This is a genomic window from Burkholderia sp. AU27893, assembly GCF_002223205.1.
GTDB lineage: Bacteria > Pseudomonadota > Gammaproteobacteria > Burkholderiales > Burkholderiaceae > Burkholderia.
In genome coordinates this window covers 1,547,763-1,604,702 of the sequence record NZ_NKFD01000004.1, presented here as the reverse complement: position 1 = coordinate 1,604,702, position 56,940 = coordinate 1,547,763, and the positions used below count along the sequence as shown (strand labels likewise).

Below are 56,940 nucleotides of genomic sequence, written 5' to 3'. Positions count from 1 at the left end.
CACCGGCACGTAGCGCGCTTCCGGCAAGTGCGCATCGAGCGCGGCCATCAGCGCCTGCGAGCGCTCGCTGTACGCATGCGCGAGCCGGCGCAGCAGCGCGTCGTGATGGCCGAGCGCGAGAAAGGTCGCGAATGCGCGCTGGATATACGCAACCGGGTGGCGCACCATCAGCCGCCGCAGCGCGCGCAGTTCGCGGATCAGCTCGCGCGGCCCGACCACGTAGCCGAGCCGCAGCCCCGGCGCGAACGTCTTCGACAGGCTGCCGACGTAGATCACGCGGTCGGCCGTATCGAGGCTCTTCAGCGCCGGATGCGGCGTGCCGGAGAACGTGTTCTCGCTCTCGTAGTCGTCCTCGATGATCACGAAGTCATGCTGCTGCGCGCAATCGAGCAGTGCGCGGCGGCGTTCGACCGGCATCGTCGCGGTAGTCGGGCACTGGTGGCTCGGCGTCACGTACACGTAGTCGCAGCGCGAGAGCGTCGCGCCGAGCGCGTCGGGCGCGATCCCGTGGCCGTCGACGGGCAGCGGCAAGAGCCGTGCGTTGCGGTTCTCGAAGATGTTGCGCGCATCCGGATAGCCGGGGTTCTCGAAACCGACCGTCGTGTGCTTGCCGCACAGCAGGTCCGCGATCAGGTACAGCGCCTGCTGGCAGCCGTTCGTGACGACGATCTCGTCCGGCATCGCGAACACGCCGCGCCGCGGCAGCACGCGCGTGCGGATCTGCTGGATCAGCGATTCGTCGTCGCGTTCGATCAGGTCGGGCGCCCAGTTGCGGATCTCCATCACCGACAGCGCCTTCAGGCAGCATTCGCGCCAGTCGTTGGTCGGAAACAGCGACTGGTCGAATTGCCCGTAGATGAACGGATATTCGTAATGCTGCCAGTTCGCGGGTTTCACGATGTTGCGCTGCCTCGACGGCGGATGCGCGATGCGCTTGTCCCATGCCGGGCGGCCTGGAGCTTCTTCGCTGCCGCCCGGCTGCACAGTGGGCTTGGCGGCCGAGAAGCCGGGCACGCCCTCGAGCATCTTCGGGTTCACGAAGTGCCCGCTGCGTTCGCGCGAGATCAGGTAGCCCTCTTCGACGAGCATCTGGTACGCGAGCACTACGGTGTTGCGCGCGACGCCGAGCTGGTCGGCGAGCTCGCGGCTCGACGGCAGCGCGGCATCGGGCGCGAGCTGGCCGTCGAGGATCGCGGCCACGAGCATCCGCCGGATCTGGTCCTGCAGGCTCGACGCCGACGACCGCCGGAACTGCTGGGCCCATAAGGCGGTCGGGGTACGACTCGGCATGCTTCCTCCTGTGATCGGTACGGGAAACGCGAGGCGGTGCGCGTGGCGTGCGTGCGGCCCGCGAGGGGCGCGATGTCGCGAGAATACGCGCGCCGCGCCGCGGATGTGGACTCAATGAAAGGTACCGTCTGGCACTACTGCGCGCCGACGTGGCAAGACGATACTCAAACCGTCGCCGCTGGACGATCCGGATTAGTCCCCGGGTCGCGGGCGCAGGGAGGCGTGCGCGCATCGCGTTCGCCTGCAACGGGATGCCAGGGAGAGGCGCGCCATGCACGTCGTCGTGTTCAGGGATCGCTGCGAACGCGTGATCCGCATCGTGTTCGACGATGCACGTGCGACGGCGGTCGCGTATCGTGACGACGAGGCGATCGGCGAACTCGGCATCGACGACGACAGTGGCGGTGCGGTGCGATCGCCGTCGCTCACGCGGCTGTACGTCGAACCCGCGTATCGGCGCAGCGGCATCGCGCACACGCTACTCGCGTGCGCGTCGCGCGAATTCGGGCGGCCGATCCGCATCGATGCCCTTGCGCGTGAATGGCCCGATACGCCGGCCTGGGCGACGCTGTGCCGCTGCCTCGAATACGAAGGGCTGGTGGTGGTGCGCTAACCGAAAGCGTGACCACGATCACGCTGCATCAAGACGGAGAAGACATGAGCACGGTCCTGAAGCCGATTCCCGCATCCGACGTGCGACACGAAGCGCTGCGCATCGACGGGCAGCGCGTGTGGCGCGACGCGGTCATCGACGTGCGCAACCCGTACGACGGCGCGCTGGTCGGCACCGTGCCGAAGGCGACGCTGGACGACGTGCGGCGTGCCTTCGCGGTTGCACGCGCTTATCGGCCGACGCTCACGCGTTACGATCGCGCGGCGATCCTGCGCCGTGCGGCCGACATCGTGCGTGCGCGCACGGCCGAGATTGCAGCGCTGATCACGGCCGAGGCCGGCCTGTGCATCAAGGATTCGACGTACGAAGCGGGGCGCGTGGCCGACGTGCTGACGTTCGGTGCCGGTGAAGTGCTGAAGGACGACGGTCAGATCTTCTCGTGCGACCTGACCCCGCACGGCAAGAAGCGCCGCGTGTACACGCAGCGCGATCCGCTGCTCGGCGTGATCTCGGCGATCACGCCGTTCAATCACCCGATGAACCAGGTCGCGCACAAGATCGTGCCGTCGGTGGCCACCAACAACCGGATCGTCGTGAAGCCGTCGGAGAAGGTGCCGCTGTCGTGCTACCTGTTCGCGGACATCCTGTACGAAGCCGGCCTGCCGCCGCAGATGCTGCAGGTGCTCACCGGCGACCCGAAGGAGATCGCCGACGAGTTGATCACGAACCCGGCGATCGATCTCATCACGTTCACGGGCGGCGTGTCGATCGGCAAGTCGATCGCGTCGCGCATGGGCTACCGCCGCGCGGTGCTCGAACTCGGCGGCAACGATCCGATCATCGTGATGGAAGACGCCGATCTCGACGAAGCGAGCACGCTAGCGGTGTCGGGTTCGTACAAGAACTCAGGGCAGCGCTGCACGGCAATCAAGCGGATGCTCGTGCACGAGGCGGTGGCCGATCGCTTTACGGAACTCGTGGTCGAGAAAACGCGTGCGTGGTCGTACGGCAATCCGTCCGATCCGTCGGTCGACATGGGCACGGTGATCGACGAGGCCGCCGCGAAGTTCTGCGAGCAGCAGGTGAACGACGCGATCGCGCGCGGCGCGCGGCTGCTGGTCGGTAACGTCCGCGACGGCGCGCTGTATTCGCCGACGGTGATCGATCGCGTGACGCCCGACATGCCGCTCGTGAAATACGAAACCTTCGGCCCCGTGTCGCCGATCATGCGCTTTCGCGACATCGACGAAGCGATCCGGATGTCGAACAGCACCGACTATGCGTTGTCGTCGTCGGTCTGCACGAACCGCTTCGATCACATCACGCGCTTCATCACCGAGCTGGAAGTCGGCAGCGTGAACGTGCGCGAAGTGCCGGGCTACCGGCTCGAGCTGACGCCGTTCGGCGGCGTGAAGGATTCGGGGCTCGGTTACAAGGAAGGCGTGCAGGAAGCGATGAAGAGCTTCACGAACGTGAAGACGTATTCGCTGCCGTGGTGAGCGCAGCGGGGAAGGGCGCATCGCGCCCGCCCGCCGCCAACCGCATTACTGATAGAAGTTGAGCGTGACCATCGCCGAACGGCCCGGCGCCCACGTCGCGTAGATCGGATACGCGCTCGAGTAATACTTCTTGTCGAACAGGTTCTGCACGTTGAGTTGCACGTCCATCGTCTTGTTCACGCGCCACGTCGCGGCTGCGTCGAAGCGTGCGTAGCCGGGCGTCCATTTCTTCGTCGTCGCCGATACCGACGCATAGGTTTGGCTCATCACCGTCGCACCGGCGCCGAGCGTGAGCTTCGGCATCACGTCGTAGCTCGTCCACAGCGTGAAGTTGTGCTTCGGCACCATCACCATCGGCAGCCCCGACGCGCCCGGGCTGCCGGGGCCGGCATCGGTCGTGATCGCGTTCAGGTACGAGTAGCCGCCGAACACGTGCCACTTCGGGCTCAGGTTGCCCGCGAAGCCGAATTCGACGCCGCGCACGCGCTGCTTGCCCGCGTTGACCGTGTGACCGAGGCCGTCGCTCACGCGTGCGTTGGTCTTCTCGGTCTGGAACAGCGCCGACGTCAGCGACAGCTGATCCTGCAGCACATCCCACTTCGCGCCGATCTCGATGTTGCGCGAGCGTTCCGGCGCGAGATCCTGGTTCGTCGCGGTGATCTGGTCGGTGCCGCCGCCGAGGCCGCCGTTCGAACCCGGCGGGTTCGACGACGTGCCGTACGACGCATACAGGCTCACGTTGCTCACCGGCTTGAACACGAGGCCGAACTGGTAGCTGAACAGGTTCGACGTGTTCGACAGGTCGGCCACGCCGGCCTGCTTGCCGGTCGTGTCATAGCGGTCGAAACGCAGCCCCGTGTTGAACTGCCAGCGCTCGGACAGCTTCACGGTATCGAAGAGGTACGCGGAAACCGTGTCGGTGCGCGTGTTCGTCGTCGCGCCGGGGAAGCCCTTGTCGCCGTTCAGCACGATGTTGCCGGTCCACGGCATGTTCGGGTTCCAGCCGCCCGCGAGCGGCGTGCAGTTGCCGGCCACCGAGCACGGGCCGCCCGAGCGGATGTTGTTGCCGGCCGAATCCGACACGAGGTAGCCCTCGTAGCGCGCCTGCTCATGGCTGAACTCGACGCCGGCCGTCATCGTGTGCTTCATGCCGAACAGGCTGGCGCTGCCGGTCACTTCGGTCTGGTTCGAGAAGCCGTTGAGCGCGTACTTGCCGCTCTTCGCCTGCAGGCTCAGCATGGCCGGGTTCGACGCGAGGATCTGCGGGTTCGTCGCGACGTAATCGAGCGTCGAGCGGCCGAACATCGTCGTGTTCTTCAGCTTCCAGTCGTCATTGAGCTTGTGCTCGACGCGCACCTGGGCGGTGTCGGTCTGCCCGTAGCGGTAGTCGCGCGTGTTCAACCCGAAGAACTGCCCGCGATCGGTCGGCACCGGCGTGCCGCCCGACGCGCGGAACGGCACGCTGAAGTCCGGCATGTCGTACGAGTTCATGTGGTAGTAGCTGACCGTGACCGTGGTCGGCGTGTTCAGCCCGAACACGATCGACGGCGCGACGCCCCAGCGCTTGTTGTACACGTCGTTGCGGCCGGCCTGGTTCGCGTCGTGACCCATCACGTTCAGGCGCACGGCCGTCGTGTCGTTGATCTTGTGGTTTGCGTCGACCGTCGCGCGCTTGTAGCCGTCGGTGCCGAAGCCGATGCTGCTGTTGATGAAGTTGTCGTTCTTCGGCGTCTTCGTGACGATGTCGATGCTGCCGCCCACCGAGCCGCGGCCCGCGTAGACCGAGTCGGGGCCCTTGATCACGCTGATCTGCTCGACCGCGAACGTTTCGCGGTTCTGCAGCCCCGAGTCGCGCATCCCGTCGACGAAGATCGAGTTGCGCGATTCGAAGCCGCGGATCACCGGGCGATCGGCCGACGGGTTCGCGGCCGCATCGCCGCCGAGGAACGTGATGCCCGGCACCGTGCGCAGCGCGTCCGCGAACGACGTGACGTTCTTTTCCTTGATGAGTTGCTCCGGGATCACCGTGACCGAGCGCGGCGTGTCGAGCAGCGGCGCGGTGAACTTGTACGACGGCGAACGCTTCACCTGCATGTCCGACGGCGCGGTCGACTTGACGTTGATCGTCGGGAGCGTCGCCTGCACGTCGGCGGACGGGGCCGGCTGATCGGCGGCGGGTGCGGGAGCAGGGGCGGTTTCGGCGGAAGCGAGCAGCGGGGTCAGGAACACGGAGCAGGTCAGCGCCGACACGAGGGCGCGAGGCCTCGTCTTGAACTGGGCGGGCATATCGAGAGGCAGCAGAAAATTCGGTGAGCGGGCGCGTCTTCTCGATGCCGGGCGGCAGCACGGAACATCGGAAAACGTCAATGTAAATGCGTATGATTCGCGTTTGCGGTCGCAATTGTACGGATTGGTACTAATTCTGTAAACGATCGAATGGGTTTTGTACTAATTTGGTCAGGCTTTCGTGGGGGACGGATTGCCTTTGCGTGGCGTGCAACACCACTTTCCATCACCGGCCAATGCGCGGCGGCGGGGACTCGATACACTGCCGTACCGGTTGGACGGGCCCCGGCAAGCAGGCCCCGAGCATGGAGACAACACACGATGGACACCCAACGCGCAGCAGTCGTCACGTACCGAGGCGATGCGATCGAGAACACGCACGTCGCCCATGTGGCGGTGGTCGATGCACGCGGCAGGTTGCTGGCCCGGTTCGGCGATCCGTTCCGGATGACGCTCGCGCGCTCGGCGGCCAAGCCGGCGCAGGCGCTGTCGGTGATCGAGACGGGCGCGCCCGAGCGTTTCGGCTTCGACGATGCGGATATCGCGCTGATGTGCGCGTCGCACAGCAGCGAGGACCGGCACATCGAACGCACGCGCGCGATGCTCGCCAAGGTCGCCGCGCACGAATCGGACTTGCGTTGCGGCGGCCATCCGCCGTTGTCGGACGCGGTGTACCGCGCGTGGATCAAGCGCGACTACACGCCGACCGGCGTGTGCAGCAACTGTTCGGGCAAGCACGTCGGGATGCTGGCCGGCGCGCAGGCGATCGGCGCCGCGATCGCCGATTACCATCTGCCCGAGCATCCGATGCAGGTACGCGTGAAGCACGTGGTGGCCGATGCGTGCGGGCTGCGCGACGACGAGGTCGAGTGGGGCATCGACGGGTGCAACCTGCCGACGCCGGCGTTTTCGCTGGACCGGCTCGCGCGGCTTTACGCGTCGCTGGCCGACGGGGCGGACACGGTGGAAGCGGGCGGAGGGGACATCACCGGTCGCGTGCGCGCGCTGGCGCGCATTCATCATGCGATGACCGCGTATCCGGAGCTGGTTGCCGGCGAAGGGCGCTATTGCACGGTGCTGATGAACGCGTTCGACGGGCAGGTGGTCGGCAAGCTCGGCGCCGATGCGTGCTACGGGATCGGCGTGCGGGCGTCCGAGCGCACGCGGGCGCTGGGCGCCGACGGCGCGCTCGGCATCTCGGTGAAGATCGAGGACGGCAATCTCGACGTGCTCTACATGGTCGTCAGCGAACTGCTCGAGCGGCTGCAGATCGGCACGGCCGAGCAGCGCGCGCCGCTGGCCGGCTTCCACCGGCCGCGGATGCTCAACACGCAGGGTGTCGAGATCGGGCACGTCACGTTCCCATTCGAATTGCAGGCGGCCTGAACGGCGCGGATGCACGGCCGCGCGGCTGCCGGTGGTCCGCGACGCGGGCCGTGCGCAGCGGCGCGAACCTGACCCAGGGCGCGTGCGCTACACGCTCGCGCCGCGAATCTTCGCCAGCTCCAGCGCCGACAGCTCGCCGATATGCGCGAGGTGTTCCGCGAGAAAGTCCTTCAGCACGCGTAGCTTCGCCGAGCTGCGCCGGTTCGCCAGGTACGCGATGTAGATATATTCGCCGGTCAGCCGGTTCTGCAGCCGGTAGCGCGGCAGCACGGCTTCGAGCCGGCCGCTCGCGAGCAGGTCGCGCACCAGCCAGATCTCGAACTCCGCGATGCCGAGCCCCGCGCAGGTCGCTTCGAGCAGCAGCTCAGAATGGTCGGTGACGAGGTTGCCGGCCGGCAGCACGCTGTGATGCGCGTCGCCGCTCACGAGATCCCAGCGCGGATCGCCTTCCGGATGCACGTAGCGCAGGCAGTTGTGTTGCTTGAGGTCGTCCGGTGTGGCCGGGCGCCCGCAGCGGTCGAGATAGCCGGGCGTCGCGCACAGGATGCTGTCGTTGCGTGACAGGCGGTGGACGACGAGATTGTCCAGGTAGTTCTCGCCCTCGTGAATGTCGAGATCGAAGCCGCCGGCCACGAGGTCGTTGTGGTTGTCGGTGAGCCGCACGTCGAGCTGGATCGTCGGGTAGCGCGCGAGGAACGGTGCGACCAGCGGCGCGAGATGGCGGCGGCCGAACGCCACCGGCGCGGTGAGCTTCAGCGGGCCGCTCGGCTGCGCATTCAGCTCGGCGACCACGCGCAAGGTGTCGTCGAGATCGGCGATCAGCGTGACGGCGCGTTCCAGGTAGATATGGCCGGCTTCCGTGAGCGTCACGCTGTGCGTGGAGCGGTGCAGCAGCGCGACGCCGAGCGCCTCCTCGATCGCCGTGACCTTGCGTGCGACGGTGGACGTCGACACGTGCATCTCCTTGGCGACCGCCGAAAAACTCCCCGTTTCGACCACCCTGACGAACGCGCGCATCGCGCCCATGTGATCGATGCCGGTTTCCCTTGCGCCTTTTTTCATTCGAGTCTCGTTGTTGCGTCCCACGCAAAACCGCTTTCGATAATACAGAAGTGAGGTTGTTTTTGCAAAGGCATAGAATGCGAACCCGTCGCATCGGGAAGCGACGCACGACGAGCGGCACGAGACACCCAGGAGGGCACGATGGCAGAAAACGGCTTCCGCGTCGAAGCGGATCTTTTAGGTAAGCGAAGCATTCCGAACGAGGCCTACTACGGCGTCCATACGCTGCGCGCGAAGGAGAATTTCGACATTTCGGGCCGCACCATCGCGTCGCTGCCGTACCTCGTGATGGCGCTCGCCGCGGTGAAGGAAGCCGCGGCCGACGCGAACTGCGAACTCGGGCTGCTGCCGCAGCCGCTGCGCGATGCGATCGCCGCCGCGTGCGTCGAGATCCGCGAAGGGCGCCTGCACGACCAGTTCGTCGTCGACATCATCCAGGGCGGGGCCGGCACGTCGACCAACATGAACGCGAACGAGGTGATCTGCAACCGCGCGCTCGAAATCATGGGCCACGCGCGCGGGCAGTACGAATACCTGCATCCGAACGAGCACGTGAACCTCGCGCAGAGCACCAACGACGTCTATCCGACCGCGATCCGCGTGGCGACCTGCTTCGCGGTCGAGCACCTGCTCGAAGCGATGGCGCGCCTGCGCGATGCGTTCGCGGAGCGCGCCGACGCGTTCGCCGGCTTGCTGAAGCTCGGCCGCACGCAGCTGCAGGACGCGGTGCCGATGACGCTCGGCCAGGAGTTCTCGACCTACGCGGTGATGCTGACGGAAGACATCGCGCGCCTGCAGGAAGCCGGCTGGCTGATTCGCGAGATCAACCTCGGCGCGACCGCGATCGGCACGGGGATCACCGCGCATCCGCAGTACGCGGAGAAGGCGCTCGCGGCGCTGCGCCGCATTACCGGGCTCGACCTGAGCACCGCGCCGAACCTCATCGAAGCGACCCAGGATTGCGGCGCGTTCGTGCAGGTGTCGGGCGTGCTCAAGCGGATCGCCGTGAAGCTGTCGAAGATCTGCAACGACCTGCGGTTGCTGTCGAGCGGCCCGCGCGCGGGGTTCGGCGAGATCAACCTGCCGCCCGTGCAGGCCGGCTCGTCGATCATGCCGGGCAAGGTGAATCCGGTGATCCCGGAAGTCGTCAACCAGGTTGCCTTCGAGGTGTTCGGCAACGACCTGACCGTGACCTTCGCGGCCGAGGCCGGGCAGCTTCAGTTGAACGCGTTCGAGCCGGTGATCGCCAGCGCGCTGTTCCGCAGCTTCAGCCACCTGACGGCCGCCTGCACGACGCTCGCGCAGCGGTGCGTGAGCGGCATCACCGCGAACCCCGAGCGGCTGCGCGAAACGATGGAGCGCTCGGTCGCGCTCGCGACCGCGCTGAACCCGTACATCGGCTACAAGCGCGCGACCGCCGTGGCGGCCGAAGCGCACGCGACCGGCAAGTCGATCCGCGAGGTCGTGCTGGAGCGCGAGTGGATGACCGCTGCGCAAGTCGACGAAGCGCTGCAACCCGAAGCGCTGATCCGGCCGCGCGTGCTTTGACGCCGGCCGCGCGGGCCGCCGGGGCGTGACGCCGGCGGCTTGCGCGCGGCTGCATCCGACGCGCCCCCGCGCGGGGCGCGACACATCAAGAAACAACGGAGACACACGATGACCCACAGCAGCGAGCGCCCGGCCGGTTCGGCCGGCGGCGCGGATTCCCGACATGCCGACCCCGATGCGATGTTCGCGTCGCACGAAGTCGGTTATGCGAAGCAGTTGAAGCCCCGGCACGTGCAGATGATCGCGATGGGCGGGGCGATCGGCACCGGCCTCTTTCTCGGTGCGGGCGGGCGCCTGCAGCACGCGGGGCCGGCGCTCGCGCTCGTGTACCTCGTCTGCGGCGTGTTCGCGTTCCTGATCATGCGCGCGCTCGGCGAGCTCGTGATGCACCGGCCGACCAGCGGCAGCTTCGTGTCGTATGCACGGGAGTTCATGGGTGAACGCGCCTCGTTCGTCGCGGGCTGGATGTACTACCTGAACTGGGCGACCACCGGCATCGTCGACATCACCGCGGTCGCGATCTACATGAAGTACTGGGCCGTGTTCACGGACGTGCCGCAGTGGGTGTTCGCGCTCGGCGCGCTCGGGATCGTGTCGGTGATGAACATGATCGGCGTGAAGGTGTTCGGCGAGATGGAGTTCTGGTTCTCGCTCGTCAAGGTCGGCACGCTCGCGGTGTTCCTCGCGGTCGGCGCCGTGTTTCTCGCGAGCGGCCATCCGGTCGCCGGGCAGATGCCGGGGTTGCATCTCGTCGCGGATCACGGCGGGATCTTCCCGCACGGCATCCTGCCGGCCGTGCTGATCGTGCAGGGTGTCGTATTTGCGTACGCGAGCATCGAGCTCGTCGGCGTCGCGGCGGGCGAGACCGCCGATGCGCGCAAGGTCTTGCCGAAAGCCATCAACAGCGTGATGTGGCGCATCGCGCTGTTCTACGTCGGCTCGGTCGTGCTGTTGACGATGCTGCTGCCGTGGACCGCGTACAGCGCGCACGAAAGCCCGTTCGTGACGTTCTTCAGCAAGCTCGGCGTGCCGTACGTCGGCACCGTGATGAACGTCGTCGTGCTGACCGCCGCGCTGTCGAGCCTGAACTCCGGCCTCTATTCGACCGGGCGCGTGCTGCGCTCGCTCGCGATGGGCGGATCGGCGCCGCGCTTCGTGTCGCGGATGAACGCACGCGGCGTGCCGTACGGCGGGATCCTGATCACGGTCGCGATCAATGCGATCGGCGTGCCGCTGAACTACATCGTGCCGGCCCAGGCGTTCGAGATCGTGCTGAACATGGCGTCGCTCGGGATCATCACGACGTGGGGCTTCATCGTCATGTGCCAGATCCTGTTCCGTCGCGCGGTCGATCGCGGCGAGCTGAAGGCCGTGTCGTTCCGGATGCCCGGCGCGCCGTTCACGTCGTGGCTCACGCTGGCCTTCCTCGTCGGCGTGCTGGTGCTGATGGCATTCGACTATCCGGGCGGCACGTGGACCATCGCAACGATTCCGGTCGTCGTGCTCGCGCTGGTGGTCGGCTGGAAGCTGGCGAAGCGCGGTGCTGCGCGGGAGCAGGCGGCGGATGCGCTTGTGTCGGCGGCCACGCGCGCCGTTGCCGATCCGGCGCGGGGCGCCTGAAGGCGGTATGCGCCGGGCGCGCCGGGTCGTTCGAGGCCGGCGCCCCGGCGTGCCGCCAAGGTCAGTTCAAACCGGCTCGTTCGCCGACCCATCGGGCGAACGAGCCGGCCATTTCCGCGGTCAGCTCGTGGCCGGCCGCATACAGCCGCGTTTCGTGCGCGACGCCGAGCGCCGTGAGTTTCGCGTCGGCGGTGTCGGCCCACGCGACGGGCAGCTTGTCGTCGAAGCGGCCGTGCACGATCAGCGCATGGAGCGGGCGAAGGGCATCGCGCGGCGCGATCAGCGGATCGATTTCGGGCAGGATGCGCCCGCACAGCACTGCGAATGCGGTGACGTCCTGCGGCGACGTGAGGCCGACGCTCGCGCTCATGATGCCGCCCTGGCTGAAGCCGGCAATCACGGTCGGCAACGCGGCGCCTGCGTCATCGTTGCCACGGAAGCTGCGGAGCAGCGTGATCAGCTTGAGTCGGCTCGCGTCCGCGCGGGCCGCGTCGATTTCGGGGCCGTTCGGGCCGAAGCGCACCGGAAACCACGCGTGCTGGTCGGGGCCGAACGCGAGCGGCGCGCGCAGGAACGCGATCTCGATGCGCGGATCGATGACGTCGGCCAGGTTCAGCAGGTTGGTTTCGTTGCCGCCGACGCCATGCAGCAGCAACAGGCGGGCAGCGGGGCGGCCGGCGGCCGGGCGCAGCCGGTACTGGAGGCCCGACTCGGGATCGGTGGTCAGCGGCAGGACGTCGGTCATTGGGTGGGGTCCGGGAGGGGATGATCCGGCAGTCTAAAGCGCGCGACGGGAGAGGGGAATCACCGGATGGCGATTGATTATTTCCAGTTAGGAATGAATTGTCGTATGTGCGCTCGTTCAGACGAATCGAATGCGTGACGAAACGGGTGGCCGACGCCGCCCGTTTCGCGTTACCGCAACCGGATCACCGTCGACTTCAACTCCGTATATTTCTCCAGCGCGTGCAGCGAGTTGTCGCGCCCGTTGCCCGATTCCTTGAAGCCGCCGAACGGGAAGTTCATGTCGTCGGTTTCCTCGTAGCCGTTCACCCACACCGTGCCGGCCCGCAGCCGGCGCGCGGTTTCGTGCGCGGTCGTGAGGTTGGCCGTCCATACCGATGCCGCCAGCCCGTAGCGCGTGTCGTTCGCGTGCGCGATGGCCGTATCGAGGTCGTCGAACGCCGTGACCGCCAGCACCGGCCCGAAAATCTCCTCGCGCACGATCCGCGCGTCGGCACGCGGGCAGTCGAACACGGTCGGTTCGACGTACTGGCCGCCGCTCCCGGCGCGCGCCCGCTTGCCGCCCGCGAGCAACGTCGCCTCGTCGCGGCCCGCGTCGACGTAGCCGAGCACGCGTTCGACCTGCGCGGCATCGATCAGGCTGCCCATGCGCGTCGCGGGCGACAGCGGATCGCCGGGCGCGTACTCGGGGGCGATCGCGAGCACGCGCGCGACGAGTTCGTCACGGATCGCACGATGGACGAGCAAACGGGAACCCGCCGTACACATCTGCCCGGTGTTGTAGAACACCGCATGCGCGACGGTGCGCGCCGCGCGTTCGAGGTCCGGACAGTCGGGCAGCACGATCTGCGGCGACTTGCCGCCGAGTTCGAGCCACACGCGCTTCAGGTTCGAATCGGCCGCGCAGCGCGCGACCTTGTGGCCGACCGCGGTCGAGCCGGTAAATGCGATGCAATCGACGTCTGGATGCCGCGCGAGCGCTTCGCCCGCATCGCCGAAGCCCGGCAGCACGTTCAGCACGCCGGCCGGCAGCCCGGCCTGCGCGGCCAGCGCGGCGAGCCGCAGCGCACTGAGCGGCGATTTCTCCGACGGTTTCAGCACGACGCTGTTGCCGGCCGCGAGCGCCGGCGCGCATTTCCACATCGCGATCATCGCGGGGAAATTCCATGGCACGACCGCCGCGACCACGCCGATCGGCTCGCGCGTGACGAGCCCGACGAGATGCGCGTCGGCCGGCGCGACTTCGCCGCCCGTCTTGTCGATCGCTTCGGCGAACCACTCGGCGCAGTAGGCGGTCGACGGGATGTCGATCGTGGTCGTGTCGCCGATCGGCTTGCCGGTGTCGAGCGTTTCGAGCAGCGCGAGATCGTCCGCGTGCTCGCGGATCAGCGCGGCCCAGCGCAGCATCACGCGCTTGCGTTCGCGCGGCGACGCGTCGCGCCACGCACCGCTTTCGAATGCGCGCCGCGCGGCCGCGACCGCGAGGTCGGCGTCGGGTTGCCGGCAATGCGCGACCTGCGCGAGCGCCCGGCCGTCGATCGGGCTCGTGCAGGCGAAGGTGGCGCCGTCGTGCGCGTCGCGGAACGTACCGTCCACGAAGGCGCGGGAATCGATGTCGAGCTGGCCGGCGCGCGTGCGCCAGGCGTCGTTCGTCTGCATGAGAACACTCCGTCGTGGGTCGGCGAGATCAGCGTGAAGCGGGCGTCGGGCGGCGGATCGCGATCGCGCGGCCCGCATGCGGCTCGTGCGGCGCACGCGCATGTTCGGCGTGAATCGCGTCGAGATGCCGGCGGATCGCGGCCGGGAACGGCGCGGAGCGTTTCGCGCGCAGGTCGACGTGGGTCAGCAGTTGCTCGCCGGTCGCGAGGGGGGCGCCCGTCGTCGCGTGGTGCATCGAATGGAACACGTGCAGCCGCCGGTCGTCCATGTCGAGCAGCCGCACCGTGAGCCTGAGCGGTTCGCCGAGCATCGCTTCGCGCAGGTGGCGGATATGCGTTTCCGCCGAGTAAATCGAGTAGCCGGCCTCGCGATAGTCGTCGTCGATGCCGAAGTAGCGGAAGAACGCATCGCTGCTGTCGCCGAACACGAGCAGATAGCACGATTCGCTCATGTGGCCGTTGTAGTCGACCCACTCGGGCCGCACGGTGCAGCGATGCAGTTCGAGGGGCGTCGCGATCGGTGCGGCGGGGTCGTACGGACGCGCCTTCTGTCCTTCGTAGGCCGAGCGCAGGCGCGGCTCGGCGGCGGGGCTGAGGTGGGTCGTCATCCAGTGCACTCCAGGGTTCGGAACGGGCCCGCACGTCGTCCATGGGGGCTGCCGGTCGATGGTATGACGGGTTGAACGTTTTTTCAATAAAGAGATCGCCGATACGTGTAAACACCGGTGCGGATTCTTCGTTCAATCAATTGAACATTCATTCAACTGAACCTATACTCGCCAGCGCCGCGATGCCGAAGCGAAGCAGGGCGGGCGGCGCATCTGCACGATACGCACAACGAAAAATCGATCCGCCTCGCGCGGAAAACCGGAGACACCGAAAAATGAAGAAGCGCTTCCTGCTGGCCGGCATGATGTCGGTGATGGTCCACGGCTACGCACACGCCCAGAGCAGCGTCTCGCTGTACGGGATCATCGACGGCGGCATCACCTACGTGAACAATACGGGCGGCGCGCACGCGTACCTGTTCGACGACGGCGTGTCGTACGGCAACCGCGTCGGCCTGATGGGCACCGAGGATCTCGGCGGCGGCAACAAGGCCGTGTTCAAGCTCGAGAACGGGTTCCGGCTCGGCACCGGCAAGCTGAACCAGGGCGGCGCGATGTTCGGGCGGCAGGCGTACGTGGGGCTTGGCAACGACTGGGGCACGCTGACGTTCGGCAACCAGTACGACTTTGCATTCGATTTCACCGCGAACTACAACGTCAGCGCGTTCGGCAGCGGCTACGGCGTGCACCTGGGCGACTTCGACCGCCAGAGCGGCGACCGGCTGCAGAACGCGGTGAAGTTCGTCAGCAACAGTTTCCACGGGCTCGTGGTCGGCGGCATGTACTCGTTCAGCAACGATGCGGGCAGCTTCCACGACGGCAGTGCGTGGAGCCTGGGCGCGAGCTACACGCACGGCGATTTCTCGGCAGGCGGCAACTATACGCGGCTCAACGCGCCGCGCCGGCTCGCGGCGCTCGATCCGTATGCGCAGATGGGCGTGAGGACGATGCTCGGACAGACGGTCGCGACCGTCGATCCGGCGACGGGCGCCGTCACCGACCTGCACGATTCGACGCCGTTCTCGATCGACTCGCAGTCGATCTTCGGGATCGGCGCGTCGTACACGCTCGGCAAGCTGACGCTCAACGCGGATTTCAGCAACACGACGTTCAAGGGCTACGGGCAATCGTCGACGATGCGCGTGTACGAGGCGGGTGGCCTGTACCAGGCGACCCCGGCGCTGTCGCTCGTCGCGGGCTACCAGTACACGACGTTCGAAGGCCATCACTGGCACGAAGTCGCGCTCGGCACGCACTACGCGCTGTCCAAGCGCACCGACGTCTATGCGGCCGTCGACTGGATGCGCGCGTCGAACGGCGTCGATGCGGTGATCGGCTACAGCTTCACGCCGTCGACGAGCCGCACGCAAGCCGCCGCACGCATCGGCATGCGGCACAACTTCTGATCGTTTTCCCCGCACGGCCCGGCCCGGGCCTGTGTTGAAGGGTGGCGTCGTCGCCGCGCTGCGCGATGTGCGCGGCGACGATGGCGTGAGCACGGACGGCACGCCCGGCGAGCGTCATCGAACGCACTGCGGCGAAGACCCGCGCACGGTTGCCACCGGCCCGCCCGGGCGATACATGAGCGGGCCGGCGGGTGTCAGGCGTCGAGCCTCACCAGCGCATCGACGGCCACCGCGCCGCGTTCCATCACCAACAGCGGATTGACGTCGAGTTCGACGAGCGTGTCGGCGTGTGCCTGCGCGAAGCGTGCGATCGCCATCACGTTCGCCACCACCGTATCGAGATCGGCCTTCGGCCGTCCGCGATAGCCGGTCAGCAACGGGCCGAGCTTCAGCCCGAGCAGCGCGTCGCGCACGTCGCTTTCACGCACCGGCAGCAGGAGCGTCGCGGTGTCGCGGATCAGCTCGACCAGCACGCCGCCGGCGCCGAGCACGAGCGCAAGACCGAAATTCGGCTCGCGCTTCACGCCGACGATCAGTTCGAGCAGCGGCGCGTCGGCCATCTTCTCGACGAGGATGCGCTCGACGCGCACGTCCGGCGCGTAGTGCGCGACCTGTTCGGTCATTCGCTCGACGGCGGCGGCGACGGCGTCGGGCGACGCGAGCTTCAGCACGACCGCGCCGGCCTCGGTCTTGTGCGGCAGGCGATCGCTGACCACTTTCACGCAGACCGGAAACCCGAGCCGCTGCGCGGCGGCCGCCGCATCGGCGGGCGCGACGCATTCCGCTGCCGGTACGTCGAGCCCGTGCGCGGCCAGCATCCGCTTGCTCGCCCATTCGTCGTGCAGCGTCGTGGCGCCGTGATTGCCGCCGCCGTTGCCGGCCCGCAGAACCGGCAGCGCGTTCAGCGCATCGGCGTCGAGCACGCGACGGCGCGTCTCGCCGTAGGTCATCGCCGCGCCGATTGCGTCGATCCCGTCGGCGAGCCCCTGCAGCGGCGCGATGCCGGCCGCGGCCATGCGTGCGGCGTGATCGGGCGGCGTGAGGTCCGGAAACACCGAGATGACCGCGCCGACCACGCCGTGCTGGCGCGCGGAGGCCGCGAACGCGTTTGCCGCGATGTCGCACAGCGGCCGTTCACCGGTCGCTTCCTGCGGATAGTCAAGGATCATCGCGGCCGCGCCGGGCCGGTCGGCGAGCAGCGCGTCGCAGCACGCGCGCATCTTGTCGGCGTCGCCCCACGGTGTCGTCGTGAAATCGAGCGGGTTCGCGATCGTCGCATAGGCGGGCAGCACGTTGCCGAGCGCGTGGCGCCCAGCGTCGCCGACCGGCGGGAACGCGATGCCGCGCACTTCGCCGAGATCGGCGACGAGCCCCGCATCGCCGCCGGACGTCGCCAGCGCGGCAAGCGTGCGGCGCTCGGGCACACCGGCGATCGCGAGCAGCTTCAGCGTTTCGACGAGGCCGACCGGGTCCTTCACGCGGATCACGCCGAGCCGCCGGAACAGTGCGTCGTACAGCGCGTCCGAGCCCGCGAGCGAACTCGTGTGGCTGATCGCGAGCTGCGCGCCGAGCGCCGAGGTCCCGCTCTTCAGCGCGACGATAGGCACGCCGCGCGCGAGGGCGCGGGCGGCGGCCTCGCTGAACGCGCGCACGTCCTTCAATCCTTCGAGATGCACGCCGATCGCGCGGATGCGCGGATCGTCGACGAAGGCATCGACGAGGCGCGCGATGTCGACCGACGCCTGGTTGCCGACGCTCGCCAGGTACGCGAACGGCACCGAGCGTGCGCTCATCGACAGGTTGTACGCGAGGTTGCCGCTTTGCGTGATCACCGCGACGCCCGACTCGACGCGCGGCGCGCCGTGCGCGACCGGCCACAGCGCGCTGCCGTTCAGGCCGTTGATCAACCCATAGCAGTTGGGCCCGAGCACGGCCATGTCGCCGGCGGCGTCGACGAGCGCCTGCTGCAGCGCGGCGCCGTCGGCCCCGGTTTCGGAGAAACCCGACGCGTACACGATCGCGCCGCCGGCGCCGCGCTCGGCGAGCGCGCGCACGACGTCGATCGCCTGCCGCGCGGGAACCGCGACGAACACGGCATCGGGCGCGGCGGGCAGGTCGGCGACGCTGGCATGGCAGCGCACGCCGTCGATCTCGGCATGATTCGGATTGACGAGCCAGATGTCGCCGGCATAGCCGTGGTGGCGACAGCGCTGTACGGCGCCCGCGATGCCGCGCCCGCCGACGAACGCGATGCGGGCCGGCTCGAGCAGCCGCCGCAGGTTGGCCGCGGCAACGGCACGGCGATCCCTGACTTCGGGGGAAGAGGTCATGATGGTCCTTTCGGAACGCGCGCCGGCTTGCGCGCCGGCGCGACGATTCGCGTCAGCTGTAGCGTCGGAGGATTTCCTTGGACAGGATGTGGCGCTGGATCTCGGACGTGCCTTCCCAGATACGCTCGATGCGCGCATCGCGCCAGAAGCGCTCGATCGGCAGTTCGTCCATCAACCCCATCCCGCCGTAGATCTGCACCGCGTGATCGGTCACGCGGCCGAGCGTCTCGGTGGCCAGCAGCTTCGCGAGCGCGGCGTCGCCGTCGGTCATCGTGCCCTGGTCGAGCTTCTGCGCGGTATAGAGCGTGACGAGTTCGGCCGCGCGAATCTCGGTCTGCATGTCGGCGAGCTTGAACGACGTGCCCTGGAAATCGCCGATGCGCTTGCCGAACTGATGGCGCGTCGCGGCCCATTCGGCGGCCATCTCGAACGCGCGCTGCGCGCGGCCGATGTTGTTCGCGGCGACCATCACGCGGCCGGCGGTGAGCCAGTCGTTCGCAAGCTCGAAGCCGCGATGCTCTTCGCCGAGGATCTGCGCGGCGCTCACGCGGCAGTCGGACAGGAAGATCTCCGACTGGTGGTAGCCGCGCAGGCTCGTGCAGTGCGGGCCGCGCCGCACGGTCATGCCCGGCGTGTCCTTGTCGATCAGGAAGCAGGTCACGCGCTTGCGCTTCTGGCCGCGCACTTCCTCCTCGCCGGTGACGGCGAACAGGATCACGAAGTCGGCCGTATCCGCGTGGCTGATGAAATGCTTGCTGCCGTTGATCACGTAGTCGTCGCCGTCGCGCACCGCGCGCGTGCGGATGCCCATCGCGTCGGAGCCCGCGCCCGGTTCGGTCAGCGCGAAGCAGTCGACGCGCTCGCCGCGCACGGCCGGCTTCAGGTAGCGCTCGATCTGGTCGCCCTTGCAGGCCATCAGGATCTTGCTGGGACGCGCGACGAACACGTGCAGCGCCCAGCTCGTGCGGCCGAGCTCGCGCTCCACCAGCGCCTGCGTCACGTAGTCGAGGCCCGGGCCGCCCGCGCTCTCGGGCATGTTGAACGCGTAGAAGCCGAGCTCGAGCGATTTGCGGCGGATCGAATCGGCGAGTTCGGCCGGTACGTCGTCCGCGCGATCGACTGCGAATTCATGGGGCTGGAGTTCCTTCTCGACGAACTGACGCAGCGACGTCACCAGCATGTCCTGCTCTTGGGTCAGCGAAAAATCCATCAATCATCTCCCGACAAAATGGGGGGCGCGACCTTCGACCGACGCGCGAAGCGCTTCCTGGCCGTCCTCGCTGTGACCGCAAGCGACGCCGGCCGCCAACTCGCCGCGCAGTTGCTCGGCAAGGGTATGCGTGAGCGACTGCGCGAGCAGCGCCTTGGTATGGCCGAACGCGACGCTCGGCCCTTGCGCGAGCCGCGCGGCGAACGCGGCGACGTGCTCCGCGAACGCGTCGGCGTCGACGACTTCGGAGACCAGTCCGGCCGCGAGCGCATCCTGCGCGTTCCAGCGTTCGTTCAGGAAGATGAAGCGGCGCGCGACGTCGGGGCGCGCAAGGCGCGGCAGGAACCAGCTTCCGCCCATGTCGGGGCTGTAGCCCATGCCCGTATACCCGCAGCGCAGCGTCGCGGCCGTGCTCGCAATGCGGAAGTCGCACGCGAAGCCGATGTCGGTGCCCGCGCCGACCGTCGAACCGTTCAACGCGGCGACGGTGGGGCGCGGAAACGCGGCGAGCGCCTGCACGAAACGGTGCGCGCGTTCGGTCCACCCGTAGGTGTCGAGTTCGCCGTTGCGCTCGGCCTCGGCCCACTCGTCGACGTCCGCGCCCGCGCAGAATGCGCTGCCGGTGCCGGTCAGCACGACGCAGCGTACCGCCGGATCGTTCGCGAGCGCGTCGAGCGTCTCGCGAAGAAAGTCGAGATGCGGCCGCGCGAGCGAATTGCGCTTCGCCGGGCGATTCAGTCGAAGGGTCACGACGCCGTCGTGCCGTTCAATTCGGATGTCCTCGATGCTCATGCTGATCACTGTCTCCTGGTTGTTGTGTGTCGGGGTGTGTCAGAGCCGGCAAGGGTCGCCGCTACTTGCGGACCGCATTTCGGCATAGTATAAGTTCTGTTAAATGAACGTTCAACCCAATTGTGAGTCGACCAGGAGACACACGATGAGCGCGGTGATGGAGACGTCGGCAGGTGTGGAGGAAGGAAGGGCCGGGGCGCATGCGGCACGCACCGCATCGGCGGAGCGCATCGCGAGCGGCGCAGGCCTGCAGATCGATCGCGTGTCGAAGCGCTACGGCAGCGTGCATGCGTTGCGGGAAACGTCGATCGAGATTCCGCGCGGCGAATTCCTGACGATCCTCGGGCCGTCGGGTTCCGGCAAGACGACGCTGCTGACGATCGTCGCGGGCTTCGAGCATCCGACCACCGGCGACTTGCGCGTGGGCGGCCGCAGCATCGTCGCGTTGCCGCCGGAGAAGCGCAACTTCGGGATGGTGTTCCAGGGCTATGCGCTGTTTCCGCACATGACGGTCGAACAGAACGTCGCGTATCCGCTGATGGTGCGCAAGCAGAAGGGGCCCGACGCGGTGAAGCGCGTGAAGGCCGCGCTCGATCTCGTGCGGCTCGGCCATCTTGCGGATCGGCTGCCGCGCCAGTTGTCGGGCGGCCAGCAGCAACGCGTCGCGATTGCGCGCGCGCTGGTGTTCGATCCCGATCTCGTGCTGCTCGACGAACCGCTCGGCGCGCTCGACCGCAAGCTGCGCGGCGAGGTGCAGGTCGAACTGAAGGCGCTGCACGAACGGCTCGGGGCGACGTTCCTGTTCGTCACGCACGACCAGGAGGAAGCGCTGTCGATGTCGGACCGGATCGCGATCATGCGCGACGGCCGGCTCGAGCAGATCGGCACGCCGGACGGGCTGTACGAGCAGCCGGCCAACCGCTTCGTCGCGGATTTCCTCGGCAAGAGCAACTTCATCGAAGGCGTCGCAGTCGGCGGCGATGCGGACACCACGCACTATCGCGTCGGCGATACACGGTTCGTCGCGCCCGCGTGCGACGCACGAGCCGACGACACGCTGCTGTTCGCGCTGCGTCCCGAGAAGGTCGCCGTGTCCGCGACGTCGTGCGGCGGCGCGTACAACGAAGTGGCCGGCCGCATCCGTCATTGGAGCTATTTCGGTTCGTCGTACCGCTTCGAGATCGAGACGTCGGCGCTCGGCTGCATGACGGCGGACGTGCCCGCGTGGCGAGGGCTCGCGTCGCCGCGCACCGGCATGGACGTGTTCGTGCAGTGGGAGCGCGACGCGACCTGCCGGATCGCGGCCGACTGACGCGGCGAACGCTGCATCCCGCGCGACGCGGCGGCTGCCGTCGTCGCCGGCCGATTCCCCGTGCCCGACAACGCCGAGATGCGTGCGGGCGCTGTTCAGCCTGGAGGAGACACCATGACGAACCGCCATCTGCAGGATCTGCTCGACCAAGCACGCGACCTTCAACCCGTGACCTCGCAACGCCGCCGCGATTTCCTGCGGCTGTGCGCGGCCGCAGGCATCGCGCCGACGCTGCTGTCGCTCGGCGCGAAGGACGCGCTGGCATCGAACCCGAAGGAAATCGTGCTGAGCGCATGGGGCGGCGAAGCACGTTCGGCGTTCCGCTCCGCATACATGGACCCGTTCACGAAGGCGAGCGGCATCAAGATGGGTTACGACTCGTCGCCGGAGGACGGCAAGATCAAGGCGATGGTCGAGAACCGGAACGTGATCTGGGACGTGATGGACCTCGACGGCTTCGCGGCGATCAAGCTCGGCAAGCAGGGCTTCCTGCGGCCGATCGACTACTCGGTCGTGGGCCGCAACGCGCTGCCGGGGCTCGCGTCGGATTTCGGCGTGCCGTCGTACCTGCTGAGCTACGTGCTCGTCTACGACGCGCGCAAGTTCGGCGCGAATCCGCCGAAGAACTGGGCCGATTTCTGGAACGTCGGCAAGTTTCCGGGCAAGCGCGGGCTGTGGAAGTGGATGGGCGGCGCGCTCGAAGCCGCGCTGATGGCCGACGGCGTCGACAAGGACAAGGTTTATCCGATCGATGTGCCGCGCGCGCTGAAAAAACTCAAGGAGCTGCGCTCGAACGTGCTGCTGTGGGATTCGGGCGCGGACAGCCTGCAACTGCTGCGCAACGGCGAAGTCAGCATGGCGTGCATCTGGCATACGCGCGCGAACGTGATCCAGCGCGAGCGCAACGGCCGGTTCCGCTATACGTGGGAGCAGGGGCTCGCGTCGTGCGACGTGTGGGGCGTGCCGAAGAACAACCCGTCGGGCGACGCCGTGTGGCAGTTCATCAAGTTCGTGCAGGGTGTCGAGCCGCAGGTGCGCCTGCTGTCCCTGCTCGGCAACGGGCCGGTGACGCCGGCCGCGACGGCGGCGGTGCCGCAGGCGCTACGCGCCGACAATCCCGGCACGCCGGAGAACTGGGCGAAGCAGTGCAAGGTGAATCCCGAATGGTGGGCGCAGCATTACGAAGCGACGCTCGCGCAGTACACCGACCTGATGTCGTCCTGATCCGCCGTCTCGTGAGCGTGACGCCATGACTACCCTGTCTCCTCCCGCCGCGGGCACCGTCCCGCTCGGCCGCGCGAAGGCCGACCGCTACTGGCTGCTCGTCGTGCCGCTGCTCGCGGTGCTGATCGTGCTGTACGTGGTTCCGCTCGTGCGCGTGCTGTGGCTCGGCTTCACGGTGCCGGCGCCCGGCCTGCAGAACTACGCGCGGCTGCTGGAGAACCACGGCGTGCACCGCGTGCTGTGGACGACGCTGCGCGTGTGCGCGGTCACCACGGTGTTTTCGGTCGCGCTCGGCTACGCGATCGCCTATGCGATGGCGCACGTCGGCCCGCGTCAGCGGATGGCGCTGATGTTCGGGTTGCTCGTGCCGTTCTGGGCGTCGGTGCTGGTGCGTGCGTTCTCGTGGCTGTTCCTGCTCGGCGAGCAGGGGCTCGTCAACACGCTGCTGATGCGCGTCGGGCTGATCGATGCGCCGCTGCCGCTGATGCGCAACGAGATCGGCGTCGTGATCGGGATGATCCACTTCATGATTCCGTATGCGGTGCTGCCGCTGTACGCGAACATGAAGGGCATCGACCCGCAGCTCGCGCGTGCGTCGCAGGGGCTCGGCGCGGGCGCGTTCGTCACGTTCCGCAAGGTGTATTTCCCGCAGACGCGGCCGGGCATCGTCGGCGCGGCGATCCTCGTGTTCATCTTCTCGCTCGGTTTCTACGTGACGCCGGTGATTCTCGGCGGCGGCCGCACGGTGATGATCGCCGAGTACATCAGCACGCAGATCCTGCAGCTCGTGAACTGGGGCAGCGGGGCGGCGCTCGCGTCGCTGCTGCTGGCGTCGATCCTGGCGGCGCTCGCGTTGCTCGCGCGTTTCGTCGACCTGCGCGAGCTGTTCGGCGCGCGCTGATTCGAACGGAGGACGAACCGATGAAGAACCGAATGACCGCAGGGCGCGCGCTGGTGGTCGGGGTCGCGTGGGCCGCGATCCTGTTCCTGATGCTGCCGCTGCTCGTGTCGGTGCCCGTCTCGCTGACGCCGAGCGACTACCTGTCGATGCCGGACGGCGCGCTGTCGTTGCGGCACTACGGCGTGCTGCTCGACGACGACGGCTGGGTGTCGAGCTTCCTGCAAAGCGGGCTGATCGCGCTGGCGTCGTCGGCGATTTCGGTCACGCTCGGCACGCTGTGCGCGATCGGGCTGTGGAAGGTCGCGTCGCGGCGCGGCGAGTTCGTGCGCGGCGTGATCCTGTTTCCGCTGATCGTTCCGCCGATCGTGTCGGCGCTCGCGTTTTATCGGCTGTGGGGCGAGCTCGGGATGCTCGACAGCCTGCCGGCCGTGATCCTGTCGCACGTCGTGCTGTCGGTGCCTTACGTCGTGGTGGCCGTGTCTGCGTCGCTCGCGACGGTCGGCCTGCGGATCGAACAGGCGTCGCGCAGCCTCGGCGCGAACCTCGCGCAGACGCTGCGCTACGTGATCCTGCCGTCGATCCGGCCGGGGGTGCTGTCCGCGGCGGTGTTCGCGTTCATCCTGTCGTGGGACGAGCTGGTCGTCACGCTGTTCATCTCGAGCCGGAGCGTGTACACGCTGCCGCGCCGCATGTGGGACGGGATGCGCGAGAACGTCGACCCGGCGATCGCGTCGGTGTCCACGCTGCTGCTCGTCGCGACCTGCGTCGCGATCGGCCTGTCGCTGCTGCGCAAGCGCGCGGCCGGGGCCGTGTGAGTTCCACCCTTCAACGTTACGTTGCGGAGAAAAATCGCATCATGAAAGTCCTGATCGTCCACGCCCATCCCGAACCGCAGTCGTTCACCACGTCGATGCTGCACCGCGCAGTGAGTACGCTCGAGGCGCAGGGGCACACCGTGACGGTGTCCGACCTGTACGCGATGCAGTGGAATCCGGTGGCGAGCGCGGCCGATTTCGGCGTGCGCAAGAACCCCGACTACCTCGTCTACGCGCTGGAGCAGCGCGAGAACGTCGCCGCGCACGCGATCGCGCCGGACATCGCCGCAGAACTCGACAAGCTGTTGGCGTGCGACGTGCTGATCCTGAGCTTCCCGCTGTTCTGGTGCTCGGTGCCGGCGATCATGAAGGGCTGGATCGACCGTGTGCTCGTGTCGGGCAAGGTGTACGGCGGCGTGCGCTTCTACGATCGCGGCGGGATGCGCGGCAAGCGCGCGCTGCTTGCCTACACGTGTGGCGGCCGCGACTACATGTTCGGCGCGGATGGTGTGCATGGCGACATGGACCTGATGCTGCGCCACGTGCTGCGCGGCACGCTCGGCTACGCGGGCTTCGACGTGCTGCCGTCGTTCGTTGGCTATCACGTGCCGTATATCGGCGATGCCGAGCGCGCGGCCGTGCTCGACCGGTACGGCGACTACCTGGCGCGGCTCGACCGGCTCGAACCGATGGCGTTCCCGACGCTCGACGATTTCGACGGCGACATGCGGCCGCGCGAGCGCGCGCCGCAGGAAGCCGCGCAGGACTGATCGCGACACCCGGCCACGATGCCGATACGCGTCTCAACCATCCGACCGCTTGAGAGTTCGAGCAATGACCCTGACGTCGAGCGACCTGCTACTGTTCCTGACCGGCCTGCTGACGCTGTTCTGCCCGCCGGTCGCGATCCCGATGTACGCGGCCGTCACCGGGCATTTTCCCGACGTGACGCAGCGGCAGATCGCGTTCAGGCTGTTCGCGTGGATCGCGGCGCTGATGGTCGGCGCGGTCTGGGGCGGGCAGTTCCTGCTGCGCATGCTCGGCCTCACGCTCGGTGCGCTGACGCTGACGGGCGGCCTCGTGCTGTGCCTGTGGTCGATTCCGATGATGCGCGGCACGGCCAACGACGAACGCAGCGGCGGGGAGCGGCGGCTCGAATATGCGCAGTGGCGCAACTACATCGCGGTGCCGCTGATCTTCCCGCTGTCGATCGGCAGCGCGGTGATGTCGCTCGTGATCACGACCGCGACGCGCTTTCATACACCGTCCGACCTGCTCGCGCTGAGCGCGGCCTGCGTGCTGCATGCGGGCGTGATCGGGCTCACGTATGCGTGCTCGGCGTCGTGGTGCCGGCGGCTCGGCGAGATCGGCAGGACGCTCGTCGAGCGGCTGTCGGGGATCGTGCTGACCGCGATCGCGTTCCAGATGCTCGCGCAGGGTGTGCGCGAATTGTTGCCGGGGCTCGCGCATTGACGGTGGCCGCGCCGGCCGGTACGCGATTCAGAAACCTATCTTGAACGTTGGAAAAGACATGAAAACAGTAGGCATGTATCTCGTCGACCTGCTCGCCGCCTACGGCGTCGATACGGTGTTCGGCATTCCCGGCGTGCATACGATCGAGCTGTATCGCGGCCTGGCCGGCAGCACGCTGCGTCACGTGAGCGCGCGCCACGAGCAGGGTCTCGGCTTCATGGCGGACGGCTATGCGCGCGCGACCGGCAAGCCCGGCGTGTGCTTCGTGATCACCGGCCCCGGGATGACGAACATCGCGACGTCGATGGCGCAGGCGTATGCGGATTCGATTCCGATGCTGGTGATCTCGAGCGTCAATGCGTCCGGCGATATCGGCTCGGGCAACGGCCATCTGCACGAACTGCCGGACCAGCACGCATTCGCCGGGAACGTTGCCGCGTTCAGCTATACGGTGCCGCGCGCCGACGCATTGCCGCAGGCGATCGCGCGCGCGTTCGCGGTGTTCTCGGGCGGCCGGCCGCGCCCGGTGCACCTCCAGATCCCGCTCGACGTGCTCGCGGCGCCGGCCGACACATTGCCGCCCGTGCCGGCTGTGCCACCGCGCGTCGCGCCCGGCCCCGCGTCGGCCGACGGCATCGACGCATTGCGCGCGAAAGCGGCTGCCGCGCGCGCACCGCTGATCCTGGCGGGCGGCGGCGCGCTCGACGCCTCCGACGACGTACGGTGGCTCGCCGAAGCACTCGATGCGCCGGTCGTGATGACGATCAACGGGCGTGGCGTGCTGCCGCCCGCGCATCCGCTCGGCATCGCGTGGTCGGCGTCGAGCGACGCGGTGCGCGCCCTGATGCGCGACAGCGACCTGATCGTCGCGCTCGGCACCGAGCTCGGACCGACCGATTACGACCTGTATGCGACGCGCAGTTTCTCGATGCCCGCGCCGCTCGTGCGGATCGATATCGATCCCCAGCAGCTGTGCCGCAATGCGGTGCCCGCGCTGCCGTTGCTCGGCGACGTCGGCGAAACCCTGCGCGCGCTGCGGCGCGTGTGGCCCGGCGACGCGCTCGCCCGTGCGGAGCGCGGCGGCGTCGAACGCGCGACGAAGTGCCGTGCGGCGGCGCGACAGGAACTGAACGACGAAATGCGCCGCGATCTCGCGCTGCTCGACAGCGTGCGCGACGCGCTGCCCGATGCGGCGATCGTCGGGGATTCGACGCGCATCGTCTACGCGGGCAACGTCGGCTTCGCGGCGCCGCGCCCGCGCAGCTGGTTCAACGCGTCGGTCGGGTTCGGCTCGCTCGGCTACGGGCTGCCGGCGGCCGTCGGCGCGAGCCTCGGCGATGCGTCGCGGCCGGTGGTCTGCGTCGCCGGCGATGGCGGATTCCAGTACACGCTCGCGGAGCTCGGCACCGCGGTGCAGCATCGGGCGCGCGTGATCGTCGTGCTGCTGAACAACGGCGGTTACGGCGAAATCAAGCGTGCGATGGTCGACGGCGGGGTCGAGCCGGTCGGCGTGGATCTGCATACGCCGGATTTCGTCGCGATCGCGCGGGCGTATGGATGGGGCGCGCAGCGGGTCGAGGAGGGCGCGTCGCTGGCCGGGGCGCTCGGCGAGGCGGCGGCGCATGACGCGCCGTATCTGATCGAGATTCGCGCGCGCTGAAAACGCGAACGGCCTCGCGATGCGAGGCCGCCGGCTGCGCCGCCGGGTTGCCGGCGGCGATAAAGCGTCATGTCGCCGGTGGCGCGCCGCGTTACGCGCGCTTGCGGGCCGTCTTCGGCGGCGGCAGGAACGTATCGACGACGCGCAGGCAGCTCGTCAGCGCGTCTTCCGCGGTAAAGGACGTCGGGTCGCGCGCGAGCTCGAGCCAGAACCCGTCGATCACGGCCGTCAGCGTCAGTGCGGCGAGATCGCTGTCGACGGTGCCGCCGCGTACTTCCGCGATCTGGTCGAACAGTTTCTTCAGGGCTTGCCGGTAGCCCGCATACAGCTCCTTGTGCGCCTTGCGGATCACCGGGTCGCTGTGCGCGACGCTCCAGAAGCCGAGCCACACCTTCACGTTCTTCGGCGCGAACACCGGCGCGGCGAAACACACCTTGATGATCGCGTCGAGCTTGTCCTCGGGGCCGGTCGCGTTCGCGGCCGCTGCACGCGACACGTCGAGCAGGTCGGACGCGAGCCGCTTGTAGGTCTGCGCCATCAGCTCGTCTTTCGACTGGAAGTGATGGTTGATCAGCCCGCGCGACACCTTCGCTTCCGCGCAGATGCGGTCGATCGTGGTTTCCGAATAGCTGTAGCGCGCGATGCAGCGCATCGTCGCGTCGATGATCGATTGCTGCCGCACCGCGGGCGTTTCGCGGATGCCGCGGCTGCGGGCCTGAACCGGTGCGCTGCCAGGAGTCTTTTTCACGGGGTGACCTTACGGAATCGTCATGGCACCGATTATAGGGGAGTGTCGGACGCTTGTTCAATTACACCATCGAAAGCGGCGTGGAACCCGCGAAAACCCTTGCTTCCCGATTATTGAAATCTGTTGAACCACCGTTCAACAGCGCCTATACTCGACTCCGCATGAGGTTGGTCGGCCATTCAACAGGACGCCGCGATCCCGCGTGGGACGGGCATCGGAATTCGACACGGGAGACAGCATGTTGGCGCGGGTGGAGAGCGTGAAGGCGGCCGTCGAAGAGCGCGTGCAGGTGACGGACCTGCACAAGCGGTTCGGCGAGCTGGAGGTGTTGAAGGGCGTGTCGCTGAGCGCGCGCGAAGGCGAAGTGATCTCGCTGATCGGCGCGAGCGGCTCGGGCAAGAGCACGCTGCTTCGCTGCATCAACCTGCTGGAGACGCCGACCCGCGGACGCATCGTGGTCGATGGCGAGGAGATCGGCCTGAAGGTCGACCGCAAGGGTCGCACGGTGCCGACCGATCCGCGCCAGGTCGAACGCATTCGCACGCGGCTCGGGATGGTGTTCCAGAGCTTCAACCTGTGGGCGCACCGCACGGTGCTCGAGAACGTGATCGAGATGCCCGTGCACGTGCTGCGCGAACCGCGCGCCGAAGCGATCGCGCGCGCCGAGCAGCTGCTCGAACGCGTCGGCCTTGCCGACAAGCGCAACGTCTATCCCGCGTTCCTGTCCGGCGGCCAGCAGCAGCGCGTCGCGATTGCGCGCGCGCTGGCGATGCGGCCCAGGGTGATGCTGTTCGACGAGCCGACGTCCGCGCTCGATCCCGAACGCGTCGGCGAAGTGCTGAAGGTGATTCGCGATCTCGCGTGCGAAGGCCGCACGATGATTCTCGTCACGCACGAAATGGCGTTCGCGCGCGACGTGTCGAACAAGGTGCTGTTCCTGCACGAAGGGCGGGTCGAGGAGAGCGGTTCGCCGGCCGAGATCTTCGACGCGCCGCAAAGCGAACGCTGCCGCCAGTTCGTCAACGCGCATCGGCAACGCCACTGAACCGTGGGGGCGACCCGTGCGTGCCCGCGCGGCCGGCTGCCCCGATCCCTATCTTTCCCGCAAGGAGTCCGACCATGAAACGTGTCGTACGCAGTCTGCTGTGCCTGTTGAGTCTCGTCCTCGCGGCGCTCGCGCCGTTCGGTTCCGCGCACGCTTCGTCGGGCGTGCTGCGCTTCGGGGTCGCCGCCGAGCCGTATCCGCCGTTCCTGATGAAGAGCCCGACGGGTCAGTGGAGCGGCTTCGAGGCCGACCTGATCCGCGCGCTGTGCGACCAGATGAAGGCGAAGTGCGAGATCAAGGAAGTTGCGTGGGACGGCATCATCCCGGCGCTGCTCAGCGACAAGATCGACGTGATCTTCAACTCGATGTCGATCACGCCGGAGCGCCAGAAGGTGATCGCGTTCTCGCGGCCGTACTACGAGACGCCGGGCACCTTCGTCGGCGCGAAGAACCAGAAGCTCACGCTGACGCCGGACGGGCTGAAGGGCAAGGTGATCGGCGTGCAGGGCTCGACCGCGAACGCCGAGTTCATCAAGATGGCCTACGGCAAGACCGCGACGGTGCGCCTGTACAACACGCAGGACGATTGCAACGCCGACCTCGTCGCCGGCCGCATCGACACGATCTATCTCGACCAGCTCGGCATCCTCGATTTCCTGAAGTCGAAGGATGGGTCCGCGTTCGAGCTGAAGGGCCCCGGCAGCGTGAAGATGGACCCGGCGATCTTCGGCTACGGGGTCGGCGCGGGGATGCGCAAGGCCGATGCACCGCTCAAGCAGCAGATGGACCAGGCGCTCGAGCAACTGCATGCGTCGGGCAAGTACGCCCAGATCGCGAAGAAGTATTTCCCGATCGACCTCTGGCCGCACTGAGCGAGCGCACACGGGCGTCACGCACGGACGAGGAGGCGGCATGGACGGTTGGGGATGGGTGAGCTACCTGGGCATGGACCCGGAAGGCTGGGGCGTCGCGCTCTTGCAGGGCGCGGGCGTGACGCTCGAGATTTCGCTCGGCGCGTTCGTTGCCGGGATCGTGCTCGGGCTGCTGGGTGCGGCCGCGAAGCTGTCCGGCGTGCGCATGCTGGAGCGGCTCGCGCAGGGCTACACGACGCTGTGCCGCGCGGTGCCCGAGCTGCTGCTGATCCTGCTGCTCTATTACGCGGGCACCGACGCGATCAACCTGCTGATGACGGCGATCGGCGCCGGGCCGGTCGCGGTCAACGGCTTCGCGGCGGCCGTGATCGTGCTCGGCATCGTGCAGGGTGCGTATGCGGCCGAGATCATCCGCGGTGCGATTCTCGCGATCCCGTATGGGCAGATCGAGGCGGCGCGCGCATTCGGCGCGCCACCGTCGCTCGTGTTCCGCCGCGTGACGCTGCCGGCGATGGCGCCGTATGCGCTGGCCGGTTTCACGAACCTGTGGCTGATCCTCGTGAAAGACAGTGCGCTGATCAGCGTGGTCGGCTACAGCGAGCTGCTCTACACCGCGAAGCAGGCAGCCGGGTCGACGCGCGAGTACATGCACTACTACCTGATGGTCGCGGCCGTGTACTTCGCGATCACGTCGCTGTCCGGCATGCTGTTCCGCGAGATCGAGCGGCGTTTCGGCCGCTGGATGCCGGCATCGTGAGCCGCGCCGGGTCTTCTCACGCATTGTCTGACCGAACCGGATCAACCTCATGGATCTGAGCGTACTGTCTTCCTACGGATCGCTGCTGCTGCTCGGCGTGCTGACCACCGTCAAGCTGCTCGTCATCTCGGCCGTGTTCGGCTTCGCGCTCGCGATCGTCGTCGCGTTCGCGCGGCTGTCGGGCAACCCGGTGGTCGCGCGCGTCAGCAAGGCGTTCACCGAAGTGATACGCGGCACGCCGCTGCTCGTGCAGATCTACCTGATCTACTACGGCGTCGGCTCGCTGTTCGCCGGCTGGCCCGCGCTGCGCGACAGCGTGCTGTGGCCGTTCCTGCGCGACGGCTTCTGGTATGTCGCGTTCGCGCTGGTGATCAGCGTCGGCGCGTATGTCGGCGAGGTGCTGCGCGCGGGCCTGCGCGGCGTACCGAAGGGCGAGATCGAGGCGGCGCGCGCGATGGGGATGCGCCCGTCGATGATCGCGCGGCGCGTGTGGCTGCCGCGCGCGATCCAGATCCTGTTGCCAACGCTCGCGGGCGAGACGGTGATGCTGCTGAAATCGACCGCGCTCGCGTCGACGGTCGCCGTGATGGACGTGCTCGGCGCCGCGAACTACATACGCGCGCAGACGCTGCGGACCTACGAGCCGCTGCTGGCGATCGCCGTGATCTATGTCGTGCTCGCATTCGTGATCGAACGCGCGTTCGGCCGGCTCGAGCGGCGTGTGCCGGTACGCATGCCGCGTTGAACGAACCCTTGAAGACGCGGCGGCCGCCCGGGCGCCGCGCGACGGAGAACGCATGAACTATTCGAAGCTGGTCGATCGCCTGCAGGGCAAGCGCACGACTGCATGGGACATTCATTACGCGGCACAGGCGGCCGTCGCGGCGGGCGAACCGGCGATCATCCTGAGCGTCGGCGATCCGGATTTCGCGACGCCCGACGTGATCGTCGAGCGCGCGGTGACCGCGCTGCGCGGCGGCGATACGCACTACAGCGAGGTGCGCGGCCGGGCGGAGTTGCGCGCGGTGATCGCGCGCGAGCATGCGAAGGCGTCCGGGCAGGCGGTCGGTGCCGAGCACGTGATCGTGACGGCCGGCGCGCAGAACGCGCTGTTCGCGATGGCGATGTGCCTGTGCGAGACGGGCGACGAGGTGATCGTGCCGGAGCCGATGTACCTGACGTACGAGGCGAGCGTGCGCGCGTCGGGCGCGACGCTCGTGCCGGTGCCGGTCGATGCGTCGCGCGGCTTTCATCTCGACTTCGACGCGCTCGAAGCGGCCGTGACGCCGCGCACGAAGGCGATCTTCTTCGCGACGCCGTGCAACCCGACCGGCGTCGTTTTGCCGCGCGCCGATCTCGAACGCATCGCGCGGCTCGCCTGCGAGCGCGATCTGTGGGTCGTGTCCGACGAGGTGTATGCGGAACTGACGTTCGAGCGCGACCTGGTCAGCATCGCGTCGCTGCCGGGGATGGCCGAACGCACGGTGACGATCGGCAGCCTGTCGAAATCGCATGCGATGCCGGGCTGGCGGGTTGGCTGGGCGATCGGCCCGGCCGAGCTGATCGAGCACGCGGAGCGGCTGGCGCTGTGCATGCTGTACGGGCTGCCGGGCTTCATCCAGCAGGCGGCCGTCACCGCGCTCGACAACAAGGCCGCGATCGTCGCCGACATGCGCGAGCTGTACCGGCGCCGCCGCGACCTGGCCTACGCGCGCCTGCGCGACGTGCCGGGGCTGCGTTGCCTGCTGCCGGAAGCCGGCATGTTCATGATGGTCGACGTGCGCGGCACCGGGCTCGACGCGCACGCATTCACGTGGGGATTGTTCCGCGCGAAGCAGGTCGCGCTGCTCGACGCGAGCGCGTTCGGCGATACCGCATCCGGCTTCGTGCGCTTCGGCTTCGTCGTCGACGATGCGAAGCTGGCCGACGCATGCGAGCGCATTGCGGCATTCGTCGCGAGCCTCGGCGCGGATTCGCGCGCGGCGTCGTGATGGGCAAGCCGAACCCGAAGGAGAACGGACGATGATCGAGGTGCTGACCTGGCCGGTGCCCGGCGACGCCGGGCAGCCGCTCGCGATCCGCGCGTGGCGGCTGGCCGGCGCCGACGGGCCGCGGGTGCATCTGCAGGCCGGCGTGCATGCGGACGAGATCGCCGGCATGCTCGTGCTGCACCGCTTGCTGCCGCGGCTGTGCGCGGCGCACGATCGCGGCATGCTGCGCGGCACGGTGACGGTGGTGCCGCAGGCGAACCCGCTCGGGCTTGCGCAATTCCGGCAAGGGCGGCTGCTCGGCCGCTTCCACGATGCGACGCAGCGCAATTTCAACCGGCATTTTCATGAATCGGCCGCGGCGCGCCGGCCCGCGACGACATTCGCCGCCTGGCAGCGCACGCTGTTCGACGCCGCATGCGACGCAGATATCGTGCTCGACCTGCATACCGATTCCGAAGCGCTGCCGTATCTGTACGTGCAGCGTGAGATGTGGCCGGTCAGCCGCGATCTCGCGGCGGCGCTCGGCGTCGACGTCGCGATTCTGTGGGACGAGGACGACGACGGCGCGTTCGAAGGCGCGATCGCCGCGCACTGGGCGCGCAACGGCGGCCTGCGCGAACGGCTCGTCGCGACGGTCGAGTTGCGCGGGCAATCCGATGTATCCGATGCGCTCGCCGAGCGCGATGCCGACGGCGTGCTGGCGTTCCTGCGTGGCCGCGGCGTGATCGCGGAGCCCGCCGGCGCGCACGACTGGCACGGCGAGGCCGTGCCGATCGCGCACATGGAGACGGTGCTCGCGCCGGCGTCGGGCGTGCTCGTGTACGAACGCGAACTCGGTGCGACGGTCGCCGCGGGCGAACGCATCGCGCGGATCGTCGCGCATCCTGGCGTGCCCGGCAGCGAGCACGTGCTGGTCGCGCCGCAGGCCGGACGTATCGTCACGCGCAATCGCGAGCGGCTGGTCGCGCAGGGCGACGTCGCGCTGAAGCTGACGGGTTCGCGTCCGTCGGCGGGATGGTCGGGCGGCGCGCTCGATCCGTGAGCGACGCTGCGCGCGACACTCCGCCTGTCGAGAACGATCGAACGCTTGCATCTGCGCCAACCCGCGTCGCGGCGCCGAAAAACTGACGTCGACGTGACGGCGCGCCCTGCGCATGGCCGCGTACACCCGTCAAGCGTCTCGCGTGCGGCAGCGTCGCGACGCCCCGTTCCGCTAGGGAAAACCATAGTGCGTCCTCGAAAGACCGAGTAAGCACGCAGTCAGCTTCGCCGTCCAGAATCGCCACACTCATTCAAAAAGCAAACCAGGAGACAGGCGATGCATGATGGGTTGGTGAAAAAGATCGAAGCGCATCCGAAGTATGCGCAGCTCAAGCGGCGGCGCAACACGCTCGGCATCTGCCTGACCGTGCTGATGCTGATCGTGTACTACGGCTACATCGCACTGATCGCATTCGACAAGTCGTTCCTCGCGAAGCCGGTGAGCACCGGCGTGACGAGCGTCGGCGTACCGGTCGGCATGGCGGTGATCGTGTTCACCGTCGTCATCACCGGCATCTACGTGCGCCGCGCGAACAACGAATACGATCAACTGACGCAGGACATCCTGCAGGACGTCGCCCAATGAAGAAGACACTTTCGATGACGCTGGTCGCGCTGCTGGCTGCGGGCGTATGCGGCGCGGCCGTCGCGGGCGGCGGCGATGTCGGGCAGACCGCCAAGCAGGCCACCAACACCACGGCCATCGTCCTGTTCGCGCTGTTCGTGGCCGGCACGTTGTGGATCACCAAGTGGGCGGCGTCGCGCACGCGTTCCGCCGCGGATTTCTACACCGCCGGCGGCGGCATTACCGGGTTCCAGAACGGCCTGGCGATCTCGGGCGACTACATGTCGGCCGCATCCTTCCTCGGCATTTCCGCGGCGGTGATGACGTCGGGCTACGACGGCCTGATCTACTCGATCGGCTTCCTGGTCGGCTGGCCGATCATCACGTTCCTGATGGCCGAGCGGCTGCGCAACCTCGGCAAGTTCACCTTCGCCGACGTCGCGGGCTATCGCTTCGAGCAGGGGCCGATCCGCAGCTTCGCCGCGATCGGCACGCTGGTGGTGGTGGCGTTCTACCTGATTGCGCAGATGGTGGGCGCCGGGCAGCTCATCAAGCTGCTGTTCGGTCTCGACTACTGGGTGGCGGTCGTGATCGTCGGCGCGCTGATGATGGTCTACGTGCTGTTCGGCGGCATGACGGCCACCACCTGGGTGCAGATCATCAAGGCGTGCATGCTGCTCGCGGGCGTGACCTTCATGGCGATCATGGTGCTCGCGCAGTACGGCTTCAGCCCGGAGGCGCTGTTCGCCCATGCGGTGGAAGTCAAGACCGCGATCGCCGCGAACGCCGGCAAGGCGCCGGACGACGCGACCCGCATCGGGCTGTCGGTGATGTCGCCGGGCGGGTTCATCAAGGATCCGATCTCGGCCATTTCGTTCGGCATGGCGCTGATGTTCGGCACCGCCGGCCTGCCGCACATCCTGATGCGTTTCTTCACGGTGCCGGATGCGAAGGAAGCGCGTAAATCCGTGTTCTGGGCCACCACGTGGATCGGCTACTTCTACGTGCTGATCTTCATCATCGGTTTCGGTGCGATCACGCTGGTGCTGACCAACCCGGAGCTGGCCGACGTGGCCAAGGGCGTGATCAAGGGCGGCGCGGGCACGGCCAACATGGCCGCGGTGCTGGTGGCCAAGACGGTGGGCGGCGACGTGTTCTACGGCTTCATCTCGGCCGTGGCGTTCGCGACGATCCTGGCGGTGGTGGCCGGGCTCACGCTGTCGGGTGCGTCCGCGGTGTCGCACGATCTCTACGCCACCGTCTTCAAGAACGGCAAGGCCAACAGTGCCGACGAGCTGAAGGTGTCGCGCATCACGACGCTGGTGCTCGGCGTGATCGCCGTGCTGCTGGGCATCGCGTTCGAGAAGCAGAACGTCGCGTTCATGGTGTCGCTGGCGTTCGCCGTGGCGGCGTCGGCCAATTTTCCGGTGCTGTTCCTGTCGATGATGTGGAAGGGCTGCACCACGCGCGGCGCGGTCATCGGCGGCTTCCTCGGGCTGGTCTCGTCGGTGGGGCTGACGATCGTGTCGCCGTCGGTGTGGGAAGCAACGCTCGGTTATCCGAAGGGTTCAGCGTGGTTCCCGTACACGTCGCCCGCGTTGTTCTCGATGACGATCGGCTTCGTGGGCGTGTGGCTGTTCTCGGTCGTCGACACGAGCCTGCGCGCGAAGGCGGAGAAGGGTGCGTTCGCCGCGCAGCAGGTGCGTTCGGAAACGGGGCTGGGGGCGACGCGCGCCAGCAGCCATTGACCGGTCGTGAGTCGCTCACGCCCGCTCCGGGGCCCACGATGCAGTTCATCGCACCGCGGGCCCCGGAGCGGGCGGTATCGTTTTCATCGGTCCGTCGAATTGCGGCCCGACAATAAAAAATCGTGAATTCGCCTGAATTCGCCGATAATGCGCAAACGTTTTACGAAAGCCCGATTGCCGATAATCCGCGGATTAAATAAATAAAAATAAAATATCCGAAGCTGGAATGTCCAGGCCGCGCAGGATCGCCGATCGAAGCCTTGTGGCATGAGGTTAACGGCAGATACCGGCAAATCTTTAGGGTGCTTTCGTCGCAATTATTCATTTCGTTTTTATCAATGAATGATTGATTTCCGGTCATCGGAGCGTCATACACCATCCCCGATAATTCGGCGCTCACATTCTTTCAATAGACCAAACGGCGATCGAAGCCGGATCGCTGCGGGGAGCTGTACTCATGACCATCCGTCATCGCATTACGCTGCTAGTCGTCCTGACGTTCTTCGCGTTGTCCGCGATCGGCATCTATGCCGTGTACCAGACCCGCAAGAGCGCGTCCGAGGTACGCCAGGTCACCCAGGGAATCGTGCCGAGCGCGCTCGCGTCCGCGGATCTCGTCGCCGATGTGAAGAACATCCAGATCGCGACGATGACGCTCGTCTATGCGCCCGACGCGAACACCTCCGCGCAGGCGCGCGACGAGCTGAAGGCGAAGCAGGGCGCGCTGCGCGCCGCGCTCGACGTGCAGGCGAAGTCGGCGGTCGGCCAGGCGCAGGTCGGGCTCGTGTCGCAGGCGAAGGAGAGCGCGACGAACTATTTCGCGGCGATCGACGACACCGTGAAGATGAAGGCCGACGGCAAGCCCGAGATGGCGCAGGCGTACCTGTTCGCGAACGTCGCGCAGTATCGCGACGAACTCGAAAGCATCGTCGACACGCTGCGCGTCGAGAAGAACCGCCAGAAGGACGACGCGATCAGCGCGCTGAACGGGATGCTGTCGACCACCGCGACCGCGATCGCGGGTGTCGCCGGCACGGTGATCGTGCTGCTGACCGCACTCGGCCTGCTGCTGTATCGCCAGATCACGCGCCCGCTGATCGGGATGCAGACGGCGATGAGCGAGATCGCGACGAGCCAGGATTTCACGCGCCGCGTGCCGGTGGGCCGGATGGACGAAATCGGCCATTCGATCGTCGCGTTCAACGGGATGATCGAGAAGATCCAGGAGAACTCGGCGCAGCTCAAGCAGAAGACGGCCGACATCCAGGCGATGCTGCAGAACATGCAGCAGGGGATCCTGACCGTCGTCGAGGGCGGCGTCGTGCATGCGGAGTATTCGGCGTACCTCGAAACCATCTTCGAGACGAACGATATCGCCGGCCGCGACCTGATGGCGCTCGTGTTCGACGACTCGAACATCGGTTCCGACGCGCGCTCGCAGGTCGATGCGGCCGTGCATGCGTGCCTCGGCGAAGACAGCATGAACTTCGCGTTCAACGAGCACCTGCTCGTGAACGAAGTCGCGAAGCGGATGCCGGACGGCCGCGACAAGTGGCTCGACCTGAGCTGGTCGGCGATCACCGACGAGACCGACACGGTCGTGCGCCTGATGCTGTGCGTGCGCGACGTGACCGAGATTCGCGAGCTGACCGCGCAGGCCGGCGAGCAGCAGCGCCGCCTCGAGATGATCGGCGAGATTCTGTCGATCAGCCAGGACAAGTTCCACGACTTCGTGCACAGCGCGAAGGGCTTCCTCAGCGAGAATGAGCGGATGATCCGCCAGCACGAACGCGCCGATCACTCGATCGTCGCGGCGCTGTTCCGCAACATGCACACGATCAAGGGCAATGCGCGCACGTACAGCCTCCAGCACCTGACCAACATCGTCCACGAAGCGGAGCAGGCGTACGACTCGCTGCGCCGCGCGGACGGCGGCCCGGAGTGGAACCGCGACGCGCTGATGGACGACCTGGCCCGCGTGCGCGACGCGGTCGAGCACTACGCGACGATCAACGCGGTCACGCTCGGCCGCAGCGGCGAAGCGGTGCAGGGCGCCGACTTCCTGATGGTCGAACGCGCGCACATCAGCGAGAGCCTGCGCGTGCTCGACGGCGCCGATCCGGCGAACGCGTCCGACTGGCACGCGGCGCGCGACGCCGTGCGCCGCATGCTGAGCCAGCTCGGCACGCAGGGCATCGGCGATGCGCTCGGCGGCGTGATCGAGTCGCTGCCGTCGCTCGCGGCCGAACTCGGCAAGCCGGCGCCGGTCGTGCATATCGACAGCCACGGCCACCGCGTGCGCAGCGAAATCGTCGCGACGCTGAAGAACGTATTCATGCACCTGCTGCGCAATTCGATGGACCACGGGATCGAATCGTCCGACGAGCGGCGCGCGGCCGGCAAGGCGGCGTCCGGCACGATCGACATCGCGGTCGGCGTGGGCGGCGGCGAGCTGTGGTTCGTGCTGAGCGACGACGGCCGCGGCCTCGCGCTCGACCGGATTCGCAGCATCGCACGCGAGCGCGGCTGGATCGATGCCGACCACGACGCGGCGCTGTCCGACGACGAGGTGGCCGAGCTGATCTTCCGGCCGGGTTTCTCGACCGCGAGCACGGTGACCGAAGTGTCGGGGCGCGGCGTCGGCATGGACGCGGTGCGCAACTTCCTTAAGCGCGACGGCGGCGACATCGCGCTGCGCTTCACCGACGATCGCGTCGGCGCGCCGTATCGCGCGTTCGAGACGATCGTGACGCTGCCGGCCCGCTTCGCGGCCGACGGCGCCGCCCAGGGCGTCGTGCACGAGCGTGCACGCAGCGCGGACATCGGCGCGGCGGAGTGACGACGTGATCGGGCAGGCGTGGATGATCCAGATGGCCGCTGCACTGGCGGGCGGTGTCGTCGTCGCCATGGTGGCGGCGGTCGTATTTAGCGTGACGCGCAAGCGGCTCGTCGCGGCGCACGAGCGCGATACGGCGCAGTTGCGTGGCGCGCTCGACGCAGCCGATGCGCGCGCCGCCGATGCCGCGTCGGCGCATGCGGAGGCGGCCGACGCATGGGCGCAGCGCGAGGCGCAGCTCGAGGATGCGCTGGCGCGCGAGACGTCCGCCGCCGGCTCGCAGCGCGACGCCGTGCAGGCGCTGTCGGCCGATCGAGCGGCGCTCGCGCAGCACGCGATGAAGATCGCCGACGAAGCCGCGCGCCTGCGCGGGCTCGCCGGCACCTTCGAGCGCTGGCACGAGCAGATGATCTCGTTGACCACGCAGAACCAGGACATGCGCACGAAGAACCAGGAGCTGTCGGCGATCGTCGCGCACGTGTCGATCGTGTCGCTGAACGCGTCGATCGAGGCCGCGCGCGCCGGCACGGCCGGGCGCGGCTTCTCGATCGTCGCGAGCGAGGTGCGCGGGCTGGCCGCGCGCTCGCAGCAGCTGTCGAACAGCTATCGCGACAGCCTGAACCGCAACGATCTCGTGACGGCCGCGACGTTTCAGGACATCCAGGCCGGCGGCAAGATGATCACGGCCGCGCTCGCGACCGTCGAGACGCTGGCCGGGCAGTTGCACGCGCGGATCGAGGGAGAAGCCGCGTGATCAGTGCGCAGGCGAGGGCCGGGTTCGAACGGATCTTTTTCGATGCCGCGCGCACGCGGCTCGCGGCAGGCGGCGCGTGCGACATCCGGCCGCGAGCCGGGCACGAACACGACGCGCCGGATCGCGCGCACGCGAAGTCGCGATCGAAGCCGCAGGCGCCCGAACATGTGGTTGTGCTGACGATCTCCGCACTGCATTTCCGCCTGCTGCTCGCGCTGCGCTTCAGCGACGACGACGCGACGCGCCGCCATTTCGCCGGCGCGACAGCGGGCACGAACAGCCAGCGATCGTTGACCGATGCGTTCATGGAAGTCGCGAACCTGTGTTGCGGCGCGATCAACCAGGCGCTGACCGCGTCGTTTCCCGACCTCGGGATGTCGACGCCGTACCTGCTGAGCGGCGCGAGCATCGACTTCATGCACGCGCTCTCGCCCGATTACGTGGCCGCCTATGACTTGACGCTCGATGGCGACGTGCGGGTCGGCGCGACGTTGTGCGTGTGCGCGAACGCGCCGGTCGATTTCCATGTGCCGGAGACGGCCGTGATGGAAACCGGCGGCGAACTCGAACTGTTCTGATCGACCATGAGGAAACCTTGAGATGACCCTGGACAAACCCGTCAGCAAGGTGCTCGTACTCGACGACAGTCGCGCGCACGCCGACGCGATCAAGCGCTTCTGCGACGAGCACAACCTGGTCGGCCTGACCGTGCGGCGCAGCCGGTTGCTGAAGGTGCTGCGCTCGAACATCGACCTGGGCGCGATCCTGCTGGCCGAGGATTACGGCGGTTCGGCCGCCGAGAGCGCGATCATCGCGACGCAGATCGATGCGCTGCGCCCCGAATTGCCGATCATCCTGCGCCGCGAATCGCTCGCGTCGCGCGACGGGCTGCCGGAGGCGCTCGCGCGCGTCGCGTGCGCGGCCTACGTCGCGGACGACATGACGCCGCTCAAGCGCGCGATCGACGAATACCTGTTCGGCCGCGACTACCCGAACGCGCTCGTGCGCGGCATCTCGGAGATCACCGAGGCGCGCATCGACAGCCTGTTCCCGGGCATGACGATCGAGCACGAAACGCCGTGCATCGTGCGCGACCAGATCATCTTCGGCGAAGTGTTCAGCCTGATCGCGCTCGAAAGCGCGTGGTGCCGCGGCTACATGCTGCTGCAGACGAGCGAGCAGCCGCTGCTCGACATGCTCGGCGGCACGCGCGAAGGCGGCCGCGCGCCGGATTTCCGCGACGTGAACAGCGTGCTCGGCGAGCTGACCAACCTCGTATGGGGCGCGTTCAAGAACCGTTATCTCGGCGACGCCGAGGCACTGGCGCGCCATCCGGTGCAGGTGCCGCTCGTCGTCAATCACAAGCAGAAGTTCATCTCGTTCGGCGGCGATTGCCCGCAGCTCTGCTTCAAGTACCGGATGACCGATCCGGCATCGGGGCGCTCCGTGTGCCTCGACCAGCGCTTCGTGTTCAGCCTGAGCTGGTCGCCGGAGGATTTCCGCGAATCGGTGCAGGACGTGGGGCCGATGGTCGAATCGGGTGAACTCGAACTGTTTTGAAGACTGAAGTCAGCAACAAGGAAAGGAAGGGGAAGACGACATGGCAAAGATTCTGGTGGTCGACGATTCGGGCACGGTGCGCGACGAGGTCGCGGGCTTCCTGCGCAATCACGGGCTCGACGTCGCGACGGCCGTCGACGGCAAGGACGGGCTCGCGAAGCTCAAGGCGACGCCCGGCGTGCGCCTCGTGATCAGCGACGTGAACATGCCGAACATGGACGGCCTGACGATGGTCGAGAAGATCCGCGGCGAACTGGCGAATTCGACGGTCAACGTCGTGATGCTGACGACCGAAAGCAGCCCGGCGATGAAGGAGCGCGGCAAGGCCGCCGGCGTGAAGGGCTGGATCGTGAAGCCGTTCAAGGGCGACGCGGTGCTCGACGCGCTGAAGAAGCTCGCGGGCTGACACCTATCGGGCTGCGGCGCACCCGCGCCCGCCCGCGCATTCAGCGCGGCGGTTCGGGTTGCGCGGCTGTCGCGTCGCCGGTCGCGGCCGGCACGCGCGGCGCGGGCGTCTGCCATTGCACGACGATCATCCCCGCGAAGATCAGCGCGACGCCCGCGATGCGGCCGGGGGTCGCGAGCCGCTGCGCGAGCCCCATCAGCCCGTAGTGGTCGATCAGCAGCGACGCGAGCATCTGCCCGGCGACGACGCAGACGATGAAGGTCGTCGCGCCGAGCCGCGGCGTCAGGATCAGCGCGAGCGTGATGTAGATCACGCCCGCAAGGCCGCCGAGCCACATCCACAGCGGGCGCTGCAGCGCGTCGCCGACGAGCGGCGCGTTCGCACGCGTCGCCAGCAGCACGGGCAGCACCGCGAGCAGACTCACCGTCAGCGACGCGACGCTCGCCCACAGCGGGTGGCCGAGCGCGCGCCCGAGCGCGGCATTGCTGCCGCCTTGCAGCGGCACGAGCGCGCCGGCGACGAAAGCCGCGACGGCGAGCGGAAGGGTGGCGAAGGACAGGGAAGTCGTCATCTGGATGGGGCATGAAAGGATGTTGAAATGATTGTTGTCCATTAAGATCACGAATGGAAATTCGTTCTTCGGATGCTTCATATTCATCCCATGAATAATCTGGCCCGCATCGACCTGAACCTGCTCGTGACGCTGCATGCGCTGCTGAGCGAAAAACACATCTCGCGTGCCGCCGTGCGGCTGCACCGCAGCCAGCCGGCCGTGAGCCATGCGCTCGCGCGGTTGCGCGATATCTTCGGCGATCCGTTGCTCGTGCGGCGCGCGGGCCGGCTCGAACTCACCGCGCGTGCGAACGAACTGGTCGAGCCGCTGAACGACGTCCTCGGCCGGCTCGGCGCGCTGATCGAGCCGCCGGCGTTCGATCCGTCCGCGGCCACGCGCGTGTTTCGCATCGCGATGTCCGACTACGGCGCGCGGATCGTGCTGCCTTCGCTCGTGAAGACGCTGCGTGCCGACGCGCCGGGCATCGAGCTGATCGTGTCGCAGGCCACCCGCGAGGCGATGCGGATGCAGCTGATGGACGGCGAGGTCGATCTCGCGCTCGGCGTGTTGCCCGCGATGCAGCGCGACCTGCACGCGCAACCGTTGTTCGTCGAATCGTTCGCGTGCGTGGCCGATGCAAGCCGCCTGCCGCGCCGCGGCGAACTCGCGCTCGATGCGTGGCTCGCACGGCCGCATGCGCTCGTCGCGATGCGTGACGGGATGGACAACGAAGTCGATCGCGCGCTCGCGCGGCTACGGCGCGAGCGGCACATCGCGGTGATCCTGCCGTTCTGGGGTGTGGCGAACGACCTGATCGCCGGCACCGACCTCGTGCTGACCGTCGCACGGCGCAACCTCGACCGCGTGCGCGACGATGCGCGGCTGCGCGTGTTCGAGCCGCCGTTCCCGATCGATTCGTTCGAGTTCGCGCAGCACTGGCACGCGCGCCGGCACGGCGACGCCGCGCACCTCTGGCTGCGGCAGACGATCGCGCGCGTCGCGAGCGGCGGGTAGCCGCGCGGCGTGGCCGGCCACGCCGCCTGCGCAATTTACAGCGCGCCGCGATCTCCGTATCCTGCCGGATGCCGAGGGCGGCGTGCCCGCGCGACCTGCGCAGCACGCACGGCATCCACGACAATCAGGAACGGGGCACCTTTCCATGACAATCAGGATCGATCGGGCGGCGCGCGTGCGCGGCGCAGGCAACGGCCCGTTTGAACGCGTGACCGACGAAACGGGGCGCGGCGTGACGTGCCGCTGCAAGGCGCAGTCGACGATCGACGTGTCGTTCCATCAGTCGCGTCCTTGAGGTGAACGCAATGGTGTCGGGATCCAGCCGCACCGACGCGCAGCAGACGGAAATGCTGATCGCGAAGGGCGTCGTCTTTACCATCGTCGGTACGTGCCTGCTGATCGGCACTGCCCTGTACGCGCAGTCGACACGCGAATTCCTGCGGACGTCGGTCGTCGTGCCGGGGCGGGTCATCAGGCTGAACGCCGGCCCGCATCATCCGGAGATCGCGTTCACGACGCTCGCGGGCGAGCATGTCGAATACCCGCAGGGCGGCTCGGTCAGCGAGGAGGACGGTGCGACCGTCGAGGTGCGTTACGCACCGGACGCGCCCGCGATGAGCGCGCGGTTGAATACGTTCGGCGCGATCTGGGGCGACGTCCTGATGATAGGCGGGATGGGCGTTGTCTTTTTCCTGGGTGGCCTCGGTCAACTGCGCTCGGGCCTGCGCGCGTGGCGCCGTGGACGCAAGCGGACGTGACCGTGTGAGCCTGTTGCACCACGACTGGACGTCGCACGGAATGTGGAGGAGCATTTCATCACCACGGTGCCGTGAACGTGCACGCATCATCGCCGCGCGTTCGCGCCGCATCGAATCCTGCCGAACCCCATCGAGCGGAACATCATGAAATCCGATCAAGACACGGCCGAGCCGATCCTGTTGCGCGACGCGCACGACGGCGTCGTCACGCTGCGGCTGAACCGTCCGCAGCAATTCAATGCACTGTCCGAGGCGATGCTGGCGAGCCTGCACGATGCGTTCGAGTCGCTGGCGGCCGATCCGCACGTGCGCTGCGTCGTGCTGGCCGCGGAGGGCACGGCGTTCTGCGCGGGCCACGACTTGCGGCAGATGCGCAGCCAGCCCGAACTCGATTACTACCGCACGCTGTTCGCGCAGTGCAGCCGCGTGATGCTTGCGATGCGTGCGTTACCGGTGCCGGTGATCGCGCGCGTGCAGGGCATCGCGACGGCCGCCGGCTGCCAGCTCGTCGCCGCGTGCGACCTGGCGATCGCGGCCGATACTGCGCGCTTCGCGGTATCGGGCATCAACGTCGGGCTGTTCTGTTCGACGCCGGCTGTCGCATTGAGCCGCAACGTCACGGCGAAGCGCGCATTCGACATGCTCGTGACAGGGCGCTTCGTCGACGCGGCGACGGCCGCCGCATGGGGCCTCGTCAACGAGGCCGTGCCCGAGGATGCGCTCGACGCGGCCGTCGCGCGCAAAGTCGCGGAGATCGTCGCGAAGAGCCCGGCCGCGGTGCGGTATGGCAAGCAGATGTTCTATCGCCAGCGCGAGTTGCCGCTCGACGAAGCCTATGCGTTTGCGGGCGACGTGATGGCGCGCAACATGATGGAGGAGGATGCGGGCGAAGGGATCGACGCGTTCCTCGAGAAGCGCAAGCCGACGTGGCGTTCGTAGTGCGTTGAACGAAGCGGAAGGGCCGTCACCCACGCCTTGCGCTCGCACGGAAAAGCAAACGGGCCGCCCGAGGCGACCCGCAACCGACACGCACGTCAGGCGACGCAACAGCGCGTGCGCCGCCGCGTCCAAGCTGATCAGCGCCCGTAGCTGCCGGTCCGCAGCGTCGGCTGCTCGCTCGACGCGCCCGGCGGCACGATCACGACCGGCACGCGGCGGGCGAGCGCGCACATCAGCTCGTAGCCGATCGTGCCGCTGGCTTCCGCCACGTCATCCACCTTTACCTGGTCGCCCCACAGCTCGACACTCGACCCAATGCCCGCGTTCGGGCATGGCGTCAGGTCGACGGTCAGCATGTCCATCGATACGCGGCCGACGACGCGCGTCATCACGCCGTCCACCGCGATCGGCGTGCCGGTCGGTGCGTGGCGCGGATAGCCGTCCGCATAGCCGCACGCGACGACGCCGATCCGCATCGGCCGGTCGGCCGTGAAGCGGCGGCCGTAGCCAACGGTCTCTTCCGGCGACAGCGTCTGCACACCGATGATCTTGCTCGTCAGCGTCATCGCGGGCATCAGCGGCGTGTCGGCGATACCCCGCGACGCACCCGTCGGCGACGCACCGTACAGGATCGTGCCCGGCCGCACCCAGTCGCGGTGCGCGCGCGGATGCCACAGCACGGCGGCCGAATTCGACGTCGAGCGCTCGCCGGGAATCCCCGCCGTCGCCGTATCGAACTGGTCGAGCTGCCAGTCGACTTCGCCTTCGTCGGCGTTCGCGAAATGCATCATCAGCGTGATCTTGCCGATCGACGGCGCGCTCGCCGCGCGCTCCCACGCGGCGCGGAACACGGCGGGGCGGTAGCCGAGCCGGTTCATCCCGGAGTTCATCTTGAGCTGGATGTCGATCGGTTGCTGCGGCTTCGCCGCGATCAGCAGGTCGAGCTGCTCGTCGCAGTGCACGGCCACCGTCAGGCGGTGGCGATCGGCCAGCTCGACGTCGGCCGGCTCGAAGATCCCTTCGAGCAGCAGCACCGGCTTGTCCCAGCCGAGTTCGCGCACGCGCACGGCTTCGTCGAGATCGAGCAGCGCGATGCCGTCGGCGGTGGCGAGGCCCGGATAGATCCGCTCGATGCCGTGACCGTACGCATTGGCCTTGATCACGGCCCACACGCGCGATTGCGCGGCGGCGCGGCGGATGAAGTCGAGGTTGTGGCGGACGGCGTCAGGGCGGATATGGGCGACGATGGGACGGGGCATGGCGATGTCTCGGATCGGATGTCGTTCGGCGCGCGCGGCGGCGCGGGTTCGGCGGCCTGGCGCGACAACGCGTCGGGCCAGTGTTGAGCGCTATCTTATTGGTGTTCGACCAGTTTTAATTAACGTTTTTGTCGACGATTTGGTGGAAATTTTGGTGTCGAACCACGCGCGTCGCGGCTGTCGGCGGGCCGTGCAGCCGAGTCTCCCGTCTAGAAAACCGGTGCGCGAACAGCACGACGCAATGCTAAGCTCTCGGCGATCTTGTCATTGATCAATGTAATCATAAAGGAGGAGACTTTTGATGACGACGTCCCAGCTGTGCCTGTTCATCGTGGCGCTGTTGCCGTTCTCGATGACGTTTCTCGCGAAGGCCCGCAAGGGCTACGACAACCGCACGCCGCGCGACTACCTGGCGAAACTCGAAGGCTGGCGCGCCCGCGCGCAGGCCGCGCACCAGAACGGGTGGGAGGCGCTTGCGCTGTTCACGGCCGCGCTGGTGGTGGCATGGCACAACGGTGCGAACGTGCATCGCGTCGACCAGCTGGCGATGGCGTTCGTCGCGATCCGCGTCGTCTACATGCTCATGTACCTGCTGAACTGGGCGTCGCTGCGTTCGCTCGTGTGGTTCGGCGGGATGGCGTGCGTGGTCGCGTTGTTCTTCGCTGCGCCGTAAGCGGCGCATGCGGGCGAGGCCGGCGCGTTACTTGCCGGTCGCGCCGCCGGTGCCGCGCACGCGGCTGTCGTTGGATGCGGGCGCAACGATCGGGCCCGCGATCGGCGCGGCTGCCGCTTCCGCGTGGGCTTCCGCTTCGCGGCGCAGGAACGCGATCAATGGATCGAGCAGCCGGTGCCGCGTCGACGGGTTGCGGCGCAGCACGAAGCGCCACGACGCGGCGCGTTCGAGGCCCGGCCTCAGCGGCACGAGGCGCCCGCTGCGCAGCTCGGGTTCGATCAGCGGCGCGCGGCCGAGCGCGATGCCCGCGCCCCCGACCGCTGCGCCGATGACCTGGCTGAAACTGCTGTAGCGGACGATCTTCGTCTCGAAGTCGCCCGGCAGGCCGAATTCCGTGGACCAGTTGCGCCAGTCGATCTCGGGGCTGTGCTCGTGCATCTCCTGCAGCAGCCGGGAGCGGCACACGTTCACGGAGGCAAACGGATGCAGTTCGGGGCTGCATACCGGGAACACCGTTTCCTGCAGCAGGATGTCGTCGTCGGCCTGCAGCCGGTGCGCGGGCACGTGCACGATCGCCAGATCGACGCCGCTGCGCGCGAAATCCGGTTCGTCATCGAGCACGACGGCATGCAGCGGCGTGTCGGGATGAAGCGACGAGAATTCCGCGAGGCGGCGGGCGAGCCACATTGCCGAAAACGGCGCGTTGGCGGATACGGTGAGCCGTTGCGCGGTGCCGCGAATGTCGGCACAGGCGTCGGTCAGCCGCGACAGCGCATCGCTGACGGCCGGCAGCAGGCGTGCGCCGGCAGGCGTGAGGCTGATGCCGCCGAGCCCCGTGCTGCGTTCGAGCAGCCGCGCGCCGAGCGATTCCTCGAGCGCGCGAATCTGGTGACTGACCGCACTCGTCGACACGTTCAGCTCCGCCGCCGCGCGCGCGAATCCGCCGAGGCGGACGGCCGCCTCGAAAGCTCGCAATGCGCTGAGGGGAGGGAGGTGCGACATGCGGGGTATTGTAGTTGACTCAACACCCGTTGAAAAATCATCTTTTGCCGCGCACGGGCCGCGCGGGTAGCCTCGATCCGGTCAAGAAAAATCATCATCGGACACCACCGGAGGGCTTCATGTATTTCGACCGACGACTATGGGCAATGATGGCGGGACTGCGCTGGCGGGTGGCCGCGGCCGTCGCGCTCGGCCTGCTCGCGATGGGTGTCGGGATCCTGCGTTTCGTCTTTCTCGGCCGCGTGCTGGCGCTGGTCTTTGCCGGTGCGCCGGCACGCAGCATCGGCGAAGCCGTCGTTGCAACGGCGGCCTGCGTGTTGCTGCGCGCGTGGCTCGACCATCGCCGCACGGTGCTTGCGCAGCACACGGCCGGGCGCGTGCAGGCCACGCTGCGCGCGCGGCTGTTCGACCGGATCGCCGCGCTCGGCCCCGCGTGGTTCAGCGGCGAACGCACGGGCGGCGTGATGCTGGCCGTCGTGGACGGCGTCGAGCAACTGCAGACCTTCTTCGGCACCTATTTGCCGCAGCTCGTGATCGCCGCGTGCGCGCCGGTGATGATCTTCGCGGTGCTCGCGTGGTGGGACGTGCCGACGGCCGCGATCCTGCTGGTCGCGGCACTCGTCACGCTCGCGCTGCCGCAACTCGTGCATCGCGCCGACAAGCGTGCGGCGCTCGCGCGCTCGGCCGCCTTCAAGGCGTTCGGCGAGGAGTTCCTCGACGCGGTGCAAGGCCTGCCGACGCTGAAGGCGTTCGGGCAAAGCACGGCATTCGGCGCGAAGCTGGCCGCAAAGGCGCGCGCGCTGTCCGACAGCACGTTCTGGGTGCTCGCGCTCGGCCTGCTGACGCGGCTCTTCACCGATCTCGGCACCGGCCTCGGCGCGGCCGCCGCGATCGCCGTCGGCGCGTGGCGCGTGCGGCACGGCGACATGAGCCTCGAGGCGCTGCTGATCGTGCTGATGGCCGGCAGCGAGATCTTCCGGCCGCTGCGCGACCTGCGTGCCGTGCTGCACCAGGGGATGATCGGCCAGTCGGCGGCGAATGCGATCCACGCGCTGCTCGACGCGCAGCGTCATGCACCGGCCACCGACGCGCCGCGCGTCGCGGGCCTGCGGCCCGAGATCGCGTTCGACGCCGTCAGCTTCGCGTATCCGGGGCGCCGCGCGGACGCGCATGCGGCGCTGAGCTTCTCGGTGCGCGAAGGCGAGACGGTGGCGATCGTCGGGCCGAGCGGCGCGGGCAAGTCGACCATCGTGCGCCTGCTGTTGCGCCAGCACGATGCGCAGGGCGGCGCGATCCGCATCGGCGGCCACGACGTGCGCACGCTCGATGCCGGCCAGGTGCGCGAGATGATCGCGGTCGTCGCGCAGGACGCGACGCTGTTCGACGGCAGCGTGGCCGACAACCTGCGGCTCGGCCGCCCCGACGCGAGCGACGCGGACATGATCGCTGCCGCTCGCGCGGCCAACGCGCACGATTTCATCTCGGCGCTGCCCGACGGCTACGCGACGCGCATCGGCGAACGCGGGCTGATGTTGTCGGGCGGCCAGCGCCAGCGTCTCGCGATTGCCCGCGCGCTGCTGCGCGATGCGCCGATCCTGCTGCTCGACGAGGCGCTGTCGTCGGTCGATGCGGAGAACGAAGCGCTGATCCAGCAGGCGCTCGACCGGCTCACGCGCGGGCGGACCACGCTCGTGCTCGCGCACCGGCTGTCGAGCGTGATCGGCGCCGACCGCATCCTGGTGCTCGATCAGGGGCAAGTGGTCGACGAAGGGACGCACGCGGCGCTGATCGCGCGTGACGGCCCGTATCGCCGGCTGATGGGGCCGCAACTGGAAGCGGTCGCCGAATCGGTCGGCGTGGCAGCAACGGCCGGCGCGACCGCGCGCGCGTCGTCGGGCCCGCAAGTGCGGCCGCTGAACGACGATGCGGCCGAGATCGGCTGGCCGGAAACCCTGCGGACGCTGCTGCGCTTCGTGCGCCCGTGGACGGGCAAGGTCGTGCTGACGGTGCTGTTCGGGATCGGCCGCGTGCTTGCATTCATCGGCGTCGGCGTGATCGGCGCGCTGGTGGTCGGTGCGGTACCGAGTGGCCACGTGAGCCCGGCGCTCGTCACCGCGCTGCTCGTGATCGCGCCGGTGGCGGCCGTGCTGCACTGGCTCGAATCGTGGCTCGCGCACGATATGGCGTACCGGCTGCTCGCGGAAATGCGCATCGCGCTGTTCGCGACGCTCGAACGTCTCGCGCCGGCCGGGCTGCTGCGTCGTCGTTCGGGTGATCTCGTGTCGCTCGCGACGCAGGACGTCGAGACCGTCGAGTATTTCTATGCGCACACGCTGGCGCCCGCGTTCGTCGCGGTGCTCGTGCCGGCCGCCGTGCTGGTGCTGCTCGCGTCGGTCGCGTGGCCGCTCGCGCTCGTGCTGCTGCCGTTCCTGTTGTGGGCCGGGCTTGCGCCGGTGCTGGCGCGGCGCGACGTCGACCGGCTCGGCACCGGCGCGCGAGAAGCGCTCGGCCAGCTCGGCGCGCACCTGACCGAAACGATCCAGGGGCTCGCGGAACTGACCGCGTTCCAGGCCGTTGCACGCCGGCGCGCAGCGTTCGTGGCCGAAGTCGATGCGTATCGCAAGCAGCGCGCAAAGCTGCTCGACGATCTGTCGGCGCAAAGTGCCGCGCTGGAAATCGCGAGCGGGCTCGGCGGGCTGGTCGTCGCGGCGCTCGGCGCGCTGCTGTGCGCACGCGGCTGGTTTCCGCGCGAGTCGTTGCCGCTGCTGGTGCTGGTGGCGGTGGCCGCCTTCATGCCGGTGGCCGAAATCGGCCAGGTCGCGCGCCAGCTCGCCGACACGATCGCGTCGACGCGACGCTTGCGTGCGCTGGAGAAGGAGCCGGTGCCGGTGACGGACGGCACGCATGCGATGCCTGCCGATCCGGCGGTGCGGTTCGAGGCCGCGTCCTTCACGTACCCAGGCCGCAGCGTGCCCGCGATCGACCGCGTGAGCTTCGACGTGCCGCCCGGCAGCACGGTCGCGCTGGTCGGGGCGTCGGGCGCCGGCAAGTCGACGGTCGCGAGCTTGCTGCTGCGCTTCTGGGATCCGCAGCAGGGCCGCGTGACGCTCGGCGGCGTCGACCTGCGCGACTTGCGGCTCGACGACCTGCGCCAGCACATCGCGCTGGTTGCGCAGGATACCTATCTGTTCAACGACACGCTCGAAGCGAACATCCGGCTCGCCGCGAACGATGCGTCCGACGCCGACGTGCAGCGTGCGATCGACCATGCGGCGCTCGGCGACTTCGTCGCGCGGCTGCCGGACGGGCTCGCGACGCGCGTCGGCGAGCGCGGCGTGCAGCTGTCGGGCGGCCAGCGCCAGCGTGTCGCGATTGCGCGTGCGTTCCTGAAGGATGCGCCGGTGCTGATCCTCGACGAAGCGACGTCCCATCTGGACACGCTCAGCGAGCAGCAGATTCGCGCGGCGCTGGAAGACCTGATGACGCAGCGCACGTCGATCATCATCGCGCACCGGCTGTCGACCGTGCGCAATGCCGACCTGATCCTCGTGATGGAGCACGGCAGCGTGATCGAGGCCGGGCGGCATGCGGACCTGATGGCGCGGCAGGGCGCGTATGCGCGGCTCGTGTCGCATCAGGCGAGCGGGGTGGCGGCGTAAGCGACGCGGCATCGGCGGCGCGCGGCCGGCCGGCGGGGCCGCGCGCTTTCCGCAATATCCGTTGAACCGCGCCGGCGACTGCCGGCATCGCGCGGCGGCCGCTGCGGCAACGCGCCGTGCGTCGAAGCGCCGACGATCGGTGCTGATAAACGGGCTGCCGACGGACTACCAATGGGCCGACGAGCGCACGGGCGACAGCGGACGACGCCGATCGGCTGCGCCGCCGTTCTCCTCTCTCGCGTGATCCCCGGGACGGCAAACCCTCCCGGCCAGACCGCAGCCACCGCCCACTGACCGCCCACTGCCCGTCAGACGCCACCTTCGGCCGGCGCACCCCGATCCGGCCCGACCGCTTCCTCCCGCCGGGCCACACCCCCTTTCCTCCGATTGATCCGGCCCGCGCGCCGCGGGTTTGTCTCGATGCATTTCCCCGTTGCGGTTTTTTTTGTTGTCGTAGTATCGCCATTGACAACACTTGTTGCACTAAGGTCTAATTCGACATCGCATGTTGCGGTGCGGCTTGATGTCGTCGTTCCGCCGGCCGTCTGGCTGGTCACATCGCTCAATCATGCGGAGAGAAACCATGAGTCGCCGTTCCTTCCTGAAAGCCGTCGCGGTCGTTGCCGCGCTCGGCGCCAGCCTCGCGCACGCGGATACCAAGACGCTCGTCGTCGGCACCGACACGTCGTTCATGCCGTTCGAGTTCAAGCAGGGCGACAAGTACGTCGGCTTCGATCTCGACCTGTGGGCGGAGATCGCGAAGGACCAGGGCTGGAAATACACGATCCAGCCGATGGATTTCGCGGGCCTGATCCCGGCGCTGCAGACGCAGAACATCGACGTCGCGCTGTCGGGCATGACGATCAAGGAGGAGCGCAAGAAGGCGATCGACTTCTCCGCGCCATACTACGACAGCGGCCTCGCGGCGATGGTGCAGACCGGCAACACGACGATCAAGTCGATCGACGACCTGAACGGCAAGGTGATCGCCGCGAAAACCGGCACCGCGACGATCGACTGGATCAAGGCGCACCTGAAGCCGAAGGAGATCCGCCAGTTCCCGAACATCGACCAGGCCTACCTCGCGCTCGAAGCCGGCCGCGTCGATGCGGCGATGCACGACACGCCGAACGTGCAGTTCTTCGTGAACAACGAAGGCAAGGGCAAGGTGAAGGTCGCGGGCCAGCCGGTCAGCGGCGACAAGTACGGCATGGGTTTCCCGAAGGGCAGCCCGCTCGTGCCGAAGGTCAATGCATCGCTCGTGAAGATCCGGGCCGACGGCCGTTACGCGCAGATCTACAAGAAGTGGTTCGGCGCCGAACCGCCGAAGATGTGAGCGTGACGCCGCAACAGCGCGCGGCCGGGCGGCCGCGCCGGTCTTGAATCGAACGGGGAGCGACAAGTGAATTTCGATTGGTCGGCGATCTGGGCGGCGTTGCCGGACCTGATGGACGGGGTCCGGTTGACGGTGTTCATCGCATTTTTCGGGCTGGTGGGCGGCTTCGTCGTCGGGATGGTCGCGGGCATGTTCCGCGCATACGGACCGAAGGCGATGAACGTGCTCGCCCAGGTTTATATTGAATTGATCCGCGGCACGCCGATCGTCGTGCAGGTGATGTTCCTGTATTTCGCGCTGCCGCTGCTCGCGCATATCCGCATCGACGGCCTGACGGCCGCGATCATCGCGATCACGGTGAATTCCGGCGCGTATCTCGCGGAAGTGGTGCGCGGCGCGCTGCTGTCGATCCCGAAGGGGCTGACGGAAGCCGGGCTCGCGATGGGCTTGTCGATGCCGCGCGTGCTGCTGAAGATCGTCGGGCCGCTCGCGTTCCGGCGGCTGATTCCGCCGCTCGGCAACCAGTGCATCGTAAGCCTGAAGGACACGTCGCTGTTCATCGTGATCGGCGTCGGCGAACTGACGCGCAAGGGGCAGGAAATCATCGCGGGCAATTTCCAGGCGGTCGAGATCTGGAGTGCGGTGGCCGTTATCTACCTGATACTGACCGGCGTGATGACGCTGACGCTGCGGCTCGTCGAAAAGCGGATGAAAATCTTATGAGCATGATCGAATTCCAGAACGTGTCGAAGAGCTTCGGCCACGTGCCGGTGCTGAAGAACATTGACCTGAAGATCGACGCAGGCGAGGTGGTCGTCGTGGTCGGCCCGTCGGGTTCGGGCAAGTCGACGATGTTGCGCTGTATCAACGCGCTCGAGAAAATCACCGGCGGCGAGCTGCTCGTCGACGGCCAGAGCGTGCGCGGCAACGCGACGACGATCCGCAACATCCGGCTCGAAGCCGGCATGGTGTTCCAGCAGTTCAACCTGTTTCCGCAGATGACCGCGCTCGAGAACGTGATGTTCGGGCCGATCCAGGTGCGTGGCGCGTCGCGTGCCGACGCGCGCGACCAGGCGATGGCGCTGCTCGACAAGGTCGGCCTCGAATCGCGCGCGAATCATTACCCGTCGGAGCTGTCGGGCGGCCAGCAGCAACGCGTCGCGATTGCGCGCGCGCTCGCGATCCGGCCGCGGCTGATGCTGTTCGACGAGCCGACCTCGGCGCTCGATCCGGAATTGCGCCACGAAGTGCTGAAAGTGATGCAGGATCTCGCGACCGAAGGGATGACGATGATCGTCGTCACGCACGAGATCGGCTTTGCGAAACGGGTCGGCACGCGCCTGCTGTTCATGGATCAGGGCGGCATCGCCGAGGACGGTCATCCGGTCGAGCTGATCGACCGGCCGCCGACTCCGCGCCTGAAGGAATTCCTGAAACACGTGTCCTGAACGAAAACGAAATACCGACATGCCGCTTTCCCTTTCCCCCGTCATCGCCGGCGCGCCGTTCGACATCGGCGTGCGCCTCGGCGAGCTTGCCCGCCCCGTATTCGATGAATACATGCAGCAGAGCAGCGCGTGGCAGGCCGTGCGCCGCTGGCGCGGCCATCCGTTCGTCGCCGCGCTGCGGCAGGCTGCGCTGGCCGCGTATCCGGAGCTCGTCGCGGAGCTGGACGGGATCGCGGCGGGTGTCGGCTGGCCGGCCGAGGACATCTTCTTGTGGAACTGCCGCGGCGAGCTGATCCACAACGCGCCGGACGGCTGCACGACGCTTGCCGCGCGCGACGCGGCCGGCGCACGCTGGATCGCGCACAACGAGGACGGCGACCCGTACCTGCGCGAGCGCTGCCTGCTCGTCGACGTGCAGCCGGCGGGCAAGCCGGGCTTCATCAGCTTCTATTACCCCGGCTCACTGCCGGGCCATACCTTTGCGGCGAACCGCGCGGGCATCGCGCAGGCGATCAACAACCTGCGGATCCGCACGCCGGCAGCGGGCGTGCCGCGCATGATCCTCGCGCGCGCGGTGCTCGATGCCACGTCGCTCGACGCGGCGGCCGACGTGCTGCGTAGCCATGCGCGCGCAAGCGGCTTTCATCACACGCTGGGCGCGACCGGCGATGCGCGGCTGCTGAGCATCGAGGCAAGCGTCGCGCGCTGTTCGGTGATCGACGTCGCGCGGCTCGCGGGGCATGCGAACCATCTCGTGCATCCCGGCTGCGACGCGCAAGCGCAGATCGTCACGCAATCGTCGGCCGACCGCCAGCGCCGCGTCGACGCGTTGACGCCCGCCATCGACGCGATCGACGAAGCCGCGCTGCTGCGCGTGCTCGGCGATCGCGCGCCGCAAGGGCTGCCGATCTACCGCGACGATCCGGCCGACCCCGACGACGAGAACACGCTGGCCACGGCCGTGTTCGCGATCGGCGCGGCATCGATCGATTTCACTCTTCACCAACACGGCACGCAGCGTTTCGCGACGCGCATCGTGCCGTCCGGGCGCGCGCACGACGCGTCCTGATCCATGAGGCAACGCATGACGACCGTTTTCCATCGCGCACCGCGCGCCACCTTGCCCGTTGCCGTCGCAGGCGACGGCATCGAGATCATCGATTCGACCGGCAAACGCTATATCGACGCGTGCGGCGGCGCGGCCGTCTCGTGTCTCGGCCACAGCAACCCGCGCGTGATCGACGCGATCAAGCGGCAGGCGCAGCAACTGGCGTACGCGCACACGTCGTTCTTCACGACCGACGTGGCCGAAGAACTGGCCGACCGGCTCGTCGACGCCGCGCCGGCCGGCCTCGAACACGTGTATTTCGTGTCGGGCGGTTCCGAGGCGGTCGAGGCCGCGCTGAAGCTCGCGCGCCAGTATTTCGTCGAGAAGGGCGAGCCGCAGCGCCGCCATTTCATCGCGCGGCGCCAGAGCTATCACGGCAACACGCTCGGCGCGCTCGCGATCGGCGGCAATGCGTGGCGGCGCGAGCCGTTCCTGCCGCTGCTGATCGAGGCACACCACGTGAGCCCGTGTTATGCGTACCGCGACCAGCAGGCGGGTGAAACCGACGAAGCGTATGCGCAGCGCCTCGCGGACGAGCTCGAACGGAAGATCGTCGAACTCGGCGCGGACAACGTCGCGGCGTTCGTCGCGGAGACGGTGGTGGGCGCAACGGCCGGCGCGGTGCCGCCGGTGCGCACGTACCTGAAGAAGATTCGCGCGGTGTGCGACAAGTACGGCGTGCTGCTGATCCTCGACGAGATCATGTCGGGGATGGGCCGCACCGGCTACCTGTACGCGTGCGATGAAGACGGCGTCGCGCCCGACCTGCTGACGATCGCGAAAGGGCTCGGCGCGGGCTACCAGCCGATCGGCGCGACGCTCGTCAGCGACCGCATCTACCGGACGATCGTCGACGGCTCGGGTTTCTTCCAGCATGGCCACACGTACCTCGGCCATGCGACCGCGTGCGCGGCCGCGCTCGAAGTGCAGCGCGTGATCGCCGAGGAGAAGCTGCTCGACAACGTGAAGGCGCGCGGCGAGCAACTGCGCGCGTCGTTGCGCGAGCATTACGGCGCGCATCCGCATATCGGCGACGTGCGCGGCCGCGGGCTGTTCGTCGGCATCGAGCTCGTGCGCGATCGCGACAGCAAGGCGACGTTCGATCCGGCGCTGAAGCTGCATGCGGCGGTCAAGCGCGAAGCGATGCAGCGCGGCCTGATGGTGTATCCGATGGGCGGGACGATCGACGGCGTGCACGGCGATCACATCCTGGTCGCGCCGCCGTTCATTTGCACCGCGCAGCAGATCGATACGATCGTCGAGCGGCTGTCGGGCGCGATCGGTGCGGCGCTCGCGTCGGCCGGCGCGTGACCGTATTCGTCGAACCTTGTCAGGACTTCGCCATGACCAACAGATTGCCTCCGTTCGATCCCGCATCGGCCACCGATGAACAGAAGGCCGTGCTGGCCGACATTCTCAGCGGCCCGCGCG

51 protein-coding genes (2 of these 51 running past the window's edge) are annotated in these 56,940 nt (G+C 67.9%); 38 read left to right on the top strand and 13 right to left on the bottom strand.

All coding sequences use genetic code 11. From position 1 onward, the window contains the following. Positions 1-1,290: the 5' portion of a PLP-dependent aminotransferase family protein gene (locus tag CFB47_RS27010; protein WP_089462853.1), read on the bottom strand. It extends 237 nt beyond the left edge of the window; the window shows 1,290 of its 1,527 coding nt (coding positions 1-1,290); the start codon lies at positions 1,288-1,290; the stop codon falls past the left edge of the window. 271 nt (positions 1,291-1,561) lie between these two features. Between CFB47_RS27010 and CFB47_RS27005 the strand changes: the two genes are divergently transcribed. Together CFB47_RS27005 and phnY are read left to right on the top strand one after the other, a co-directional pair. Next, the gene (locus tag CFB47_RS27005) at positions 1,562-1,903 is read left to right on the top strand and encodes a GNAT family N-acetyltransferase (RefSeq protein WP_089457932.1); all 342 of its coding nucleotides are present in this window, start codon (positions 1,562-1,564) and stop codon (positions 1,901-1,903) included. Between the two features lie 44 nt (positions 1,904-1,947). Next, a complete protein-coding gene (gene phnY / locus CFB47_RS27000) occupies positions 1,948-3,402 on the top strand; it encodes a phosphonoacetaldehyde dehydrogenase (RefSeq protein WP_089462852.1) in 1,455 nt (484 codons plus the stop codon). A 45-nt stretch (positions 3,403-3,447) separates the two neighbouring features. On the opposite strand, the gene CFB47_RS26995 is transcribed toward phnY, so the two are convergent. Next, positions 3,448-5,688, bottom strand: coding sequence for a TonB-dependent siderophore receptor (locus CFB47_RS26995; protein WP_089442834.1), 2,241 nt, complete (start codon positions 5,686-5,688; stop codon positions 3,448-3,450). A 321-nt stretch (positions 5,689-6,009) separates the two neighbouring features. Here CFB47_RS26995 and CFB47_RS26990 point away from each other — a divergent pair, with 321 nt between their 5' ends. Next, positions 6,010-7,074, top strand: a complete 1,065-nt coding sequence (locus CFB47_RS26990; protein WP_089457935.1) for an asparaginase — start codon at positions 6,010-6,012, stop codon at positions 7,072-7,074. A gap of 87 nt (positions 7,075-7,161) precedes the next feature. Here the strand turns inward: CFB47_RS26990 and CFB47_RS26985 are convergent, their stop codons facing one another. Continuing rightward, entirely contained in the window at positions 7,162-8,136 is a 975-nt protein-coding gene (locus tag CFB47_RS26985; RefSeq protein ID WP_089442832.1) for a LysR family transcriptional regulator, read from the bottom strand. A 141-nt stretch (positions 8,137-8,277) separates the two neighbouring features. Between CFB47_RS26985 and CFB47_RS26980 the strand changes: the two genes are divergently transcribed. Together CFB47_RS26980 and CFB47_RS26975 are read left to right on the top strand one after the other, a co-directional pair. Beyond that, a complete protein-coding gene (locus CFB47_RS26980) occupies positions 8,278-9,684 on the top strand; it encodes an aspartate ammonia-lyase (protein WP_089462851.1) in 1,407 nt (468 codons plus the stop codon). A gap of 108 nt (positions 9,685-9,792) precedes the next feature. Beyond that, entirely contained in the window at positions 9,793-11,304 is a 1,512-nt protein-coding gene (locus CFB47_RS26975; RefSeq protein WP_089462850.1) for an amino acid permease, read from the top strand. Positions 11,305-11,365: 61 nt separating this feature from the next. On the opposite strand, the gene CFB47_RS26970 is transcribed toward CFB47_RS26975, so the two are convergent. The 3 genes from CFB47_RS26970 to CFB47_RS26960 form a co-directional block, all read right to left on the bottom strand. Further along, entirely contained in the window at positions 11,366-12,049 is a 684-nt protein-coding gene (locus CFB47_RS26970) for an alpha/beta hydrolase (protein ID WP_089462849.1), read from the bottom strand. A 170-nt stretch (positions 12,050-12,219) separates the two neighbouring features. Next, entirely contained in the window at positions 12,220-13,707 is a 1,488-nt protein-coding gene (locus CFB47_RS26965; protein WP_089462848.1) for an aldehyde dehydrogenase, read from the bottom strand. A gap of 28 nt (positions 13,708-13,735) precedes the next feature. Next, entirely contained in the window at positions 13,736-14,314 is a 579-nt protein-coding gene (locus CFB47_RS26960) for a thioesterase family protein (protein WP_089462847.1), read from the bottom strand. A gap of 275 nt (positions 14,315-14,589) precedes the next feature. On the opposite strand from CFB47_RS26960, the gene CFB47_RS26955 reads away from it, so the two are divergent. Then, positions 14,590-15,720, top strand: coding sequence for a porin (locus CFB47_RS26955; protein ID WP_089457942.1), 1,131 nt, complete (start codon positions 14,590-14,592; stop codon positions 15,718-15,720). A 194-nt stretch (positions 15,721-15,914) separates the two neighbouring features. Here CFB47_RS26955 and CFB47_RS26950 read toward each other — a convergent pair whose 3' ends face one another. From CFB47_RS26950 to CFB47_RS26940, 3 genes are read right to left on the bottom strand one after another with little or no spacing between them, the layout of a single operon-like run. Beyond that, positions 15,915-18,050: an acetate--CoA ligase family protein gene (locus CFB47_RS26950; protein WP_089462846.1), complete on the bottom strand. Its 2,136-nt coding sequence runs from the start codon at positions 18,048-18,050 to the stop codon at positions 15,915-15,917. Between the two features lie 52 nt (positions 18,051-18,102). Beyond that, positions 18,103-19,260 (bottom strand): acyl-CoA dehydrogenase family protein, encoded by a 1,158-nt coding sequence (locus CFB47_RS26945; protein ID WP_089427807.1) that lies wholly within the window; start codon positions 19,258-19,260, stop codon positions 18,103-18,105. Positions 19,261-19,263: 3 nt separating this feature from the next. Further along, positions 19,264-20,052, bottom strand: a complete 789-nt coding sequence (locus CFB47_RS26940; RefSeq protein ID WP_089462845.1) for an enoyl-CoA hydratase/isomerase family protein — start codon at positions 20,050-20,052, stop codon at positions 19,264-19,266. A 145-nt stretch (positions 20,053-20,197) separates the two neighbouring features. Here CFB47_RS26940 and CFB47_RS26935 point away from each other — a divergent pair, with 145 nt between their 5' ends. The 7 genes from CFB47_RS26935 to CFB47_RS26905 all read left to right on the top strand — a co-directional run bounded on the left by CFB47_RS26935 (position 20,198) and on the right by CFB47_RS26905 (position 27,437). Beyond that, positions 20,198-21,364 (top strand): ABC transporter ATP-binding protein, encoded by a 1,167-nt coding sequence (locus CFB47_RS26935; protein ID WP_089462844.1) that lies wholly within the window; start codon positions 20,198-20,200, stop codon positions 21,362-21,364. 114 nt (positions 21,365-21,478) lie between these two features. Further along, positions 21,479-22,588 carry an ABC transporter substrate-binding protein gene (locus tag CFB47_RS26930; protein ID WP_089462843.1) on the top strand — a complete coding sequence of 370 codons (1,110 nt, stop codon included), beginning with the start codon at positions 21,479-21,481 and terminating at the stop codon, positions 22,586-22,588. A gap of 25 nt (positions 22,589-22,613) precedes the next feature. Continuing rightward, on the top strand, positions 22,614-23,489 hold the full coding sequence (locus tag CFB47_RS26925; RefSeq protein WP_089457947.1) for an ABC transporter permease: 876 nt from the start codon (positions 22,614-22,616) through the stop codon (positions 23,487-23,489). Between the two features lie 20 nt (positions 23,490-23,509). Then, the gene (locus tag CFB47_RS26920; RefSeq protein ID WP_089427802.1) at positions 23,510-24,304 is read left to right on the top strand and encodes an ABC transporter permease; all 795 of its coding nucleotides are present in this window, start codon (positions 23,510-23,512) and stop codon (positions 24,302-24,304) included. 41 nt (positions 24,305-24,345) lie between these two features. Further along, on the top strand, positions 24,346-25,074 hold the full coding sequence (locus tag CFB47_RS26915) for an NAD(P)H-dependent oxidoreductase (RefSeq protein ID WP_089462842.1): 729 nt from the start codon (positions 24,346-24,348) through the stop codon (positions 25,072-25,074). A 64-nt stretch (positions 25,075-25,138) separates the two neighbouring features. Next, a complete protein-coding gene (locus CFB47_RS26910) occupies positions 25,139-25,777 on the top strand; it encodes a MarC family protein (protein ID WP_089462841.1) in 639 nt (212 codons plus the stop codon). Positions 25,778-25,835: 58 nt separating this feature from the next. After that, the gene (locus CFB47_RS26905; RefSeq protein ID WP_089462840.1) at positions 25,836-27,437 is read left to right on the top strand and encodes a 5-guanidino-2-oxopentanoate decarboxylase; all 1,602 of its coding nucleotides are present in this window, start codon (positions 25,836-25,838) and stop codon (positions 27,435-27,437) included. Positions 27,438-27,528: 91 nt separating this feature from the next. On the opposite strand, the gene CFB47_RS26900 is transcribed toward CFB47_RS26905, so the two are convergent. Further along, the gene (locus CFB47_RS26900; protein WP_256941130.1) at positions 27,529-28,185 is read right to left on the bottom strand and encodes a TetR family transcriptional regulator C-terminal domain-containing protein; all 657 of its coding nucleotides are present in this window, start codon (positions 28,183-28,185) and stop codon (positions 27,529-27,531) included. Between the two features lie 259 nt (positions 28,186-28,444). Between CFB47_RS26900 and CFB47_RS26895 the strand changes: the two genes are divergently transcribed. The 13 genes from CFB47_RS26895 (at position 28,445) to CFB47_RS26830 (ending at position 41,760) form a co-directional block, all read left to right on the top strand. Beyond that, positions 28,445-29,230, top strand: coding sequence for an ABC transporter ATP-binding protein (locus CFB47_RS26895; protein ID WP_373453166.1), 786 nt, complete (start codon positions 28,445-28,447; stop codon positions 29,228-29,230). A 74-nt stretch (positions 29,231-29,304) separates the two neighbouring features. After that, the gene (locus CFB47_RS26890; RefSeq protein ID WP_089457952.1) at positions 29,305-30,102 is read left to right on the top strand and encodes a transporter substrate-binding domain-containing protein; all 798 of its coding nucleotides are present in this window, start codon (positions 29,305-29,307) and stop codon (positions 30,100-30,102) included. Between the two features lie 40 nt (positions 30,103-30,142). Then, positions 30,143-30,859, top strand: coding sequence for an ABC transporter permease (locus CFB47_RS26885; protein WP_089457953.1), 717 nt, complete (start codon positions 30,143-30,145; stop codon positions 30,857-30,859). Positions 30,860-30,908: 49 nt separating this feature from the next. Then, a complete protein-coding gene (locus CFB47_RS26880) occupies positions 30,909-31,604 on the top strand; it encodes an ABC transporter permease (protein ID WP_089432493.1) in 696 nt (231 codons plus the stop codon). Positions 31,605-31,656: 52 nt separating this feature from the next. Further along, positions 31,657-32,850: a pyridoxal phosphate-dependent aminotransferase gene (locus CFB47_RS26875; RefSeq protein WP_089462839.1), complete on the top strand. Its 1,194-nt coding sequence runs from the start codon at positions 31,657-31,659 to the stop codon at positions 32,848-32,850. 31 nt (positions 32,851-32,881) lie between these two features. Then, positions 32,882-33,892, top strand: a complete 1,011-nt coding sequence (locus CFB47_RS26870; RefSeq protein WP_089462838.1) for a succinylglutamate desuccinylase/aspartoacylase family protein — start codon at positions 32,882-32,884, stop codon at positions 33,890-33,892. Between the two features lie 276 nt (positions 33,893-34,168). Further along, on the top strand, positions 34,169-34,477 hold the full coding sequence (locus tag CFB47_RS26865; protein WP_043179330.1) for a DUF485 domain-containing protein: 309 nt from the start codon (positions 34,169-34,171) through the stop codon (positions 34,475-34,477). After that, positions 34,474-36,204 carry a cation acetate symporter gene (locus CFB47_RS26860; RefSeq protein ID WP_089462837.1) on the top strand — a complete coding sequence of 577 codons (1,731 nt, stop codon included), beginning with the start codon at positions 34,474-34,476 and terminating at the stop codon, positions 36,202-36,204. The genes CFB47_RS26865 and CFB47_RS26860 overlap by 4 nt, the downstream gene beginning before the upstream one ends. A gap of 457 nt (positions 36,205-36,661) precedes the next feature. Beyond that, a complete protein-coding gene (locus CFB47_RS26850; RefSeq protein WP_089462835.1) occupies positions 36,662-39,043 on the top strand; it encodes an ATP-binding protein in 2,382 nt (793 codons plus the stop codon). Positions 39,044-39,065: 22 nt separating this feature from the next. After that, positions 39,066-39,794 carry a methyl-accepting chemotaxis protein gene (locus CFB47_RS26845; protein ID WP_089463563.1) on the top strand — a complete coding sequence of 243 codons (729 nt, stop codon included), beginning with the start codon at positions 39,066-39,068 and terminating at the stop codon, positions 39,792-39,794. Beyond that, entirely contained in the window at positions 39,791-40,372 is a 582-nt protein-coding gene (locus CFB47_RS26840; RefSeq protein WP_089462834.1) for a hypothetical protein, read from the top strand. Before CFB47_RS26845 ends, CFB47_RS26840 begins: the two co-directional genes overlap by 4 nt. A 22-nt stretch (positions 40,373-40,394) precedes the next feature. Beyond that, positions 40,395-41,354 carry a chemotaxis protein CheX gene (locus CFB47_RS26835; protein ID WP_089442822.1) on the top strand — a complete coding sequence of 320 codons (960 nt, stop codon included), beginning with the start codon at positions 40,395-40,397 and terminating at the stop codon, positions 41,352-41,354. 40 nt (positions 41,355-41,394) lie between these two features. Beyond that, entirely contained in the window at positions 41,395-41,760 is a 366-nt protein-coding gene (locus CFB47_RS26830; RefSeq protein ID WP_011355572.1) for a response regulator, read from the top strand. Between the two features lie 40 nt (positions 41,761-41,800). Here CFB47_RS26830 and CFB47_RS26825 read toward each other — a convergent pair whose 3' ends face one another. Further along, positions 41,801-42,331: a DMT family transporter gene (locus CFB47_RS26825; protein ID WP_089463562.1), complete on the bottom strand. Its 531-nt coding sequence runs from the start codon at positions 42,329-42,331 to the stop codon at positions 41,801-41,803. 90 nt (positions 42,332-42,421) lie between these two features. Between CFB47_RS26825 and CFB47_RS26820 the strand changes: the two genes are divergently transcribed. From CFB47_RS26820 to CFB47_RS26810, 4 genes are all read left to right on the top strand, one after another. Then, positions 42,422-43,327, top strand: a complete 906-nt coding sequence (locus CFB47_RS26820; protein ID WP_089442820.1) for a LysR family transcriptional regulator — start codon at positions 42,422-42,424, stop codon at positions 43,325-43,327. 145 nt (positions 43,328-43,472) lie between these two features. Next, entirely contained in the window at positions 43,473-43,622 is a 150-nt protein-coding gene (locus CFB47_RS41290; RefSeq protein ID WP_179258986.1) for a hypothetical protein, read from the top strand. 10 nt (positions 43,623-43,632) lie between these two features. Further along, entirely contained in the window at positions 43,633-44,085 is a 453-nt protein-coding gene (locus CFB47_RS26815) for a DUF3592 domain-containing protein (protein ID WP_089462833.1), read from the top strand. A 144-nt stretch (positions 44,086-44,229) separates the two neighbouring features. After that, on the top strand, positions 44,230-45,024 hold the full coding sequence (locus CFB47_RS26810; protein ID WP_089462832.1) for an enoyl-CoA hydratase: 795 nt from the start codon (positions 44,230-44,232) through the stop codon (positions 45,022-45,024). Positions 45,025-45,161: 137 nt separating this feature from the next. Here CFB47_RS26810 and alr read toward each other — a convergent pair whose 3' ends face one another. Further along, entirely contained in the window at positions 45,162-46,283 is a 1,122-nt protein-coding gene (gene alr, locus CFB47_RS26805; protein ID WP_089462831.1) for an alanine racemase, read from the bottom strand. Between the two features lie 301 nt (positions 46,284-46,584). Between alr and CFB47_RS26800 the strand changes: the two genes are divergently transcribed. Further along, complete coding sequence (locus CFB47_RS26800; RefSeq protein ID WP_089442817.1) at positions 46,585-46,956, top strand: MAPEG family protein; 372 nt, start codon at positions 46,585-46,587, stop codon at positions 46,954-46,956. Between the two features lie 27 nt (positions 46,957-46,983). Here the strand turns inward: CFB47_RS26800 and CFB47_RS26795 are convergent, their stop codons facing one another. Further along, positions 46,984-47,958: a LysR family transcriptional regulator gene (locus CFB47_RS26795; RefSeq protein ID WP_089462830.1), complete on the bottom strand. Its 975-nt coding sequence runs from the start codon at positions 47,956-47,958 to the stop codon at positions 46,984-46,986. A gap of 119 nt (positions 47,959-48,077) precedes the next feature. Between CFB47_RS26795 and CFB47_RS26790 the strand changes: the two genes are divergently transcribed. From CFB47_RS26790 to CFB47_RS26760, 7 genes are all read left to right on the top strand, one after another. Next, positions 48,078-51,617 (top strand): ABC transporter ATP-binding protein, encoded by a 3,540-nt coding sequence (locus CFB47_RS26790; protein ID WP_089462829.1) that lies wholly within the window; start codon positions 48,078-48,080, stop codon positions 51,615-51,617. A gap of 583 nt (positions 51,618-52,200) precedes the next feature. Continuing rightward, positions 52,201-52,953 (top strand): glutamine ABC transporter substrate-binding protein GlnH, encoded by a 753-nt coding sequence (gene glnH / locus CFB47_RS26785; protein WP_089462828.1) that lies wholly within the window; start codon positions 52,201-52,203, stop codon positions 52,951-52,953. 66 nt (positions 52,954-53,019) lie between these two features. After that, positions 53,020-53,676, top strand: a complete 657-nt coding sequence (gene glnP, locus CFB47_RS26780; RefSeq protein ID WP_089462827.1) for a glutamine ABC transporter permease GlnP — start codon at positions 53,020-53,022, stop codon at positions 53,674-53,676. Continuing rightward, complete coding sequence (gene glnQ, locus CFB47_RS26775; RefSeq protein WP_059455259.1) at positions 53,673-54,401, top strand: glutamine ABC transporter ATP-binding protein GlnQ; 729 nt, start codon at positions 53,673-53,675, stop codon at positions 54,399-54,401. The genes glnP and glnQ overlap by 4 nt, the downstream gene beginning before the upstream one ends. A gap of 19 nt (positions 54,402-54,420) precedes the next feature. Next, positions 54,421-55,470 carry a C45 family peptidase gene (locus tag CFB47_RS26770; RefSeq protein WP_089462826.1) on the top strand — a complete coding sequence of 350 codons (1,050 nt, stop codon included), beginning with the start codon at positions 54,421-54,423 and terminating at the stop codon, positions 55,468-55,470. A 15-nt stretch (positions 55,471-55,485) separates the two neighbouring features. Beyond that, complete coding sequence (locus CFB47_RS26765) at positions 55,486-56,820, top strand: aspartate aminotransferase family protein (protein ID WP_089462825.1); 1,335 nt, start codon at positions 55,486-55,488, stop codon at positions 56,818-56,820. A 32-nt stretch (positions 56,821-56,852) separates the two neighbouring features. Next, positions 56,853-56,940, top strand: partial view of a carboxymuconolactone decarboxylase family protein gene (locus CFB47_RS26760; protein ID WP_089457971.1) — the start only. 467 nt of this gene lie beyond the right edge of the window; the window shows 88 of its 555 coding nt (coding positions 1-88); it begins with the start codon at positions 56,853-56,855; its stop codon lies off the right edge, out of view.

What these genes read in the sequence shown, in the direction of transcription:
- CFB47_RS26995 (WP_089442834.1), bottom strand. Translation starts at nt 5,688, where the DNA reads ATGCCCGCCCAGTTCAAGACGAGGCCTCGCGCCCTCGTGTCGGCGCTG.
- CFB47_RS26975 (WP_089462850.1), top strand. Translation starts at nt 9,793, where the DNA reads ATGACCCACAGCAGCGAGCGCCCGGCCGGTTCGGCCGGCGGCGCGGAT.
- CFB47_RS26825 (WP_089463562.1), bottom strand. Translation starts at nt 42,331, where the DNA reads ATGACGACTTCCCTGTCCTTCGCCACCCTTCCGCTCGCCGTCGCGGCT.
- CFB47_RS26835 (WP_089442822.1), top strand. Translation starts at nt 40,395, where the DNA reads ATGACCCTGGACAAACCCGTCAGCAAGGTGCTCGTACTCGACGACAGT.
- CFB47_RS26950 (WP_089462846.1), bottom strand. Translation starts at nt 18,050, where the DNA reads ATGACCTCTTCCCCCGAAGTCAGGGATCGCCGTGCCGTTGCCGCGGCC.
- CFB47_RS26865 (WP_043179330.1), top strand. Translation starts at nt 34,169, where the DNA reads ATGCATGATGGGTTGGTGAAAAAGATCGAAGCGCATCCGAAGTATGCG.
- CFB47_RS26765 (WP_089462825.1), top strand. Translation starts at nt 55,486, where the DNA reads ATGACGACCGTTTTCCATCGCGCACCGCGCGCCACCTTGCCCGTTGCC.
- CFB47_RS26795 (WP_089462830.1), bottom strand. Translation starts at nt 47,958, where the DNA reads ATGTCGCACCTCCCTCCCCTCAGCGCATTGCGAGCTTTCGAGGCGGCC.
- CFB47_RS26965 (WP_089462848.1), bottom strand. Translation starts at nt 13,707, where the DNA reads ATGCAGACGAACGACGCCTGGCGCACGCGCGCCGGCCAGCTCGACATC.
- CFB47_RS26800 (WP_089442817.1), top strand. Translation starts at nt 46,585, where the DNA reads ATGACGACGTCCCAGCTGTGCCTGTTCATCGTGGCGCTGTTGCCGTTC.
- CFB47_RS26970 (WP_089462849.1), bottom strand. Translation starts at nt 12,049, where the DNA reads ATGACCGACGTCCTGCCGCTGACCACCGATCCCGAGTCGGGCCTCCAG.
- CFB47_RS26980 (WP_089462851.1), top strand. Translation starts at nt 8,278, where the DNA reads ATGGCAGAAAACGGCTTCCGCGTCGAAGCGGATCTTTTAGGTAAGCGA.
- CFB47_RS26935 (WP_089462844.1), top strand. Translation starts at nt 20,198, where the DNA reads ATGAGCGCGGTGATGGAGACGTCGGCAGGTGTGGAGGAAGGAAGGGCC.
- CFB47_RS26955 (WP_089457942.1), top strand. Translation starts at nt 14,590, where the DNA reads ATGAAGAAGCGCTTCCTGCTGGCCGGCATGATGTCGGTGATGGTCCAC.
- CFB47_RS26875 (WP_089462839.1), top strand. Translation starts at nt 31,657, where the DNA reads ATGAACTATTCGAAGCTGGTCGATCGCCTGCAGGGCAAGCGCACGACT.
- CFB47_RS26960 (WP_089462847.1), bottom strand. Translation starts at nt 14,314, where the DNA reads ATGACGACCCACCTCAGCCCCGCCGCCGAGCCGCGCCTGCGCTCGGCC.
- CFB47_RS26820 (WP_089442820.1), top strand. Translation starts at nt 42,422, where the DNA reads ATGAATAATCTGGCCCGCATCGACCTGAACCTGCTCGTGACGCTGCAT.
- glnQ (WP_059455259.1), top strand. Translation starts at nt 53,673, where the DNA reads ATGAGCATGATCGAATTCCAGAACGTGTCGAAGAGCTTCGGCCACGTG.
- phnY (WP_089462852.1), top strand. Translation starts at nt 1,948, where the DNA reads ATGAGCACGGTCCTGAAGCCGATTCCCGCATCCGACGTGCGACACGAA.
- CFB47_RS26770 (WP_089462826.1), top strand. Translation starts at nt 54,421, where the DNA reads ATGCCGCTTTCCCTTTCCCCCGTCATCGCCGGCGCGCCGTTCGACATC.
- CFB47_RS26880 (WP_089432493.1), top strand. Translation starts at nt 30,909, where the DNA reads ATGGATCTGAGCGTACTGTCTTCCTACGGATCGCTGCTGCTGCTCGGC.
- CFB47_RS26925 (WP_089457947.1), top strand. Translation starts at nt 22,614, where the DNA reads ATGACTACCCTGTCTCCTCCCGCCGCGGGCACCGTCCCGCTCGGCCGC.
- CFB47_RS26850 (WP_089462835.1), top strand. Translation starts at nt 36,662, where the DNA reads ATGACCATCCGTCATCGCATTACGCTGCTAGTCGTCCTGACGTTCTTC.
- alr (WP_089462831.1), bottom strand. Translation starts at nt 46,283, where the DNA reads ATGCCCCGTCCCATCGTCGCCCATATCCGCCCTGACGCCGTCCGCCAC.
- CFB47_RS26905 (WP_089462840.1), top strand. Translation starts at nt 25,836, where the DNA reads ATGAAAACAGTAGGCATGTATCTCGTCGACCTGCTCGCCGCCTACGGC.
- CFB47_RS26985 (WP_089442832.1), bottom strand. Translation starts at nt 8,136, where the DNA reads ATGAAAAAAGGCGCAAGGGAAACCGGCATCGATCACATGGGCGCGATG.
- CFB47_RS27005 (WP_089457932.1), top strand. Translation starts at nt 1,562, where the DNA reads ATGCACGTCGTCGTGTTCAGGGATCGCTGCGAACGCGTGATCCGCATC.
- CFB47_RS26930 (WP_089462843.1), top strand. Translation starts at nt 21,479, where the DNA reads ATGACGAACCGCCATCTGCAGGATCTGCTCGACCAAGCACGCGACCTT.
- CFB47_RS26810 (WP_089462832.1), top strand. Translation starts at nt 44,230, where the DNA reads ATGAAATCCGATCAAGACACGGCCGAGCCGATCCTGTTGCGCGACGCG.
- CFB47_RS26990 (WP_089457935.1), top strand. Translation starts at nt 6,010, where the DNA reads ATGGACACCCAACGCGCAGCAGTCGTCACGTACCGAGGCGATGCGATC.
- CFB47_RS26890 (WP_089457952.1), top strand. Translation starts at nt 29,305, where the DNA reads ATGAAACGTGTCGTACGCAGTCTGCTGTGCCTGTTGAGTCTCGTCCTC.
- CFB47_RS26830 (WP_011355572.1), top strand. Translation starts at nt 41,395, where the DNA reads ATGGCAAAGATTCTGGTGGTCGACGATTCGGGCACGGTGCGCGACGAG.
- CFB47_RS26910 (WP_089462841.1), top strand. Translation starts at nt 25,139, where the DNA reads ATGACCCTGACGTCGAGCGACCTGCTACTGTTCCTGACCGGCCTGCTG.
- CFB47_RS41290 (WP_179258986.1), top strand. Translation starts at nt 43,473, where the DNA reads ATGACAATCAGGATCGATCGGGCGGCGCGCGTGCGCGGCGCAGGCAAC.
- CFB47_RS26790 (WP_089462829.1), top strand. Translation starts at nt 48,078, where the DNA reads ATGTATTTCGACCGACGACTATGGGCAATGATGGCGGGACTGCGCTGG.
- CFB47_RS26845 (WP_089463563.1), top strand. Translation starts at nt 39,066, where the DNA reads ATGATCCAGATGGCCGCTGCACTGGCGGGCGGTGTCGTCGTCGCCATG.
- CFB47_RS26870 (WP_089462838.1), top strand. Translation starts at nt 32,882, where the DNA reads ATGATCGAGGTGCTGACCTGGCCGGTGCCCGGCGACGCCGGGCAGCCG.
- CFB47_RS26915 (WP_089462842.1), top strand. Translation starts at nt 24,346, where the DNA reads ATGAAAGTCCTGATCGTCCACGCCCATCCCGAACCGCAGTCGTTCACC.
- CFB47_RS26920 (WP_089427802.1), top strand. Translation starts at nt 23,510, where the DNA reads ATGAAGAACCGAATGACCGCAGGGCGCGCGCTGGTGGTCGGGGTCGCG.
- CFB47_RS26885 (WP_089457953.1), top strand. Translation starts at nt 30,143, where the DNA reads ATGGACGGTTGGGGATGGGTGAGCTACCTGGGCATGGACCCGGAAGGC.
- CFB47_RS26815 (WP_089462833.1), top strand. Translation starts at nt 43,633, where the DNA reads ATGGTGTCGGGATCCAGCCGCACCGACGCGCAGCAGACGGAAATGCTG.
- CFB47_RS26940 (WP_089462845.1), bottom strand. Translation starts at nt 20,052, where the DNA reads ATGAGCATCGAGGACATCCGAATTGAACGGCACGACGGCGTCGTGACC.
- glnH (WP_089462828.1), top strand. Translation starts at nt 52,201, where the DNA reads ATGAGTCGCCGTTCCTTCCTGAAAGCCGTCGCGGTCGTTGCCGCGCTC.
- CFB47_RS26945 (WP_089427807.1), bottom strand. Translation starts at nt 19,260, where the DNA reads ATGGATTTTTCGCTGACCCAAGAGCAGGACATGCTGGTGACGTCGCTG.
- CFB47_RS26860 (WP_089462837.1), top strand. Translation starts at nt 34,474, where the DNA reads ATGAAGAAGACACTTTCGATGACGCTGGTCGCGCTGCTGGCTGCGGGC.